General features: G+C 71.1%; 48 protein-coding genes (2 of these 48 cut by a window edge). 27 read left to right on the top strand and 21 right to left on the bottom strand.

Going from position 1 to position 57,671, the window contains the following annotated elements:
- From IFU19_RS09585 to IFU19_RS09620, 8 genes are all read left to right on the top strand, one after another.
- A protein-coding gene (locus tag IFU19_RS09585) for a mannose-1-phosphate guanylyltransferase (protein WP_055834364.1) crosses the window boundary here: on the top strand, window positions 1–41 show its end. 1,078 nt of this gene lie to the left of the window's left edge; 41 of the gene's 1,119 nt are visible here — the last part of the coding sequence; its start codon lies off the left edge, out of view; it ends in the stop codon at window positions 39–41.
- Window positions 42–274: 233 nt separating this feature from the next.
- A complete protein-coding gene (locus IFU19_RS09590) occupies window positions 275–1,342 on the top strand; it encodes a BMP family lipoprotein (protein WP_055835885.1) in 1,068 nt (355 codons plus the stop codon).
- 151 nt (window positions 1,343–1,493) lie between these two features.
- Window positions 1,494–3,014 (top strand): ABC transporter ATP-binding protein, encoded by a 1,521-nt coding sequence (locus IFU19_RS09595; protein WP_055834367.1) that lies wholly within the window; start codon window positions 1,494–1,496, stop codon window positions 3,012–3,014.
- Window positions 3,011–4,375, top strand: a complete 1,365-nt coding sequence (locus IFU19_RS09600) for an ABC transporter permease (RefSeq protein ID WP_181015987.1) — start codon at window positions 3,011–3,013, stop codon at window positions 4,373–4,375. The genes IFU19_RS09595 and IFU19_RS09600 overlap by 4 nt, the downstream gene beginning before the upstream one ends.
- Window positions 4,372–5,670, top strand: a complete 1,299-nt coding sequence (locus tag IFU19_RS09605) for an ABC transporter permease (protein WP_441004772.1) — start codon at window positions 4,372–4,374, stop codon at window positions 5,668–5,670. Before IFU19_RS09600 ends, IFU19_RS09605 begins: the two co-directional genes overlap by 4 nt.
- Before the next feature lie 42 nt (window positions 5,671–5,712).
- Window positions 5,713–6,114, top strand: coding sequence for a cytidine deaminase (locus IFU19_RS09610; protein WP_055834370.1), 402 nt, complete (start codon window positions 5,713–5,715; stop codon window positions 6,112–6,114).
- A complete protein-coding gene (locus IFU19_RS09615; protein ID WP_055834373.1) occupies window positions 6,111–7,403 on the top strand; it encodes a thymidine phosphorylase in 1,293 nt (430 codons plus the stop codon). Before IFU19_RS09610 ends, IFU19_RS09615 begins: the two co-directional genes overlap by 4 nt.
- Before the next feature lie 26 nt (window positions 7,404–7,429).
- Entirely contained in the window at window positions 7,430–8,536 is a 1,107-nt protein-coding gene (locus IFU19_RS09620; protein ID WP_191915173.1) for an adenosine deaminase, read from the top strand.
- Here IFU19_RS09620 and IFU19_RS09625 read toward each other — a convergent pair.
- The 10 genes from IFU19_RS09625 to IFU19_RS09670 all read right to left on the bottom strand — a co-directional run bounded on the left by IFU19_RS09625 (window position 8,511) and on the right by IFU19_RS09670 (window position 23,037).
- Entirely contained in the window at window positions 8,511–9,467 is a 957-nt protein-coding gene (locus tag IFU19_RS09625; RefSeq protein ID WP_342343400.1) for a class C sortase, read from the bottom strand. The genes IFU19_RS09620 and IFU19_RS09625 overlap by 26 nt on opposite strands.
- Before the next feature lie 103 nt (window positions 9,468–9,570).
- A complete protein-coding gene (locus tag IFU19_RS09630; protein ID WP_249405402.1) occupies window positions 9,571–11,166 on the bottom strand; it encodes a SpaH/EbpB family LPXTG-anchored major pilin in 1,596 nt (531 codons plus the stop codon).
- Window positions 11,163–15,362 (bottom strand): DUF7933 domain-containing protein, encoded by a 4,200-nt coding sequence (locus IFU19_RS09635; RefSeq protein ID WP_192013531.1) that lies wholly within the window; start codon window positions 15,360–15,362, stop codon window positions 11,163–11,165. Before IFU19_RS09635 ends, IFU19_RS09630 begins: the two co-directional genes overlap by 4 nt.
- Window positions 15,363–15,908: 546 nt before the next feature.
- Window positions 15,909–16,691: an alpha/beta hydrolase gene (locus IFU19_RS09640; protein ID WP_192013532.1), complete on the bottom strand. Its 783-nt coding sequence runs from the start codon at window positions 16,689–16,691 to the stop codon at window positions 15,909–15,911.
- A 42-nt stretch (window positions 16,692–16,733) separates the two neighbouring features.
- Window positions 16,734–17,885 carry a mannitol-1-phosphate 5-dehydrogenase gene (locus IFU19_RS09645; protein WP_192013533.1) on the bottom strand — a complete coding sequence of 384 codons (1,152 nt, stop codon included), beginning with the start codon at window positions 17,883–17,885 and terminating at the stop codon, window positions 16,734–16,736.
- Window positions 17,882–18,322, bottom strand: coding sequence for a PTS sugar transporter subunit IIA (locus IFU19_RS09650; protein WP_055834388.1), 441 nt, complete (start codon window positions 18,320–18,322; stop codon window positions 17,882–17,884). The genes IFU19_RS09645 and IFU19_RS09650 overlap by 4 nt, the downstream gene beginning before the upstream one ends.
- Window positions 18,323–19,016: 694 nt before the next feature.
- Window positions 19,017–20,603: a PTS mannitol transporter subunit IICB gene (locus IFU19_RS09655; protein WP_191915377.1), complete on the bottom strand. Its 1,587-nt coding sequence runs from the start codon at window positions 20,601–20,603 to the stop codon at window positions 19,017–19,019.
- A 100-nt stretch (window positions 20,604–20,703) separates the two neighbouring features.
- Window positions 20,704–22,401, bottom strand: coding sequence for a phosphoenolpyruvate--protein phosphotransferase (gene ptsP, locus IFU19_RS09660; protein WP_055936571.1), 1,698 nt, complete (start codon window positions 22,399–22,401; stop codon window positions 20,704–20,706).
- A 13-nt stretch (window positions 22,402–22,414) separates the two neighbouring features.
- Window positions 22,415–22,690, bottom strand: a complete 276-nt coding sequence (locus tag IFU19_RS09665) for an HPr family phosphocarrier protein (RefSeq protein ID WP_055834397.1) — start codon at window positions 22,688–22,690, stop codon at window positions 22,415–22,417.
- A gap of 20 nt (window positions 22,691–22,710) precedes the next feature.
- Window positions 22,711–23,037 carry a PTS sugar transporter subunit IIB gene (locus IFU19_RS09670; RefSeq protein ID WP_055834402.1) on the bottom strand — a complete coding sequence of 109 codons (327 nt, stop codon included), beginning with the start codon at window positions 23,035–23,037 and terminating at the stop codon, window positions 22,711–22,713.
- Window positions 23,038–23,159: 122 nt separating this feature from the next.
- Here IFU19_RS09670 and IFU19_RS09675 point away from each other — a divergent pair, with 122 nt between their 5' ends.
- The gene (locus IFU19_RS09675; RefSeq protein WP_249405403.1) at window positions 23,160–25,133 is read left to right on the top strand and encodes a BglG family transcription antiterminator; all 1,974 of its coding nucleotides are present in this window, start codon (window positions 23,160–23,162) and stop codon (window positions 25,131–25,133) included.
- Window positions 25,134–25,308: 175 nt separating this feature from the next.
- On the opposite strand, the gene IFU19_RS09680 is transcribed toward IFU19_RS09675, so the two are convergent.
- The 3 genes from IFU19_RS09680 to IFU19_RS09690 all read right to left on the bottom strand — a co-directional run bounded on the left by IFU19_RS09680 (window position 25,309) and on the right by IFU19_RS09690 (window position 29,061).
- Window positions 25,309–26,298, bottom strand: coding sequence for a hypothetical protein (locus IFU19_RS09680; protein ID WP_192013534.1), 990 nt, complete (start codon window positions 26,296–26,298; stop codon window positions 25,309–25,311).
- A 226-nt stretch (window positions 26,299–26,524) separates the two neighbouring features.
- Entirely contained in the window at window positions 26,525–28,231 is a 1,707-nt protein-coding gene (locus IFU19_RS09685) for a phospho-sugar mutase (protein ID WP_192013535.1), read from the bottom strand.
- Window positions 28,228–29,061 (bottom strand): purine-nucleoside phosphorylase, encoded by an 834-nt coding sequence (locus IFU19_RS09690; protein WP_192013536.1) that lies wholly within the window; start codon window positions 29,059–29,061, stop codon window positions 28,228–28,230. The genes IFU19_RS09685 and IFU19_RS09690 overlap by 4 nt, the downstream gene beginning before the upstream one ends.
- Before the next feature lie 90 nt (window positions 29,062–29,151).
- Here IFU19_RS09690 and IFU19_RS09695 point away from each other — a divergent pair, with 90 nt between their 5' ends.
- Window positions 29,152–30,612, top strand: coding sequence for an NAD(P)H-quinone dehydrogenase (locus tag IFU19_RS09695; RefSeq protein WP_192013537.1), 1,461 nt, complete (start codon window positions 29,152–29,154; stop codon window positions 30,610–30,612).
- A gap of 289 nt (window positions 30,613–30,901) precedes the next feature.
- Here IFU19_RS09695 and IFU19_RS09700 read toward each other — a convergent pair whose 3' ends face one another.
- A complete protein-coding gene (locus IFU19_RS09700) occupies window positions 30,902–32,668 on the bottom strand; it encodes an ATP-binding protein (RefSeq protein WP_055834416.1) in 1,767 nt (588 codons plus the stop codon).
- Window positions 32,669–32,745: 77 nt separating this feature from the next.
- Window positions 32,746–33,393 carry a Maf family protein gene (locus IFU19_RS09705; RefSeq protein WP_191915184.1) on the bottom strand — a complete coding sequence of 216 codons (648 nt, stop codon included), beginning with the start codon at window positions 33,391–33,393 and terminating at the stop codon, window positions 32,746–32,748.
- Between the two features lie 153 nt (window positions 33,394–33,546).
- Here IFU19_RS09705 and IFU19_RS09710 point away from each other — a divergent pair, with 153 nt between their 5' ends.
- The 4 genes from IFU19_RS09710 to IFU19_RS09725 all read left to right on the top strand — a co-directional run bounded on the left by IFU19_RS09710 (window position 33,547) and on the right by IFU19_RS09725 (window position 37,810).
- On the top strand, window positions 33,547–34,800 hold the full coding sequence (locus tag IFU19_RS09710; RefSeq protein WP_192013538.1) for a class I SAM-dependent RNA methyltransferase: 1,254 nt from the start codon (window positions 33,547–33,549) through the stop codon (window positions 34,798–34,800).
- Between the two features lie 61 nt (window positions 34,801–34,861).
- Window positions 34,862–35,530 carry a response regulator transcription factor gene (locus IFU19_RS09715; protein ID WP_055834424.1) on the top strand — a complete coding sequence of 223 codons (669 nt, stop codon included), beginning with the start codon at window positions 34,862–34,864 and terminating at the stop codon, window positions 35,528–35,530.
- Window positions 35,523–36,779: a sensor histidine kinase gene (locus IFU19_RS09720; RefSeq protein ID WP_192013539.1), complete on the top strand. Its 1,257-nt coding sequence runs from the start codon at window positions 35,523–35,525 to the stop codon at window positions 36,777–36,779. Before IFU19_RS09715 ends, IFU19_RS09720 begins: the two co-directional genes overlap by 8 nt.
- Window positions 36,776–37,810, top strand: coding sequence for a hypothetical protein (locus IFU19_RS09725; RefSeq protein ID WP_082509295.1), 1,035 nt, complete (start codon window positions 36,776–36,778; stop codon window positions 37,808–37,810). The genes IFU19_RS09720 and IFU19_RS09725 overlap by 4 nt, the downstream gene beginning before the upstream one ends.
- A gap of 241 nt (window positions 37,811–38,051) precedes the next feature.
- Here IFU19_RS09725 and IFU19_RS16455 read toward each other — a convergent pair whose 3' ends face one another.
- On the bottom strand, window positions 38,052–38,300 hold the full coding sequence (locus IFU19_RS16455) for an acyl-CoA carboxylase epsilon subunit (protein ID WP_192013540.1): 249 nt from the start codon (window positions 38,298–38,300) through the stop codon (window positions 38,052–38,054).
- Window positions 38,297–39,886 (bottom strand): acyl-CoA carboxylase subunit beta, encoded by a 1,590-nt coding sequence (locus tag IFU19_RS09735; protein ID WP_191926318.1) that lies wholly within the window; start codon window positions 39,884–39,886, stop codon window positions 38,297–38,299. The genes IFU19_RS16455 and IFU19_RS09735 overlap by 4 nt, the downstream gene beginning before the upstream one ends.
- Before the next feature lie 159 nt (window positions 39,887–40,045).
- On the opposite strand from IFU19_RS09735, the gene IFU19_RS09740 reads away from it, so the two are divergent.
- The 9 genes from IFU19_RS09740 to IFU19_RS09780 all read left to right on the top strand — a co-directional run bounded on the left by IFU19_RS09740 (window position 40,046) and on the right by IFU19_RS09780 (window position 50,136).
- Entirely contained in the window at window positions 40,046–40,828 is a 783-nt protein-coding gene (locus tag IFU19_RS09740) for a biotin--[acetyl-CoA-carboxylase] ligase (protein WP_192013542.1), read from the top strand.
- 118 nt (window positions 40,829–40,946) lie between these two features.
- On the top strand, window positions 40,947–41,501 hold the full coding sequence (locus IFU19_RS09745) for a PH domain-containing protein (protein ID WP_055936592.1): 555 nt from the start codon (window positions 40,947–40,949) through the stop codon (window positions 41,499–41,501).
- A gap of 87 nt (window positions 41,502–41,588) precedes the next feature.
- Window positions 41,589–42,722 carry a 5-(carboxyamino)imidazole ribonucleotide synthase gene (locus tag IFU19_RS09750; RefSeq protein ID WP_192013543.1) on the top strand — a complete coding sequence of 378 codons (1,134 nt, stop codon included), beginning with the start codon at window positions 41,589–41,591 and terminating at the stop codon, window positions 42,720–42,722.
- A gap of 104 nt (window positions 42,723–42,826) precedes the next feature.
- Complete coding sequence (gene purE / locus IFU19_RS09755) at window positions 42,827–43,294, top strand: 5-(carboxyamino)imidazole ribonucleotide mutase (RefSeq protein ID WP_055835907.1); 468 nt, start codon at window positions 42,827–42,829, stop codon at window positions 43,292–43,294.
- Window positions 43,291–44,757: an LCP family glycopolymer transferase gene (locus IFU19_RS09760; RefSeq protein ID WP_192013544.1), complete on the top strand. Its 1,467-nt coding sequence runs from the start codon at window positions 43,291–43,293 to the stop codon at window positions 44,755–44,757. The genes purE and IFU19_RS09760 overlap by 4 nt, the downstream gene beginning before the upstream one ends.
- On the top strand, window positions 44,754–45,857 hold the full coding sequence (locus IFU19_RS09765; protein WP_055834450.1) for a hypothetical protein: 1,104 nt from the start codon (window positions 44,754–44,756) through the stop codon (window positions 45,855–45,857). The genes IFU19_RS09760 and IFU19_RS09765 overlap by 4 nt, the downstream gene beginning before the upstream one ends.
- A 42-nt stretch (window positions 45,858–45,899) precedes the next feature.
- Complete coding sequence (locus IFU19_RS09770; protein ID WP_055834452.1) at window positions 45,900–46,829, top strand: glycosyltransferase family A protein; 930 nt, start codon at window positions 45,900–45,902, stop codon at window positions 46,827–46,829.
- Window positions 46,830–46,891: 62 nt separating this feature from the next.
- Window positions 46,892–47,422 carry a hypothetical protein gene (locus tag IFU19_RS09775; protein ID WP_055834456.1) on the top strand — a complete coding sequence of 177 codons (531 nt, stop codon included), beginning with the start codon at window positions 46,892–46,894 and terminating at the stop codon, window positions 47,420–47,422.
- A complete protein-coding gene (locus IFU19_RS09780; protein ID WP_342343401.1) occupies window positions 47,419–50,136 on the top strand; it encodes a hypothetical protein in 2,718 nt (905 codons plus the stop codon). The genes IFU19_RS09775 and IFU19_RS09780 overlap by 4 nt, the downstream gene beginning before the upstream one ends.
- A 138-nt stretch (window positions 50,137–50,274) precedes the next feature.
- Here the strand turns inward: IFU19_RS09780 and IFU19_RS09785 are convergent, their stop codons facing one another.
- The gene (locus tag IFU19_RS09785; protein WP_192013545.1) at window positions 50,275–51,795 is read right to left on the bottom strand and encodes a DUF2142 domain-containing protein; all 1,521 of its coding nucleotides are present in this window, start codon (window positions 51,793–51,795) and stop codon (window positions 50,275–50,277) included.
- 130 nt (window positions 51,796–51,925) lie between these two features.
- On the opposite strand from IFU19_RS09785, the gene IFU19_RS09790 reads away from it, so the two are divergent.
- Window positions 51,926–52,663, top strand: coding sequence for a glycosyltransferase family 2 protein (locus IFU19_RS09790; RefSeq protein WP_055834463.1), 738 nt, complete (start codon window positions 51,926–51,928; stop codon window positions 52,661–52,663).
- Window positions 52,660–53,073: a DUF2304 domain-containing protein gene (locus IFU19_RS09795; protein WP_055834466.1), complete on the top strand. Its 414-nt coding sequence runs from the start codon at window positions 52,660–52,662 to the stop codon at window positions 53,071–53,073. The genes IFU19_RS09790 and IFU19_RS09795 overlap by 4 nt, the downstream gene beginning before the upstream one ends.
- Before the next feature lie 24 nt (window positions 53,074–53,097).
- On the opposite strand, the gene IFU19_RS09800 is transcribed toward IFU19_RS09795, so the two are convergent.
- Genes IFU19_RS09800 through rfbB form a run of 3 tightly spaced genes read right to left on the bottom strand, consistent with a single transcriptional unit; the run spans window position 53,098 to window position 55,978 of the window.
- On the bottom strand, window positions 53,098–53,556 hold the full coding sequence (locus tag IFU19_RS09800; protein WP_055834468.1) for a GtrA family protein: 459 nt from the start codon (window positions 53,554–53,556) through the stop codon (window positions 53,098–53,100).
- A complete protein-coding gene (locus tag IFU19_RS09805; RefSeq protein ID WP_192013792.1) occupies window positions 53,553–54,974 on the bottom strand; it encodes a sugar nucleotide-binding protein in 1,422 nt (473 codons plus the stop codon). Before IFU19_RS09805 ends, IFU19_RS09800 begins: the two co-directional genes overlap by 4 nt.
- 5 nt (window positions 54,975–54,979) lie before the next feature.
- Window positions 54,980–55,978 carry a dTDP-glucose 4,6-dehydratase gene (rfbB, locus tag IFU19_RS09810; RefSeq protein WP_055834471.1) on the bottom strand — a complete coding sequence of 333 codons (999 nt, stop codon included), beginning with the start codon at window positions 55,976–55,978 and terminating at the stop codon, window positions 54,980–54,982.
- 82 nt (window positions 55,979–56,060) lie between these two features.
- Here rfbB and rfbA point away from each other — a divergent pair, with 82 nt between their 5' ends.
- Window positions 56,061–56,936: a glucose-1-phosphate thymidylyltransferase RfbA gene (rfbA, locus tag IFU19_RS09815; protein ID WP_055834474.1), complete on the top strand. Its 876-nt coding sequence runs from the start codon at window positions 56,061–56,063 to the stop codon at window positions 56,934–56,936.
- A 70-nt stretch (window positions 56,937–57,006) separates the two neighbouring features.
- Window positions 57,007–57,671, top strand: the 5' end (the start) of a protein-coding gene (locus tag IFU19_RS09820; protein ID WP_192013547.1) for a rhamnan synthesis F family protein. Its footprint extends 1,213 nt past the window's final position; 665 of the gene's 1,878 nt are visible here — the first part of the coding sequence; the start codon lies at window positions 57,007–57,009; its stop codon lies beyond the right edge, outside the window.

Here is a 57,671-nt window from a genome sequence, read left to right on the forward strand (position 1 = left end):
TCGACGCCCTCAAGCTCACGGGCCGCGGCGACGTGCTCTGAAACCGGATGCCACTGCTCGTGGCATCCGGTTCCGGTCCCCGTTGCTCGTGTGGCGGTCGCGTGACGCGAGATTGCGTCTTTGTAACCATTGGCGCGCACGGCGGCTCCCGGTGCGTGGGCACGACGACACAGTAGGTAACGTGACGGGATCGTCCCCCGAACCCGTTGGGGGCATCCGTCTTGGAGGACCATTCGTGAAGACCACGAAGAAGGCCGTCGTCAGCGGTCTCGCCATGATCGGCGCTGCTGTGCTGCTCGCCGGTTGCGGCGCAGCGCCCGAGAGCAACGGCGCGTCGGGCGGTGCCGGTTCCGGCGCCAGCGACTACCTGCCCTGCATGGTGTCGGACGCCGGCGGCTTCGACGACAAGTCGTTCAACCAGCTCGGTAAAGAGGGCGTCGACGCGGCCGCCACCGAGCTCGGCTCGAAGACCCCCATCGAGGTCGAGTCGCAGGCCGAGACCGACTACGCATCCAACCTGCAGAACCTGGTCGACCAGGGATGCAACACGATCGTCACGGTCGGCTTCCTCCTCGCCCCCGCGGCGCTCGAGTCGGCGAAGGCCAACCCCGACCTGCAGTACGTCTCGATCGACGACACCGTCGACAGCGACTTCGACGGCCAGACCGACGCGCCCAACATCAAGCCCATCATCTTCGACACCGCGCAGGCGGCCTACCTCGCCGGTTACCTCGCGGCGGGCACCTCGAAGACCGGCGTCGTCGGCACCTTCGGTGGCCTCAACATCCCGACCGTGAGCATCTTCATGGACGGCTTCGCCCAGGGCGTCGACAAGTACAACACCGACAACGGCACCAGCGTCCGCGTCGTCGGCTGGGACCGCGCCGCCCAGGACGGCTCGTTCACCGGTGGCTTCGAGGCGAACGACACCGCTCGCCAGACCGCGCAGGCGATCATCGACCAGAACGTCGACGTGCTCCTGCCCGTCGGCGGCCCGATCTACCAGTCGGCTGCCGTCGCCATCCGCGACGCCGGTCGCGAGATCGCCCTGGTCGGCGTCGACGCCGACGTGTACGAGACCGACCCCACCGTCGGCGACCTGCTGCTGACCTCGATCCTCAAGGGCATCGACGTCGGTACGAAGGACGCCATCGTCGCCGCCGGCAACGGCTCGTTCGACGCGGCTCCGTTCGTCGGCACGCTCGAGAACGAGGGCGTGGGCATCGCGGACTACCACGACTGGTCCGACCGGGTCCCCGCTGACCTCACGACCAAGATCGACGACCTCAAGGCCCAGATCGTCGACGGTTCGATCACCGTCGAGTCGTACCTCGCCGGCTGAGATCACGTACTGTCTCGGGGAGGCCGGCGCATGCCGGCCTCCCCTCCCTTTATGGCCGCAGTGACGGCCGCCCCCTGCTCGGGTCGCGCGCGACGCGGCCCTCCTGTCGAACGCCTGCGTCGCGCGGCGTCGAGAACTTAGGATCGGGAACATGAAGCTCGAACTCCGCGGGATCACGAAAACCTTCGGGTCCCTCGTGGCGAACGACCACATCGACCTCACTGTCGAGGCCGGAGAGATCCACTGCCTGCTCGGTGAGAACGGTGCCGGCAAGTCCACCCTGATGAACGTCCTCTACGGCCTCTACCAGGCCGACGGCGGAGAGATCCTGCTCGACGACGCCGTCCAGCACTTCTCCGGCCCCGGCGACGCGATGCGCGCCGGCATCGGCATGGTGCATCAGCACTTCATGCTCGTCCCCGTCTTCACCGTGGCCGAGAACGTCATGCTCGGGCACGAGCCGACGAAAGCCGGCGGTCGCCTCGACATCGCGGCCGCGCGCGCCAAGGTGAAGGAGATCTCCGACCGCTTCGGGTTCGACGTCGATCCCGATGCCCTCGTCGACGACCTGCCGGTCGGCGTGCAGCAGCGTGTCGAGATCGTCAAGGCGCTCTCGCGCGACGCGAAGGTGCTCGTGTTCGATGAGCCCACCGCCGTGCTCACGCCGCAAGAGACCGACGAACTCATGTCGATCATGCGGCAGCTCAAGGCCGCGGGCACCTCGATCGTCTTCATCACCCACAAGCTGCGTGAGGTCCGCGAGGTCGCGGATCGCATCACCGTCATCCGCCTGGGCAAGGTGGTCGGCGAGGCCGAACCCACCGCCTCCAACGCCGAACTCGCCTCGCTCATGGTCGGCCGCGCGGTCGAGCTCACCGTGCAGAAGGACGCGCCCACCCTCGGCGAGGTCGGGCTGTCGGTGAAGGGCCTGACCGTGGTCGACGCGATCGGACAGGTCGTCGTGAACGACGTGAGCTTCGAGGTGCGCCGCGGCGAGGTCCTCGCCATCGCGGGCGTGCAGGGCAACGGCCAAACCGAGCTCACCGAGGCCCTCGTCGGGCTGCAGGACCGGGTCGAAGGCTCCATCACGCTCGACGGCAAAGACCTCGCCGGTTCGACCGTCCGCGCGGTGCTCGATGCCGGTGTCGGCTTCGTCCCCGAGGACCGCAAAGAAGACGGCCTCGTGGGCGAGTTCTCGATCGCCGAGAACCTCATGCTCGATCGTGCCGACGGAGCCCCCTTCGTCAAGGGGGGAGCGCTGCAGCTGTCGACGCTGGCGGGCTTCGCCCGCGAGAAGGTGGCGGAGTTCGATGTGCGCACGCCCTCGATCGAGACGCCCGTCGGAAAGCTGTCCGGCGGAAACCAGCAGAAGGTCGTCCTCGCCCGCGAGCTCAGCCGCGAACTGCGGCTGTTCGTGGCGGCACAGCCCACCCGCGGCGTCGACGTGGGCTCGATCGAGTTCATCCACAAGCGCATCATCGAGACGCGCGACACGGGCGTGCCGGTGATCGTCGTCTCCACCGAGCTCGACGAGGTGACCGCGCTCGCTGATCGGATCATGGTCATGTACCGCGGCCGCGTGGTCGGCATCGTGCCCGGCGACACCACCCGCGACGTGCTGGGCCTGATGATGGCCGGCGAAACACCCCAGAACGAAGGAGTCGCGGCGTGAGCGATCCGCACAGCCCGCACGACCCGAGTGCCACGCGCGCGGACCGCGCCGCCGAGGTCGCCGATCAGACCTCCGCCGGTGCTGCCCTCGAGGGCGCTGCCGAGGTCGACCCGGCCGCCGGCGCACGCGTGGTCGCCCCCGAGCCCGCCACCGAAGAGAACCGTTGGCGCCGCGCGTTGCGCGAGGTCGCCACCGGCAACGCCATCATCTCGGTCCTCGCCGTCATCCTCGCCCTCCTCGTCGGAGCGGTGATGATCGCGGCGACCGACGAGAACGTCCAGGCGTCCGCGGTCTACTTCTTCGCGCGCCCGGGCGACACCCTCGTCGCGATCTGGCAGTCCGTGTCGGGTGCCTACGCGTCGTTCTTCCAGGGTGCGATCTACAACTTCCGCCGCCCCGAGTTCGCGACCGGGATCCGTCCTCTGACCGAGACCCTGACCTTCGCGACGCCGCTCATCGCTGCGGGCCTCGGAGTGGCGCTTGCGTTCCGCGTCGGCATGTTCAACATCGGTGGTCGCGGACAGATGCTCGTCGCCGCGGCGGCCGGCGGCTACGTCGCGTTCGCCTTCGACCTCCCCTGGGGCCTGCACGCCCTCGTCGCGCTCGTCGCGGGCGTCGTGGCGGGTGCCCTGTGGGCGGGAATCGCGGGGCTCCTGAAGGCCCGCACCGGAGCGCACGAGGTGATCGTCACGATCATGCTCAACTACGTCGCGTTCTACCTCGTCTACTACCTGCTGCGCACCCCCGGCCTGCTGCAGGCTCCGGGATCGAGCAACCCCACCACGCCGGCGATGAAAGAGACCGCGGTCTTCCCCGACCTGTTCGGCCCCGCGTACAACCTGCACTTCGGGTTCCTGCTCTCCCTCGCCGCCGTCGTCCTGGTGTGGTGGATCCTCGAGCGCTCGTCGCTGGGCTTCCGTTTCCGCGCGGTCGGGCTCAACCCGAACGCCGCGCGCGTGGCCGGCATCAACGTCAAGTCGATGTACGTGGTCGCGATGCTGATCTCCGGCGGCCTCATCGGCCTCGCCGGCGTTGACCAGGTGCTCGGCACCGTGACGACGGGCTTCTCGAGCGGTATCGACGCCGGCATCGGGTTCGACGCCATCACGGTGGCCCTGCTGGGCCGATCCACTCCGGTCGGCGTGCTGGTCGCCGGCATCCTGTTCGGCGCGTTCAAGGCCGGCGGCTTCGCCATGCAGGCCGCGAACGGTGTGCCGATCGACATCGTGCTCGTCGTGCAGTCCCTCATCGTGCTGTTCATCGCCGCACCCCCGCTCGTGCGCGCCATCTTCCGTCTGCCCGCGCCCGGTGCGCGCGCGTCGAAGACCCGCGCCGCCAAGAAGAAGGAGGCGGTCAAGTGAGCACCACCGCACAGCACCACGGGGTGTCACCACAGCCGGAGGCGCTCGACACGGCCGTCGTCCTCAGCTGGAAGGCGCCGATCGTCTACGGCGTCATCACCGTGCTCGCCGCGGTGCTCTTCGTCGTGGCCAGCCAGGACGGCGACGCGGTGTTCCGCATCTCGAGCCCGGGGGAGTTCCTGCAACTGCCCGAGGTGGTGCTCGGAGGGGTCGTCACCGGCGCCGTCTGCACCGTCCTGCTCGCGCTCGTCACCGTCGCCAGCGTCCTGCTGGTGCGCGCGCACCGCCGGCCGCCGCTGTGGCTGGCCGTCATCTTCGCGCTGGTCTTCATGGTCGGCTTCCTCACCTGGGCCGCCGCCGGAGCCACCACCTCGGTGATCCCGTTGACCGGCCTGCTCGCCGGTGGCCTCAGCCTGTCGGTCCCGCTGATCTTCGGGGCGATGGCCGGTGTCCTGAGCGAGCGCGTGGGCGTGGTGAACATCGCGATCGAGGGCCAGCTCCTCGCGGGGGCGTTCACCTCGGCGATCGTCGCCACCGCGACCGGGAACCCGTTCATCGGGCTGCTCGCGGCCGGCGTCTCGGGCGTGCTCGTGTCGTTCGTGCTCGCGGCGTTCGCGATCAAGTACTTCGTCGACCAGGTGATCGTCGGTGTCGTCTTGAACGTGCTCGTGGTGGGGCTGACGAGCTTCCTCTTCTCCCAGCTGCTCGCCCCGAACGCCGCGACGCTGAACGCGCCGCCGCGCTTCCCGCGCCTGCCGATCCCGTTCCTCGCCGACATCCCCCTTATCGGGCCCATGCTGTTCAACCAGACGATCATCGTGTACCTGATGTACGTCACGGTGGCGCTGGTGTACGTGGGCCTGTTCCACACGCGCTGGGGTCTGCGTCTGCGCGCGGTCGGCGAGCACCCGCAAGCCGCCGACACGGTGGGCATCAACATCGCCAAGACCCGCTTCTGGAACGTGGCGCTGGGCGGCGCGATCGCGGGCGTCGGTGGCGCGTTCTTCACGCTCGGTTCGGTCGGAGCCTTCAACAAAGAGATGACGGCCGGTGCCGGTTACATCGCTCTGGCGGCGGTCATCTTCGGCCAGTGGGACCCGATCCGAGCGACCCTCGCGGCCCTGCTGTTCGGCTTCGCCTCGAACCTGCAGAACACCCTCGGCGTCATCGGGTCGCCCGTGCCGAGCGAGTTCATGCTGATGCTGCCGTACGTCGTGACGATCTTCGCCGTCGCCGGTCTCGTCGGGAAGGTCCGCGGCCCCGCGGCCGCCGGCAAACCATATATCAAGGGCTGAACCCGCCCACTTCGCCTTCACGAGAGGACCCTGCACTCCACGATGACCGACATCGACTGGGATGAGTTGCGCTCCGCCGCGACCGACGCCATGCACCGCGCCTACGCGCCCTACTCCCGCTTCAAGGTGGGCGCCGCGGCGCTCGTCGCCGACGGCCGCATCGTCTCGGGATGCAACGTCGAGAACGCCTCGTACGGGGTGACGCTGTGCGCCGAGTGCGGGCTCGTCTCCGAACTGCACATGAGCGGTGGCGGCCAGCTCGTCGCGTTCGTGTGCGTCGACGGCGAGGGGCGCACGCTCATGCCGTGCGGTCGCTGCCGCCAGCTGCTGTTCGAGCACGCCATCCCCGGGATGCTGCTCGAGACCGTCAGCGGCATCCGCACGATCGACGAAGTGCTGCCCGACGCCTTCGGGCCCCGCGAGCTCGAGGAGGCGGCACGATGACCACCGTTCACCCGCACGACGCGGTCGAAGTCATCCGCACCAAGCGCGACGGCGGCACGATCTCGGAGTCGGCCCTGCGCTGGCTCATCGAGCACTACACCAAGGGTTACGTCTCCGACGCGCAGATGGCCTCGTTCGCCATGGCCGTGCTGCTGCGGGGGATGGAACGCGACGAGATCCGCGTGATGACCGATGCCATGATCGCCTCGGGCGAGCGCATGGACTTCTCGTCGCTCGGCAAGCCGACGGTCGACAAGCACTCCACCGGCGGGGTCGGCGACAAGATCACGCTCCCGCTGGCGCCCCTCGTGGCCGCGTTCGGCGTCGCCGTGCCGCAGCTCTCGGGTCGCGGCCTCGGGCACACCGGCGGCACGCTCGACAAGCTCGAGTCGATCCCCGGCTGGCGCGCAGCGCTGTCGAACGACGAGATCATGGCGCAGCTCGCCGACGTCGGCGCGGTCATCTGCGCCGCGGGCACCGGGCTCGCCCCGGCCGACAAGAAGCTCTACGCCCTCCGCGACGTCACCGGAACGGTCGAGGCGATCCCGCTGATCGCGTCGAGCATCATGTCGAAGAAGATCGCCGAGGGCACCGACTCGCTCGTGCTCGACGTGAAGTTCGGCTCCGGCGCCTTCATGCAGGACATCGACCGCGCACGCGAGCTGGCCCGCACCATGGTGGCCCTGGGCACCGATTCCGGCGTCAACACCACCGCGCTCCTCACCGACATGAACACCCCGCTCGGCCTCGCCATCGGCAACGCCAACGAGGTGCGCGAATCGGTCGAGGTGCTCGCCGGCGGTGGCCCCGCCGACGTCGTGGAGCTCACGGTCTCGCTCGCCCGCGAGATGCTGACGCTCGCCGGTCAGCCCGACGCCGACGTCGAGGCGGCGTTGAACGACGGCCGCGCGATGGACGTCTGGAAGCGCATGATCCGCGCGCAGGACGGTGATCCGGATGCCGCCCTGCCCACGCCGCGCGAGACCCACACGGTCGTCGCCGACCGCTCGGGCATCGTCACGCGCATCGAGGCGTTGCCGTTCGGAATCGGCGCCTGGCGCCTGGGCGCCGGTCGCGCCCGTGCCGAAGACGCGGTCGTGCACGCCGCGGGCATCGACCTGCACGTCGCCGTCGGCCAGCCGATCACGGCCGGTCAGCCCCTGTTCACGCTGTCAGCCGACGACGGGGCACGCTTCGAGCGGGCACTCGCCTCGGTCGATGGAGCGTGGGAGATCGGCGACACGACGCCTGCGGCATCCCCGCTCGTGCGCGAGCGCATCACCGCGTGATGGCATCCGACCGAAGGAGCAGCACCATGGCCACCGACGACGTCCGCATCGAGGGTGTGAAGGTGCAGAGCCTGCCCAAGGTGTCGCTGCACGATCACCTCGACGGGGGACTGCGCCCGCAGACCGTCCTCGAGCTGGCCGATGAGATCGACCTCGACCTCCCCGCCGACGACGCGAAGGGCCTCGAGGCCTGGTTCTCGGACCACATCGACGGCGGATCGCTCGAGGACTACCTCGAGAAGTTCTCGGCGACGGTCGGGGTGATGCAGACCCGCGAGGGTCTCGTGCGCACCGCGAAGGAGTTCGTCGAGGATCTCGCCGCCGACGGCGTCGTCTACGGCGAGGTGCGGTGGGCGCCGGAACAGCACCTCACCCGCGGTCTCAGCCTCGACGACGTCGTGGATGCGGTGCAGGAGGGCATCGAAGCGGGGGAAGACGCCGCCGACGCCCGCGGACAGGACATCCGCGTGGGTCAGCTGCTCACGGCGCTGCGCCACAACGACAACTCCCGCGACATCGCCGAACTCGCCGTCTCGTGGCGCGGTCGTGGCGTCGTCGGCTTCGACATCGCCGGTCCGGAAGACGGCTTCCTGCCGTCGCGTCACCGCGCGGCGTTCGACTATCTGGCCGAGCAGTTCTTCCCCACCACGGTGCACGCCGGTGAGGGGGCGGGTCTGGCATCCATTCGTTCCGCACTCCTCGACGGACGCGCCCTGCGCCTCGGCCACGGTGTGCGCATCGCCAACGACCTCGACGTCGTCTCGCGCGAGGGCGAAGAGGTGCAGGTCACCTTCGGCGACCTGGCGCGCTGGGTGCGCGACCGCGAGATCACGCTCGAACTGTCGCCGACCTCGAACCTGCAGAGCGGCGCCGTGACGGCCTGGGGCGACACGATGGACGCCCACCCGTTCGACCTGCTGTACCAGCTCGACTTCTCGGTGACGGTGAACGTCGACAACCGCCTCATGAGCGCGACGACGCTCACCCGTGAGCTGGGGCTGCTGGCCCAGGCGTTCGACTACGACCTGGGTGACCTCGAGGCGTTCCAGCTCAACGCCGCCGCCGGCGCATTCCTGCCGGTGGAGGAGCGCGAAGAGCTCATCGAGATCATCTCGGAGGGCTTCCAGCCCTGACCCGACCTCGGGCGCGCGTCGATGCCGGCGTGCGCCCGTCGTGGTTCCCAGGCTCGTTCCGAGGCGCCCGCGGGGGACGACCGGCCCCCCACACGTACGCGGCGGCGGCGAGCACGGACCCCGCGAGCACGAGGATCCACCACGGGAACGTGGGGATCTCGGGGCGGATTCCTGCGCCGTCGAGGGCGACCTGCGGGGTCGGGATGACACGTTCACCCGTGACGAGGATGCGGTGGCTGTTCACGCCCAGCGGGGTGCACGTCACGAGGGTGACGAGATCGCGCCCCACCACGGGGACCAGCGACTCGGTGTCTTCGGGTTCGACCACGAGGGTCTGCACGACGCGGTACACCAGCACCTCGCCGAACACCTCGATCGTGACGGTGTCGTCGAGGGCGACCCGATCCAAGTGCGTGAACAGTTCCGCGGTGGCGAGCCCGCGATGCGCGGTGAGCACCGAGTGGGTGGTCTCGCCGCCGACCGGCAGAGCGGTGCCCTCGAGGTGCCCCACGCCCTCGTAGAGGACCTGCTCGCTGGTGCCGTGGTACACGGGGAGGTCGACGTCGATCGAGGGGATCTTCACCCGTGCCATGAGCCCCGATTGATCGGAGCGAAGTTGCTCGGCGTAGTCGGTCTGCTGATCGGGGGAGTTCGCCAGCGGGAGCCGCTCGTTCGCGGCGATCTCGGCGCCGCCGTCGACGAGCCGCGTGTTGTACTCCCGTGCCGCGTCGAGTCGGTCGGCGAGCGTGTCGGCGCCGAGGTCGCGGATCTGATCCGAGTAGCCGTCGATGATCTGCGATTGGGCGTACTGGGCGAACCAGCCGGCGACGGTGGGGTACATCAGCAGGCAGACGCCCGCCAGCGCCCCCACCGCCAGAAGCAGGGAGACGATCGAGAGCCGCCAGCGCGGGCGCCGGCGGTCACGTCGCACGGGTGGAGGGGAGGCCCGCGCATCGGGGCTCCCCTCCGGCGAGGGGGACGAGGCCGCGGCGCCCGGCCGCTGCGTCGTCCCCCCGCTCACCGATCGACCGTCCTCAGGCCGGAGCCTGGGCCGCGCGGGTACGCCGACGAGCGACGACCAACGCCGAGCCGACCATGACCGTCAGCAGGGCCGCCCCGCCGACGCCGAACCAGAGGCCGCCGTCGCCACCCGTGATGGGCAGGGCGAATGCGGGCACCTGGTTGTGGGCGAACTCGAGGTAGTTGCGCACGGGGGCGGTGGTCGAGGTCGGGCCGGGTACCACGGCGGTCAGGATACGGTCGGGCGACGGCAGCTGGTAGCCGGTGGGAGCCGTGATCTCGCGCACCCAGTAGTTGCCCGGTGTGATGATCGGGATGAGCACGTTGCCGTTGGCCAGGGTCAGCCAGTTCGTCTCGCCGTTGATCACGATCGGATTGGCGCCGTTGATGGCATCCTGCTCCGTGAGGAACACCTGGTACGTCGCGCCGGCGAGCGGGACGCGCGCGCCGTTCGAGGTCGTGTACGCCGACACCGTGAGCTGGCCGATCGGCGTGCTGCCGGTGACCGACTCGGTGCTGCCGTTGATGTTCGCCGTCGCGGTGTTGACGATGACGCCGCTGGCCGGGATGGAGGTGGCCCTGGTCAGCACGTTGAACGTCACGGTGCCGCCGGGGAGGCCGCCGAGGCGGGTGCGTCCGGCGGGCGTGAAGGTCACCGTGAGAGCACCGGCGGTGTTGGCGACGGTGTAATCGGTGGTCTCGGTGAAGCTCTGCGTGACGCCGGCGGCGTTGGTGACCACGACGTTCGACGGGGTGACCCCGGGGGGGACGGTGGCCGCCGTCAGGTAGGTCAGCTCGGACGGCAGGTTGTCGGTGAGCGTGAACACGTCGATGGCGTCACCGGCGGCGAGCGTCGGGATCGACGAGGCGACGGCCCAGCGGATCAGGTCGGGGTTGCGCTGCTCGACAGACCCGGCGGGTGCCGGAACGCGCGTCTTCGTCAGCTGCGTGACGGCGTTCTTGGGGTAGACGTGGACGTCGTAGATCCACTGGTTGGCCGGGGATCCGGCCGCGCCGGTCGGCGTGGGCAGCGTCACCAGGAAGGGGGCGGCCGGGTTGGTGGCGGTGGCCGGCAGTTGCGTCTCGGTGATGAGGTAGACGCCGATGGGCAGTCCGTCCGGGTACAGCGCGGGGTCGGGGGCGAACGTCGCGAGACCGGCGGTGTTCGACAACGACGAGACGAAGCTGACCGTGTTGGGGCGCTGAGCGGCCTGCGCCGGCGTCAGCGTGGCGGCCTGGGACCACCCCGCGGAGGTGGTCAGGTCGACGCCCGACACGAGGGTGGCGGTGAACTGCGCGCCGGAGAGGGGGTCGGCGGGCGGGTTCGCCAGCTCCTGACCCGTCGACGTCGGGTTCAGCGGCGTCGACGGCCCCAGCGCGTGCTTGTGCAGCGTCAGGGTGCGGGTGACGGTGGAGTCGATGTTGCCCGGGAGTGTCACGGCCGATGCCGGTGCGACGGCACCGACGACGGTGAGGGCTCCGAGCGCGAGGACGCTCAGAACGGCGCCTGCTCTCTTTCGGATGGACATGTGCGTGCCTTTCGGAAGGTGGTGAAGGGTGGGAATCGAGAAGTCGTGCAGTCGGCGGTGTCGCGCGACGGGAGAGGTCATAGCGGAAGGCTTCCTCCCTTGCGTCTGCGGTGGATCACGGCGCCCCCGACGGTCAGGGCGAGCAGGAGACCTCCGGAGAAGAGGAAGGTGTCGGCGCCGAGACCGCCCGTCATCGGCAGGGCGGGGCCGGTCACGGGCGCGTTGACGAACCGGTACACGGCGCTCTGTCCCGCGGCGGGCGCGGTGATGCTCCGGCTCGCCACCGTGGTCCAGGTCGCTCCGTCGAGGCGCTCGAGGCGCAGCGTCTGGTACGCCAGGCGGGTTCCCGCGACCGTCGGCGCCTCCGACAGCGTGTAGCCGTGGCCCGGGCGCACCTCGAAGGTGCTCGCGGCGTTCCCGCCGACGGCGTCGTACGCCGCACCCACGCGACTCTGCGTCGGCAGGGACGCCCCGGCCAGCACCGCGGGGGTCGCCGTCACCGTCCACGTGGCCGGGACGAAGCCGGTGCTGGGGGTGAGCACGTCCTTCAGCACCGTCAGGGTCGCCGTCGCGTTGGTGACCGTGCAGGTGACCGCGGCTCCCGTTCGCAGAGTGACGTCGCCGGCCGTCGACACCGCGACGACGGTTCCCGTCGATTCGATGCAACGCCAGGCCCCCACCTGCAGATAGGTGGCGGTGGTTCCGGCTTCCGAGAGGCGGTACGCGCGGCCGGGGCTGACGGGCACGTTCGTCGTGGCGGCCGTTCCGGTGCGTCCGGTGGGGCCGGGCAGCGAACCGGTCGATGCGGCGGCGGTGAGCGTCCAGTCCGTCGCCGCGGCCGCGCCGAACGACACGGACTTCACCAGGGTGAGAGAGGTGACCGGCTGCGTGATGAGCGTGCACGCGACGATCGCGGACGGAGCGACGTTGGGCAGGGTGCCGCTGACCACGCCGCCCGCGGTGGTGAACGTGACGGCGACCGCCGTGCCGTTGACGGTGCACGCTCCGCTGACGAAAGTGAACCGGGTCTGCAACACCTCGGAGATCGTCAGCGTGGCGCGGGACGCCGCCGAGCCGAAGAGGACACTCCACACGGCGTTGCCGGAGGGATCCGAGTTCTGGCGCGGTGCTTCGCTGGGGAGCGCGGTGGCGGTTCCTGCGGTGGCCGCGGCCGCGGTGCCCAGGCTCCACCCGGCGACCGGGGTGGTCTGCCCCGTGGCCGGATCGAGCACGCGTGCGGTGAGAGTCACCGTCGCGACGGGGCTGGGGGAGTTGAAGAACGTGCACACGACGCTCGCCCCGAAGCGCTCGGGCATGGTGACGTCGGCGCTCGCGGAGCTCGCGCTCGTGATCCGGATGCCGTCGCTCCAGCACTCCAGGCGGATGGTATACGCCCCGATCGTCGAGGTCGAGCCCGCCGCCATGGTCTCGGAGACCGTCAGGGTCGTGCCCACCTGCACGGGGAACGGGCCGACTTGGGCCGATTGACGCCCGGTGGCGGCACCCGTGATGACGGCGGTGCCCACCGCGCCGCTGGCGTCGGACAGCGAGAGCTGGAACTGATCGGCGGCCGCGGCGCGTCCCACGACGTTCTTCTGCACGGTGACGCTTCCGGGACCGGTGCAGCTGGCCAGGTCGCTGGCGGCGATGTCGAGGCGCGGCGACCCGGCGATGCGCGTCCACGACGTGGGGTCGAACTCGTAGGCGCTGGTGTTGCTGGCGAGGTAGACGGTGCCGCGCGGCGAGAAGGCGAGTCCCGTGACGCTGCCGAAGGCCGGTGCCGGGGTGGGGTCGATGCCGACGAGCGCGCGGGTGTTGGAGGTGTTCACGGCGAGCGTGCCGCCGCTGGCCGCGGCCAGGGTCTCGGTCGTGACCGTGAAGATGGCGGCGCTGCTGGCGTTGTTGACGGTCGCCGCGCCCAGCACGTAGAGGTTGCCGCGGGAGTCGAAGGCCATGTCGCCGTTGCCGTTGGGGGCGGTGCCCGCCGAGAAGGAGCCGAGGTAGGCGAACCGCGACGCGGTCGGCGCCGACTCGGTGAAGCTCCACAGGTGGAACGCGCCGTTGGTGAACTTGCCGAAGAGGTACCGGCCGGTGGAGAGGTCGACGGCGCCGGTGACGATGCTGCCGGCGACGGCGGTGCCCCCGGGCCCGGCGGTCGTATACGCGGTGCCCGCGAGGGTCTCGAAGCCTCCGCTCGGCGTCCACTTGAGGATCGACAGCACGTTCGCGCCGTCGGTGGAGCGGTTCAGGGCGTACGCGGTGGTTCCGCCCGCGGAGATGCCGAGCGAGTTCGCGGCCGCGACGTTCGGCCAGGTGCCGACGGTCGTCTGGCCTCCGCCGACGATGTCGCCCTGCACGAGTGCGCCCGTGACGGTCAGGCCGTAGAACAACCCGCTGTCGCAGGCCAGGCGCGTCTGCTGCAGGGTGTTCGTGAAGGTGCAGACGATCTCGGCGCCCGCGTCATCCGGCATCCTGATCGTCCCCGAGCGCGACGTGCCGGTGGCCACGACCGTGCCGTCGCGGGTGCAGTCGTACGAGGCGGCGTAGCCGAGTCCCGTTCCCGAGGTGGGCGATTCACTGATCGTGTAGGTGCCGCCGGGGTTCACGATCAGGCGCGAGATCTGCGCCGACTGCACGCCGGAGCTGTTGCCGGTCGTCGTCGTCGTGGCCAGTGTGGCCGCGGAGGTGCGGATCGAGAGGGTGAACTGATCGGTCGAGGCGCCGCGCGCGGGCAGGTTCTTGCGCAGGGTGAGGCGAGTGGCGGGGGTGACGGCGAGCGTCGTCGCCTCGGTGGCGATGAGCGGGGTGACGACGTTGCCGGGGCCGTTCGTGTACGTGCCCTCGACGGATGCCACGACGTTCACCGTGATCGTGCACGAGGTGTTCGCGCTTCCGGCGGGGAGGTCGCCGCCGACGGCGGCGATGCTCGAGCCCCCGGCGAGGGCGGTGACGACGAAGGCCGTACCGGTGACCTGCGTGCACGTGCCGCCGATCGCCGGTGTCGGGGCGACGGTGAGCCCGGCGGGAAGGGTGTTGGTGAACGACCAGTCGTTCTTCGACGCGCCCTCGGAGGTGTTGGTGACGGTGTAGGTGAGCGTCGAGGTCGAGCCGACGGCGACGCTGGCGGGCGAGAACGACAGGTCGAGACGGGGGGTGGCATCGAGCACGCGCAGATTGTCGATGCCGAAAGCGCTGCCGGCGCCGGTCGTCGTGTTCGTCAGGCGCACCTGGGCGGCGGAGATCTGTGCGGGCGTGAGCAGCGCCGCCGCCGTGCCCGTGTAGGTCGTGGCGCGGGCGGAGGTGCTGATGGTGGGATCGAGGATGCCGCCGATCGAGCCGCCCGGGGCGAGCACGGGCGTCGAGGTGTAGAACACGGGGCCGGTCGCCGCGCACGGGTTCACGGCGGTGGGGAAGGCGCTGAGCAGCGTTGTCGTTCCCGAGAAGAGTCCCGCCGACAGCGCGGGCGTGTTCGCCGAGCACGCGGCGGCGGCGGCGTCGAACCGCACGGTGTAGTAGCGGGATGCGGTCGCGCTCACGCCGATGCCGGCGGTGCTCTGGGCGAGCGTCGTGCCCCCGGCGACGGTGGTGTAGGGGAGGGCCACCACGGCGTGGTTGCCGCGGGTCGCGTCGGTGGAGCCGCTGGCCGGGGTGCCGGCGGCGGTCGATCCGGCGACGCCCGCGCCGAGCTGGCCGAGGACGTCGGCCAGGCGACGGACTTCGCGGGCGGAGAGCGACGAGTTCGAGACGATGCCCTGGTTGGGGCAGACCTGCGCGTTCGGGTAGGGGGCGGCGTACGCCAGCACCACGCCGGTGCAGGTGGAGCCACTCGCCCAGCCGGTCGAGGCGGTGAAGCGCCCGGTGGCGTAGCCGGTGATGGAGGTGAGCGTGGTCGGAGTCAGGCCCTGTTCGAAGCTCTCGGTCCACACCGTGGCGGGTGCCTCGGGAACCCCCGCCGCGAGGGCGTCGATGCGTGCGCTCGGCGGAGCGCGCTGCGCCGGCATGCCGGTGTCGGCGCCGTCACGCGCCTCGGGGCCGGGGGTCGAGTCGGCGTCGCCGGGCGGGTCGGCCTCGTCGCCGGGTGAGGATTCGGCGGGCGGGTCGGGAGTTTCGCCGCCGTCCGGGGAGGGCGTCGACGGGACGTCGACGGTGTCGTCGTCGTCGGGGGCCGGTGAGGGAAGGGGGCGGTCGGCGCCGGGCGTGGGGGCTGCGATCGTCGCCGACGCGCTCGGGCTCGCCGCGGGCGACGGCGTGCCGGGGGCGTCGCTCGGGCTCGGCATCGGTGATGGGGCGACGGTCGACTCACTCGGGTTCCCCGTGGGGGACGGCGGAAGGGGGAGCGCGCTCGCCGGAGCGACACCCGACCCCACCAGCACCGCCATGACCGCCAGCGTCGCCGCCGCGGAAGCGACGAGCGCGCGCGGGCGGCGCGCGCCGGGGGGACGCGAGTGATGCATGGGCCTCTTGCGCGACGCTCAGCGCCGCGGGGTCGCGAATCACCGACCGGGGGGTCGCGGCGATCCGGGGGGACGGGACGATCGGGGTCTCGTCCGCCTCATCTGCCTCGCGAGGACCCGTACGACCGATGCTACGAATCCGCTGAGCGGTCGGGAACAGACCGACTACGGGGTTACTACCGAGGCGACTACGGGGGTCGGTGAGGGGACGCGTCACCCGGCTGAGCTCGTGCGCAAGACGTCTTGCGCACGGGCTCAGCTCACGACGGGGTGATCGCGGGCCGGGGCACCGGACCGCCGCCCCGCCGAGGTCGGCCGTCGTCGCCCCGCGGGCCGCGCCCGTCCTGCGCCAAGCGGCGCGAGGTCAGCTCAGGGCCGAGGAAGGAAGCCGGCCAGCTGCTCGGCGATCACCCGGTCGACGTCGGCGGGATCAGCCGTGGGCGTGCCATCGCCCGGCTGGGGGCCGTACGCGCCGAACGAGGCGTGCGATGCGCCGGGGATCTCGACGAACGTGGCGTTCGCGGGGAGCTCCTTCTCGGCATCCGCGATCTTCTGCGGGGTGCTCAGACCGTCTTCCGATCCCGAGAGGCTGAGGACGGGGAGTCCGGATGCCGTGAGGTCGTTCGCGCAGTACGAGGCGAAGAGCACGAGTGCGTCGGCGTCGGGTGCCAGCTGACAGGCGCGGACACCGCCGAGGGAATGGCCGCCGACCGCCCAGGTCGACACCCCCGGGGCGAGGTCGGTGAAGGTCGACAGCGGCCGCGGGTCGAAGAACGCGAGGTTCAGCCACGGCCGGGTGATGACGACGGTGATGCCGTCGTCGACGACGGCGTCGGCGAACGTGGCGATGTATCCCTCGGCCTCGACCTTGGCGCCCGGGATGAAGACCAGCCCCTGGCCCGTGGCGCCGGCGGTGGGCGAGAGCACGATCCCCGCGCCGTCGTCAGTGATCGTCAGCGCGGGGTCCGCCTCGGCCTCGGCGAGGGGGCCGGGCTCGGCGCCCATGACGCCGACCTGGGTGTAGATCAGGATCCCGGCGATCAGCAGCACCACGAGAGCACCGATGCCGCCGAGGATCCAGCGCAGAACACGACGACGCCGGCGGGGCGCTCGGGGCGCTCCGCCGGCGTCGGACGGGGTGGTGTCGGTCACCTCACGAGCGTAACGCTGCGTGTCGTGAGGAGACCGGGGTTGTCACGCGGCCAGGGCTGCCTGCCGTGCGGCGACGATCTCGACGATCCGGGCGTGCAGCGGGTGCTCGGGAGTGAGCCCCGTCACCTCTGCCGTGAAGGCCTCGGCGTCGAGCTCGCGCAGCAGACGCTGCAGGTCGACGGCCTGGGTGTCCTCGGTATCCGAGAAGTCGAGGGCGGCGGCCATGGCCGCGACCAGCGCGTCGACCGGGAGACCCCGCTCGATCGCCTCGGCGGCGGGCCCGACGAAGCGCTCGTGCCGCGAGAGCTTGCGCAGCGGCTGGCGACCCACCCGCCAGACGGTGTCGGGAAGCGCCGTGTTGCGGAAGCGGCGCAGGATCGTCGCGCGGTACTCGCCCTGCACGTCGGGGTCGAGCTCGTGCTTCTGGACCAGCAGGGCGCTGGTCTCTTCCAGCGCGGCCTCGACCCGGGCCGAGATCGCGGGGTCCGCCAGCGCGTCGGAGATGCGGTCGATGCCGGCGCGCGCGCCGAAGTACGCCGTCGTGGCGTGGCCCGTGTTCACCGTGAAGAGCTTGCGCTCGATGTAGGGCTCGAGGTCGTCGACGAAGTGCGCACCGGGGATGTGCGGAGGGGTGTCGCCGAAGGGCCCGCGCTCGATCGCCCACTCGTAGAACGGCTCGACGGTGACGTCGACACCGCCCTGCGCCTGGGCGGGAACGATGCGGTCGACCGCCGTGTTGGCGAACACCGCGCGGGCGGCCAGGGCGTCCCACGACTCGCCGGCCAGCTCGACGATGTGCTCGCGGAGCTGGTCGGTCGCGCCGATCGCGTTCTCGCACGCCATGATCTGCAGCGGGGCGAGCGAGGGGTCGCGCAGCGCGAGCCCCGCGACGATGTGCGGAGCCACGAACTTCAGGATGGTGGGACCGACGGCGGTGGTGACCACGTCGGCCGTGGCGATCTCGTCGACGAGGGACTCGGCATCCACCGAGCTGTCGATGGCACGGAAACCGGTGACCGTCTTGTCGACGCCGCCGTCTCCCACCTCGTGGACGGTGTACGACGAGGCGTCGTTGATGGCCGCGACCAGAGCCGCCGAGACGTCGGAGAAGACGAGCTCGTAGCCGCCCTCGTGCAGCAGCAGTCCGACGAAGCCGCGACCGATGTTGCCCGCGCCGAAGTGGACGGCCTTCATGCGTTGACGGACCCGGACAGGGCCTGGAAGAGCTCCTCGGGCGAGGAGGCCGCCTTCAGACGCGCGACGTCATCGTCCTCGGAGAAGAGGATGGCGATCTGCGACAGGATCTCGAGGTGCTCGTCGCCCTTGCCGGCGATGCCGATGACGAAGCTGACGGGCTCTCCGCCCCAGTCGACGCCGCCGTCGTAGCGCACGACCGACAGGCCGGACTCGAGGATGGCCTGCTTGGTCTCGTTGGTGCCGTGGGGGATGGCGAGCTCGTTGCCCATGTAGGTCGAGACGGTCTCTTCGCGCTGCTGCATGGCGGCGAAGTACTCGCCCGTGACCGAGCCCGTGGCCTGCAGCAGGTCGGCCGCCTCTTTCATCGCCTCCTCGCGGGTGGCGCTCCCGGGGTGGATGCGGACGGATTCGATGCGGAGGACGTCGTGTGACATGGTTCTCGCCTTTCTCGTCGTGCTGTCCAGCCTCGCAAAGATCGGGCCGGACGGGAAGGCGGAGGGGCCGGCGCATGTGCTCCGGCCCCTCCGTGATACGGGTGGTCCTTTATGGGCCACCTGTTTGGTTAGTGCGAACTAGCAGGCTAGACGGAAGGAGTAGGTCCGAGTTCCCGCTAGGTTTCCCGGGAGCTTGATCCAGCGCCCCGAGGATCCCCCGCTAGCGAAGGGCTGCCATGCGTTACCCGTGTAGGCGGTCCATCCCCAGGTCTGGAGTTGGCAGCCGCCGTTCGCCCACACGAGATCGGTGTCGGCCCAACCGTACTTCGAAGCACTGTTCTGCCCCTGGCTCAGCGCGCCTGTCGTGCCGCCACAGGTGGTGCTCGACGACGCACTTTTGCAAACCGTGATCGTCCGTGAGCCGCTGTTCGTCACGCTAGCTCTGCCAGTGTCAGCCAGTGCAGGCTGAGCCACCAGCAGCGTCGCCGCTGCCGCAGCGAGCAGCGCAACGCCCGTCATCTTCAGCTTTCTTGCCATGAGAACCCCCTCATTGTCACGTGATATGTACGTTCAGGTTTGCCCATGACGGTGAGGGAGCCAACTCAATTCACGGGTTGAGCGTGCAGGATTCACCCGCTCGTGGGTTTAGAAGCCGCCTCCTCTCCCCGTGAGGTACGGAGGCGGCTCCGAGCCGTTACTCCCTTTGCGTACGGACCATCTCTACGACCTCGTCGTACTTCGGCGAGTTCATGAAGTTGTCGACCGAGACGTGGAGCGAGTCGGGCGACTGCGCCTTCGCGCGGTCGGTGAGCTGGTTCTGCGTGATGACCAGATCGGCCGAGCCGTCGAGGTTCGCGATCGCCTGGTTGGTGACCGTGATGCCGTCGATGCCCGCCTTCTTGATCTTGTTGCGCAGGACGCTCGCGCCCATCGCCGACGAGCCCATACCGGCGTCGCAGGCGAACACGATGTTGTGTAGCGGCTTCGTGGCCACAGCGCCGCCCGCCAGTCCGCTGAGGCTGCCCTCGACATCGCGGTCAGCGGCCCCCACGGTCCCGCCGGTGACACCCGCGTTGCTGTTGGCGCGAAGCCCGTCGAGGGCGGCGGAGTTCTTCCCCTTGTTTGCGGAGGTTCGGGACACGGCGGCAGCGAATTCGTCACCGCTGGCGGCAAGATCTCGCTTTCGCGAAGCCCGCAGGATGATGGCGGCGACGATGAACGTGACAGCCGCGGCGATCACGACGGACAAGGTCACGGCGAAGTAGCTGTTGTTCGCGACCTGCGCCTCCACGGCCAGGATGCTTCCGGGTGCAGCAGGTCCGCGCAGCACGCCGCCGAGGAGCATATTGGTCGTCACGCCGCTCATCCCTCCCGCGATCAGGGCGAGGATGAGGGTCGGCTTCATCAGCGCGTAGGGAAAGTACACCTCGTGGATGCCGCCGAAGAACTGAATGATGGCTGCGCCGGGGGCGGACGCCTTGGCGGCACCGATTCCGAAGAAGGTGAAGGCAAGGAGCAGGCCGAGGCCGGGGCCGGGGTTCGCTTCGAGCAGGAACAGGATGGAGCCCCCTGTGGCGCTATCCGACGCCTGTTGGATGCCGAGTGGCGTCAGCACCCCGTGGTTGATGGCGTTGTTGAGGAAGAAGACCTTCGCCGGTTCGATGAGGATGCTCGTCAGCGGCAGGAGGCCGGTCTCGACGAGCCAATTCACCGCGGTGCTCAGCAGTTCCATGAGCCCGTTGATCAGGAAGGCCAGCGGGTAGAAGCCGACGATGGCCATCACGAAGCCCCAGATGCCGGCCGAGAACATGTTGACGAGCATCTCGAAGCCGGCCTTGACCTTGCCGTCCCACAGTCGGTCGAGCTGCTTCATCGTCCAGGCGGCGAGCGGAGCCATGATCATCGCACCGATGAACATGTTGATCTCGCCCAACTGGTTGTCCGCGGGCAGCGTGGCGTTTACCTGGGCGATGAGGTAGTCGGATCCAGCCATGACGCCGAAGGTGGCGATCGCGCCGACCACGCCGCCGCGTACGGCGTACACCAGGTGGCCGCCGAGGTAGGCGATCAGGATGGGGAGCAGGTAGTGAATGAACGGGCCGACGATGGTCGCCAACTGGGCGTTCGGGATCCAGCCTTTCTCGATGAAGAACGCTGTGAAGATTCCCCAGGCGATAAGTGCGGGGATGAGGGGCATGATCATGCCGGAGAGGAACGTGCCGAATCGCTGTACCGCGACCCGTGCCCCTCCCGGCTTCTTGGTGGGTGACGTCGTCGTCATTGCTGTGTCTCCTTGGTGTGGTGCGCAGCGGGGGCCACGCAGGGGGGAAGCGGCTGGTGCCGCCGGTGTTCGAGGAAGCGACCGGGGTCGCTTCACGTGGTCAGGACGAGGCGGGAGCCGCTTCCCTGGCTGCCGAGGCGGCCTGGGCCGCCTCTCGGGCGGAGGCCGCGTCATCGGCGGCGAGGGCGGCCTCGGCGATGCGGAGCGCATCGTCGAGAGTGTGGGTGAGCAGGGTGGCGCGCACGTCGGCGAGGGCGGTGGGGGCCATCGACAGCGTGGTGGCGCCGAGACCGACGAGCACGACGGCGAGCAGCGGGTCGGCCGCGGCCTCGCCGCAGATGCCCACGGGCTTGTCGTACGTGCGTCCGGCGGCGCCGACCTCGCGGATGAGGCGCAGGACGGCCGGATGCCACGGGTCCTGGAACGACGCGACCGAGCCGAGCAGCCGGTCGGCGGCGAGGGTGTACTGCGTCAGGTCGTTGGTGCCGATCGAGGCGAAGTCGGCGATCTGCAGGATGCGGTCGGCCAGCAGCGCCGAGGAGGGGACCTCGACCATGACGCCGGTGGTCTTCAGGCCGTAGTCCTTGGCGAGCGCGGTGAAGTACCGGGTCTCTTCGACCGTCGAAACCATGGGGGCCATGACCCACAGGTCGGCGGGGCCCGCCTCGGTCTTGCGGGTCGCGGCATCCGCTTCGGCCAGGGCCGTGAGCTGCTCGCGCAGGATGTCCTCGCTCGCGCGCAGGGCGCGCAGGCCCCGAAGGCCCAGCGCCGGGTTCTCTTCGTGGGCGTCGTTGAGGAAGGGCAGGGGCTTGTCGGCGCCGGCGTCGAGCACGCGCACGACGACCTTCTTGCCGGGGAACGCCCCGAGCAGCTCGGTGTACGCGGCGCGCTGCTCCTCGACGGTGGGGGCGGAGCTGGAGCTCAGGAAGAGGAACTCGGTGCGGAACAGGCCCACGCCCTCAGCGCCCAGCTCGACGGCTTCGGCGGCTCCGCCGGGCTTTCCGAGGTTGGCCAGCAGGGGCACCTTGGTGCCGTCGGCGAGCGCGCCGTCGGTGATGGGGGCGGATGCCGCGGCGGCACGGGAGGCTGCGCGGGTGAGCGCGCGCGCCTTCTCGTCGTCGGTCGGGTCGAGGGTCACGACACCGGCGGCGGCGTCGACGATCACGGACTGGCCGTCGACGAGGTCTTTGGCGCCGGCCGCGCCGACGACGGCGACGATCGACTTCTCACGGGCGAGGATCGCCGTGTGCGAGGTGGGCCCGCCCTCGGTGGTGACCAGGGCCAGCACCTTGTCGAGGTCGAGCAGCGCGGTGTCGGCGGGGGCGAGGTCCTTGGCGACGAGCACGAACGGGTGGCCGGGGTCGGGGATGCCGGGGGCGGCGACGCCGCGGAGGCGGGCGATGACCCGCTGGGCGACGTCGTCGAGGTCGGCGGCGCGCTCGCCGAGGTAGCCGCCGAGGGCGACGAGCTGCTCGCGGAACGAGGCGAAGGCGTCGTGCACGGCGAACTCGCCGGTCTTGCCGGTCGCGAGACGGCTGTCGACCTCGGCCTCGAGGGTGGGGTCTTCGGCGATCATCGCCTGCGCTTCGAGCACGTCGCGGGCGGCGCCGCCGGCCTGTGCGCCTCGGGCTTCGAGCTCGCGGGCGACGGCCGCGATGGCCTCGCGCACGCGGGTGGTCTCGGCCTCGACCGACTGCGCGCTCTTCTCGTCCTTCGGGGCGGGCAGGGGCTCGGCCATGCGCGCCACGGGTCCCTGGGCGACGCCCAGTCCGATTCCGACTCCACGGAGTTCCGTCATGGTGCTGTTTCCTTTACTCGGTGTCGTGGTCGGTGGTCAGCAGTTCGCTGAGGCGGTCGATGACGGCCTCGGCGCTGTCGCCGTCGGCGGTGAGGGTGACGTAGTCGCCGTACTCGAGGCCCAGCGCGATGATGCCGAGGATGCTGGCGGCGTTGACCGCGGCGCCCGCGTCCTTGGCGATCGTCACGGGGATGCCGGAGTCCTTCGCGGCTTGGGCGAAGAGCTTCGCGGGGCGCGCGTGCAGCCCGTGCGTCGATCCGATGCGGACGGTGCGGGTGAGGTGGGGCATGGGGATCCTTTCCGTCGGTCTCAGATCGTGTCCGCGCCCGGGCGGGCGCGCAGGGCCTCTTCGACGAGCGCGAGCGTGCGGATGCCGCTGCGGTCGGTGAAGACGTCGTCGGGGAGCAGGGCGACCAGGACGTCCCGTGCGGCGGCGTCCTGCCGGATGCGCTCCAGGTCTGCGGCCAGGTGCGGTCCGACGAGCACGATGTCGGCCTGGTCGAGGTCGATCGGCAACGAGCGGACGGTTCCCGCCGAGGCGGAGTAGGCGAGGCCCTTGTCTTGCGCAGCATGACGGACGCGTTGCGCGACGAACGTGCTCGACGCACCCGCTCCGCACACCACGAGGATCCTCATCGACCGGCCTTTCTTCCTCTCGATTGTCCGCACCGCGCTCCCAGCAGACAACCAGGTTCGTTTCCCACCCCCCGGAACATGGATGCCGCCCACCCGCGCCGGGGGAGGGGGTGCGTGGTTGGATGGAGGGAGCGCTGCCACACTCGGTGCGGCGCGGAGGACGGATCGTGACGACGAAAGCTCGCCAAGACCGCCTGCTGGCCCTGTTGCTGCGGGACGGGGAATGGTCGACCGCCGCGTCCTTGGCCGATGCGTTGGGCGTCACCCCGCGCAGCGTCCGGTCGTACGTGACGGCCGTCAACGCGCGCGTGGCGGGAGGCGCCGCCATCGAATCGGGCCCGCTCGGGTACCGCGCGGGAGCCGACGCGGCCGCTGCGCTGCGGGCGATCTCGGGATCGGATGCCGGAACCCCCCGCGACCGCCTCCACACCCTCGTGCGGCGCCTGCTCGACTCCGCCGACGGCATCGACGTCTACGCGACCGCCGATGCGCTGCACGTGAGCGCCGCGACCCTCGAAGCCGATCTGTCGCGCGTGCGCGGCCTGCTCGGCGGCACCGAACTGACCCTGGAGCGCTCGGCATCCACCGCCCGCCTCCGCGGCACCGAGGTCGCCCAGCGCCGACTGCTCTCGAAGCTCGCGCACGACGAGATGGATGCCGGGCACTTCGACCTCGACGCCCTGCGGCGCACGCTCGGGGAGCGTTCGGTGGGTGCGCGCGCCTTCGGACCGTTCAAGGCCGAGCTGGTGTCGGAACTCGGATCCCTCGGGTACTACGTCAACGAGATCGGCATCGGCGACGTCGTCATGCACATCGCCATCGCCGCCGACCGCACCACCCGCGACCGCGCGCTGGGATCTCCCGGCGGCGATTCGTCGGACGCCGCCGCCGCCGTGGCGGCGCTGCTCGACCGGTTGACGCTCAAGCACATCGGCGTGCAACTGGGCTCCGGCGACCTGCGCCATCTCGCGACCCTTGTGCTCACGCGCATCGTCGCCCCCGGCTCGCCGGCCGTCGACGACGTGCGCTCGCGCCTCGACCCCGCGGTGGAGGTGGCCGTGCGGCGGGTCGTCGAGAACGCGGCATCCGAGTTCCTCGTCGACATCGCGCACGACGACTTCATCCTGCGCCTCGCGCTGCACGTGCAGAACCTGCTGCACCGCTCGCGCGAGCAGGCCTGGTCGCGCAACCCCCTGACCCGTTCGCTGAAGTCGACGTACCCGATGATCTTCGAGGTCGCCGTCTACATCGCCAAGGGACTGCAGGACGGCCTGGGCATTCCGATCCTCGACGACGAGATCGCCTACATCGCGATGCACGTGGGCGGGCGCCTCGAGCGCAGCCGTCGCGCCGACCAGCTGCTGACGGCGACGATCGTGTGCCCCGGGTACTACGAGCTGCACGAGCTGCTGCGCTCCAGCGTCGACCGCTCGCTCGGGCAGGCCATCGAGGTCGTCGGTGTCGAGACGCGCATCGACCCGGCCTGGGACGCGATCGACACCGACCTGGTGCTCACCACGATCGACCCGCCGCGCCCCGGTGACCGCTTCGTGCGGATCCAGCCCTTCCTCACCGACGCCGACGTCGAGCGCGTGCAGGCTGCGGCCGGTCGCATCCGCCGCGGGCGTCGCCTGGCGCGGCTGCGCGCCGAGCTCGAGCGGTACTTCGCGCCCGGGGCGTTCGTGCGGGGCCTGGATGCCACCGACGGCGAGGCCGGCGTCATCCGGCTCCTCGGCGGGCTGCTGGTGGAGCAGGGGGTGATCGACGACGCCTATGTCGTGCGTGCCGTGGAGCGCGAGGCGATCTCGTCGACCGCGTTCACCGACGCCCTCGCCGTGCCGCACGCGATGGGCATGACCGCGACGCAGACGCGCATCGCGATCGGCATCGCCGACCCCTCGATCACCTGGGGAGAGGGCCGCGTGCAGGTCGTGGCGCTGGTGGCGTTCAGCGAGACCGACCGCGAGGCGTTCCAGACGGTGTTCGAGCAGTTCGTCGAGGTCTTCAGCGAGCGTGACAGCGTGCAGCGGATCGTGCGCAAGGCGACGAGCTTCCCCGCGTTCCTCGACGAGCTGGTCGCGGTGATCGACGGCTGACACATCGGCCCCTTCGGCCGTGCGGCGCCGTGCCGTGCCGTGCCGTGCCGCCGTGCCGTGCGGCGCCGTGTCGTGCGGTGCCGTGCCGTGCCGCGCGGTGTCGTGCAGTGCCGCGCCGCCGTGCCGTGCCGCGCGGCGTCGCCTGGTGTGGGGCGGGTTCGGTGCAACGGGGCGGTCATTGCGCGCCCCGGTGCACCGATTGCGCCCCGCCGCGCGGAGGAGTGATGCCGAAGGCCGCGAGGCGAAGGCCGAGCGTGGCCGCGTCGCCGAGATCCTCCCAGCCCCACCGGATGACGTGGCGCCGCGTGGTCCCGCGGATCCAGTCCTCTCGGCGCTTCTCTTCTTCGATGACGCGCTGAGGGGTCTTGCCTTCGGCCGCCGCGATACCCCGGTACTTCACGCGACCGTCGAACTCGCCCCATGCGGCGACATCGTCGAGGCCGAAGTCGACCCAATACGTGTTGCCGTGCGGTCCGGGAACCCCGACTTGGAGCGACGGCGGTGCGAAGCCGAGGTCGTGCAGCCGCAGACGGCTCACGCTTTCACCGGGCAGCTGGGCGCGCCCGTCGGCGAACAGCAGCACCTTCTCGGCGGCGCGACGACCCCGGGGCGACGTGCGCGCCCAGCTCAACGCCTCTTCGCGGAGGCGCTCCGCGTCATCGAAGTCGTACCGGCCGGGTGAAGAGAACGCCCGAGCTCGCAGTGCCGCATCGGCGATGCTGACCGAGACCTCTCGCGTCTCCGCGCGCGCGACATCCGCCATCGTGCGTGCAAGAGGCGTGCAGTGCAGCCCCTCCACCTCCACCAGCTCCGTCCCCTCGGTGAGGGAGCGATGGCGCACCACCCCCGCGCCGGAGCTCGGGCGCGATTCGGCCGTGAGGACGTGCAGACCGCCGTCGTCTCGCAGGCAGGGCAGCCCCAGCAGAGCCGCGGCGGTGAGTCCGCAGAACACCGGCGGGGACCCGCTCGTGCGGGCCAGCGCACGAGCCTTCACGACGATCTTCTCTTCGCGGCTGAGCCCATCCACGTCGGCCGCCCGGGCGTACATCCCCGGGCGGATGGAGCGCAGGAACCCGACGTCGAGTTCACGCCGGACGCGGCGGGAGTGCCATCCGCGCTCGACCAGATCGGCACGTCGAAGAAGCGGCACGGCGTGGGGGTCCATCGACCCACTGTGTCTTCTGCGCGGGGCTGCTCTCGCACAGATCGGGCCGTCTGGGGACGGCGCCGCAAACCTGCCCGCGGGGGAGGAACCGTGCGGAGCTCGGGATAGGGGCGGGATCGGTGCAACGGGGCGATCATCGACCGCCCCGTTGCACCGATCGCGCCCCGTTCGCGCCGCGCCGCCGCGCCGCCCGGCCCCGCGCCGCGCCGGCCCCGCGCCGCGCCCCTCAGCGCATCGACACCAGCAACGCCTCCGCCCCCGCGCGCAGCGCGGCGAGGCGACGGGTCGCCTTCTTGGCCGACGTGCCGCGCACGTCGAGGTACAGCTTGAGCTTGGGCTCGGTGCCGCTGGGACGCACGATCAGGCGCGAGCCGTCGTCGAGCCACAGGCGCAGCACGTCGCCCGGCGGGAAGCCGTCGACGCCGTCGAGCAGGTCGTCGATGCGCGTCACCGCGGTCTCGCCGATCGCGGACGGCGGCTGGGCGCGGAGGGATGCCATGATCCCGCCGATCTCGCTGACGTCGCTGACGCGGATCGAGATCTGATCGCTCGCGAACGCGCCGAACGTGTCGCGGAACTCCTGCAGCAGGTCGGCGACGGTGCGGCCCTGGCCGCGGGCATCGGCCGCCATCTCGAGCAGCGCGACGGCGGCGGAGATGCCGTCCTTGTCGCGCACGGTGCCGGGGTTCACGAGGTATCCCAGGGCCTCTTCGAAGCCGAACACGATGCCCGGTGCCCGCGAGATCCACTTGAAGCCGGTGAGCGTGGAGTGGAAGTCGAGTCCGTAGTGCTCGGCGACCGCCTGCAGGCCCGGCGACGACACGAGCGAACAGGCGAGGGATACCGGGGCCCCGGCGTCCGCGTCCCGGGCGTCGTGCGCAGACTCGTCGCGCGCGGACGCCGCGGCCCGCGCCGCGCGCCAGCCCAACAGCAGCCCGATCTCGTTGCCGGTCAGGCGGCGCCAGCCGGCCTCGGCGTCGGGGATCGCGACGGCGAGGCGGTCGGCATCGGGGTCGTTCGCGATGACGAGCTCGGCGTCCGCCTCGCGCGCGGTCTCGAACGCGAGGTCCATCGCGCCCGGCTCCTCGGGGTTGGGGAACGCCACGGTCGGGAACCGCCCGTCGGGGTGGATCTGCGCCTCGACGACCGTGGGCTGCGGGTACCCCGCCTCGGCGAGCACGCGTGAGACGGTCTCCCACCCGACGCCGTGCATCGCGGTGTAGACCCACCGCAGGCCCGCGGCCCCCGCGGGGGCGGGGGCGGGGGCGACGGCCGCGGTGGCCGCGACGTAGGCGTCGACGACCGACTCGGGGGCGTTGGCGTAGCCCACCGACCGGGGGAGCACCGTGACGTTGCCCTCGTCGGCGATCCGCTGGATGTGGGCGGCGATCTCGGCGTCGGCGGGCGACACGATCTGCGCCCCCTGGTCGACGCCGCCGAGGTACACCTTGTACCCGTTGTCGTCGGGCGGGTTGTGGCTGGCGGTCACCATGACGCCGGCATCGGCGCCCAGGTGACGCACCGCGAACGCGAGCACGGGGGTGGGCAGCATGCGGGGGAGCAGGATGGCGTTCAGCCCCGCTCCCGTGAAGATCTCGACCGAGTCGCGCGCGAAGACGTCGGAGTTGCGACGCCCGTCGTAGCCGACAACCACGGTCGGCGTTCCGGGGCGATGCTCGAGCAGGTACGCGGCGAATCCGGCCGCAGCCTGCGCGACGAGCACGCGGTTCATGCGGTTGGAGCCGGCGCCGAGGGTTCCGCGCAGGCCCGCCGTGCCGAACGCCAGGCGGGTCGAGAAGCGGTCGTCCAGATCGGCCTCGGCCTCGGCATCTCCCGTCTCCACCCGGGCGATGAGCTCCGACAACTCGTCGCGGGTCACGGCATCCGGATCCTGCGCGAGCCACGCGCGGGCCGCGTCGAGGTACGCGCTCACAGCGCGCCGATCACGCGCGCGAGCAGCGCCGAGATCACGGGCTCGGCCTCGCGGCCGGCCTCGAGCACCTCGGCGTGGCTCAGCGGGGTCTGCTGGATGCCGGCGGCCAGGTTCGTGATGAGCGAGAAGCCCAGGATCTCCATGCCGGTCTGACGCGCGGCGATCGCCTCAAGGGCCGTCGACATGCCGACGATGTGTCCGCCGATGGTCTTCGCCATCTGCACCTCGGCCGGGGTCTCGTAGTGCGGACCGCGGAACTGCGTGTAGACGCCCTCGTCGAGCGTGGGGTCGATCTCGCGCGCGATGGCGCGCAGCCGCGCCGAGTACAGGTCGGTGAGGTCGATGAAGGTCGCACCCTCGAGCGGGGAGTCGGCGGTGAGGTTGATGTGGTCACTGATGAGCACGGGCTGCCCGGGCGTCCACGTCTCGCGGATGCCGCCCGCGCCGTTGGTGAGGATCATCGTGGTCGCCCCCGTGGCGGCGGCCGTGCGCACGCTGTGGACGACCCGGCGTACGCCGTGACCCTCGTAGTAGTGCGTCCGCGCGCCGATGACCAGGACGTTCTTGCCGCCGGGGGTGCGGACGCTGCGGAGCGTGCCGACGTGCCCCTCGAGGGCGGGCTTCGAGAAACCGACGACCTCGGTGGCGGGGAACGACGCCGTCTCCTCGCCGATGAGCTCGGCGGCGCGTCCCCACCCCGACCCGAGGGTCACGGCGATGTCGTGGTGCTCGACCCCGGAGAGGCGGGCGATGTCGGCCGCTGCGGCCGTGGCGACCTCGAACGGGTCGACCGCCGGGTCATCGAGCGGGTGAGAAGTGCTGTTGGACATGCCTCCACTCTAGAAAGCGCGGAGCCCCGGGGGCCAGACGCGGGCACAACGGGTCGTTCGCGTGTCGCCGACGCAGACGACGCTGACACAATGGATGCCATGGTGCAGAGCTTCGAGCGCAAGCAGTCCGTCGCGATCGTCGGGGGCGGCCCCGGCGGCTACGAGGCGGCCCTGTCCGCCGCGCAGTTGGGCGCCGACGTGACCCTGGTGGAGCGCGCGGGCGTGGGCGGTTCGGCCGTCATCACCGACGTCGTCCCCTCGAAGACCCTCATCGCCACCGCCGATGCGGCCGTCGCGATCCGCGGGGCGAGCGACCTCGGCGTGCAGCTGTTCGCCCGCGACGACCGCGGCAAGCCCCTCACCCCCGAGGTGGCCATCAACCTCGCCGCCGTCAACCAGCGCCTGCTCTCGCTGGCCCGTCAGCAGTCCGATGACATGCGCAGCTCGCTCCTCGAGGCGGGCGTGCGCATCATCTCGGGTCACGGCCGTCTCGACGGCGGTTCCGCGGTGGTGGTCTCGACCGAGGCCGGCGGCACCGACTTCGACCGCATCGAGGCCGAGACGCTCGTCGTCTCGGTGGGCGCCTCGCCGCGCGAGCTCCCCTCGGCGCAGCCCGACGGCGAGCGCATCCTGACGTGGACGCAGCTGTACAACATGAAGTCCGTGCCCGCGCACCTCATCGTGGTGGGCTCGGGCGTCACGGGCGCCGAGTTCGCGTCGGCGTACATGAACCTCGGTGCCAAGGTCACGCTCGTCTCGAGCCGCGATCAGGTGCTGCCCGGTGAGGACCAGGATGCCGCGGCCGTGCTGGAGCGCGTGTTCCAGCGCGGCGGCATGACGCTGTTGGCGAAGGCGCGGGCCGAGTCGGTCGTCAACACCGGTGACGGCGTGCTCGTCACCCTCGCCGACGGACGCACGATCGAGGGCAGCCACTGTCTGATGGCGGTCGGCTCGATCCCGAACACCGCCGGCATCGGTCTCGAGCAGGCCGGTGTGCAGATGACGCCCGGGGGCAACATCCGCGTCAACCGCGTCGCGCGCACCTCGGTGCCGAACATCTACGCGGCCGGCGACTGCACGAACTTCGTGCCGCTGGCAACCGTCGCGTCGATGCAGGGGCGTCAGGCCATCTTCCACGCGCTCGGCGACATCGTCATCCCGCTCGAGACCCGCCGCATCACGGCCAACATCTTCACCGCCCCCGAGATCGCCACCGTCGGCTTCAGTGAGCAGGACGTGACCGAGGGACGCTTCAAGGGCGTCGTGAAGAAGCTCCCCCTCTCGGCCAACCCGCGCGCGAAGATGCAGGGCATCACCGACGGCTTCGTCAAGATCATCGCCCGGCAGGGCAGTGGAACGGTCATGGGCGGCGTCATCGTCGGGCCCAAGGCCTCTGAGCTGATCTACCCGCTGGCGATCGCCGTGGAGCGCCGCCTCACCGTCGACCAGGTCGCCCGCGTCTTCGCGGTGTACCCGTCTCTGACCTCGAGCATCACCGACGCCGCGCGCGCGATGCACATCGTCGACCGCGACGATCCCGGCGAGGACTGAGCCTTCCGGATGCCGCGCTCCGCGGCATCCGTCCCCCGCTGCGCGCCGCGCGCCCCGCCCGAGCCCGCGCTCGTCCCGCGCGCAGCCACGCATAAACGCCGTTCCTGCGCATAAACGGGGTGTGTGAGCGTTTCTCCGCAGGATCAGCGTTTATGCGGATGTGGGACCCTCGCGTCACTCGCTCGGCGTACGTCGCGGCGGGGCGCACCCCCGCGCACCAACCGACCCCGCGAGGAACGACGACGCCGCACCCCGAGAGGGATGCGGCGTCGAACGGATGCGGTGCGCGTCAGCTGATCAGCAGCAGCTGATGCCCGGCCGACACCGTGGTGCCGGCGGTGGCGTCGATGCCGGTGACGGTTCCGTCTTTGTGGGCCTGCAGGGGCTGCTCCATCTTCATCGCCTCGAGAACGACGACCAGGTCGCCCTTGACGACCTGCTGGCCCTCTTCGACGGCGACCTTGACGATCGTGGCCTGCATGGGCGACTTCACCGCGTCGCCCGTGGCGCCGGCGGCAGGCGAGGCGGCGTGCGAGCGTCGGGACGGCGGGGCCGCGGCCGGGCGGCCCACCTGCGGAGCGGCGGCCGAGATGCGGTCGGGCAGGCTCACCTCGAGGCGCTTGCCCGCGACCTCGACGACGACGGTGTGCCGGCCGGCGGCGGTGGCGGGAGCCTCGAGCTCGCCGTCCCACGCGGGGATGTCGTTGTCGAACTCGGTCTCGATCCACCGCGTGAAGACGCCGAACGTGCCGTCCTCGGCGGTGAAGGCGGGGTCGCGGACCACCTTGCGGTGGAAGGGGAGCACGGTGGGCATGCCGGCGACCTCGAACTCGTCGAGCGCACGGCGCGAACGCTCGAGCGCTTCGGCGCGGTCGCGGCCGGTCACGATGATCTTCGCCAGCAGCGAGTCGAACGCGCCCGAGACGCTGTCGCCCGCGGTCACGCCCGAGTCGAGGCGGATACCGGGGCCGCCGAACGTCTTGAAGACGTGGATCGGACCGGGCTGGGGCAGGAACCCGCGGCCCGGGTCTTCTCCGTTGATGCGGAACTCGATCGAGTGGCCGACCGGGGCGGGGTCGTCGTAGCCGAGCTCCTCGCCCTCGGCGAGGCGGAACTGCTCGCGCACGAGGTCGAGGCCGGTGACCTCTTCCGAGACGGGGTGCTCGACCTGCAGGCGCGTGTTGACCTCAAGAAACGAGATGGTGCCGTCGGCGCCGATCAGGAACTCGCAGGTTCCGGCACCGACGTAGCCGACCTCGCGCAGGATCGCCTTGGATGCCGTGTAGAGGATCTCGTTCTGCGCGTCGGTGAGGAACGGCGCCGGCGCCTCTTCGACGAGCTTCTGATGGCGACGCTGCAGCGAGCAGTCGCGGGTCGACACGACGACGACGTTGCCGCTCGCATCGGCCAGGCACTGGGTCTCGACGTGGCGCGGCTTGTCGAGGTACTTCTCGACGAAGCACTCGCCGCGGCCGAAGGCGGCGACGGCCTCGCGCGTGGCCGACTCGAACATCTCGGCCACTTCGTCGAGTTCGCGCGCCACCTTGAGCCCGCGTCCGCCGCCGCCGTACGCCGCCTTGATGGCGATGGGCAGCCCCACCTGCTCGGCGAAGGCGATGACCTCGTCGGCGCCCGAGACGGGACCGGGCGTGCCGGGGGCGAGCGGGGCGCCCACCTTCTCGGCGACGTGGCGGGCGGTGACCTTGTCGCCCAGGGCCTCGATGGCATCCGGGGACGGACCGATCCACACGAGCCCCGCCGCGATCACGGCGCGGGCGAAGTCGGCGTTCTCGGCGAGGAAGCCGTAGCCGGGGTGCACGGCGTCGGCGCCGGAGCGCCGGGCGATCGAGAGGATCTTGTCGATGGAGAGGTAGGTGTCGGCGCTGGTGGCGCCGTCGAGGGCGTAGGCCTCATCGGCGAGGCGGGTGTGCAGGGCGTCGCGGTCCTGGTCGGCGTAGACGGCGACGGACGCCTTGCCCGAATCCCGGGCGGCACGGATGATTCGGACGGCGATCTCGCCGCGGTTGGCGACAAGGACCTTGGCGATCTTCGGCATCCTCCCAGCCTAGCGAGGGGTCCCCCCTCCCTTTTGACCCTCCTCGACAAGAAACGCCGAAAAACGTGTGCGGGAGTCTACGAACGGTTCCACAGGTCCGTCCACGAGCCGCCGAGTTCGCGTACCAGGCGGCGCACGGTCGACAGTGACATCCCGACGACGGTCGACGGGTCGCCCTGCACCTCCCGGATGAACGCGCCCCCCAGGCTGTCGACGGTGAACGCCCCGGCCACCAGCAGGGGTTCGCCGCTGGCGACGTAGGCCGCGATCTCGTCGTCGTCGACGTCGTCGGCGAAGGTGACCGAGGCCTCGGCGACGGCGGACGCCTCGGTGGGCGCGGCGCCGGGGGAGAGGCGGAACACGCAGTGCCCCGAGTGCAGCACCCCGGTGCGTCCGCGCATCGCGCGCCAGCGCGCGGTCGCCGCCTCGGGCGTGTAGGGCTTGCCGAGGATCTCGTCGCCGAGCTCGAACATCGAGTCGCCCCCGATGACGAAGCCCTCGAAGTCCGGATCGTCGGCCCTCAGGCGCTGAGCGACGTCGGCGGCCTTGCGCCGCGCGAGCAGCAGCACGTGCTCGGCGGCGGGCAGGCGTCGCCCCTCGGCGGCTTCCACCTCGGCGATCACGGCCTCTTCGTCGACCTGCGGCGCGCGCGCCTCGGGTTCGATCCCCGCTTGGCGCAGCAGCATCAGTCGGGCGGGGGAAGTGGATGCCAGGCACACGCGCATGCGTCCACGCTACCCACGTGCGGGCACACCGCCGGGCGGCACCCGACCCGTCGGGGCCGTCGCCACCGCCCCGGCCGTTCGACAGGCTCCCGGTGCTCCGTCCGCGGCGCCGGCCCCGCGCGGTGTCCCGGCGGCATGTGACAGGCTCGGAGGATGCACGACGGCGACCTCATCGATCTCGACATCACCGGTATCGCGCACGGCGGCGTCTTCGTCGGGCGGCACGAGGGGCGCGTGGTGTTCGTCTCCGACACCCTGCCCGGCGAGCGCGTGCGCGCGCGCGTCACCGACACGCGCAAGAAGGCGTTCTGGCGTGCCGAGGCCGTCGAGGTGCTTGACGCCGCAGCCGACCGGCGACCGCACGTGTGGGCGGCGGCCGATATCGACGTCGATCCGGCAGAGCGTCCCGGCGGTGCGGAGTTCGGGCACATCGCCCTCGAGCACCAGCGCGCGTTGAAGGAGCGGGTCATCCGCGAGTCCCTGGAGCGCGTGGGTCGCCTCGACCTCCCGGTCGAGGTGCGTTCCGCCGGCGATGACGCCGACCCCGAGTCCGCCGACGGCACGGGGTGGCGCACCCGCGTGAGCCTGCACGTCGACGAGAGCGGCCGCGTCGGCGCGTACGCCGCCCGTTCGCATCGCGTGATCGAGACGCCCGACCTGCCCCTCGCCACCGCCGAGGTCGCCCGCGCCGCTGCCGCACTGCGGGGGAGTGAGCCGGGTCGCATCGATCTCGTCCAGCCGGCCGACGGCCGCGTCCGCGTGCTCGTGCGTCCCGACGGCGTGAAATCGCGTCCCGCGCCCGAGGTCGTCGAGGAGCGCGTGGGGGATCGCGTGTTCCGCGTCGACGCCGGCGGCTTCTGGCAGGTGCATCGCCTCGCGGCGCGCACCCTCGCCTCGCTGGTCTCCGAAGAGATCGCGGCCATCGGCGGGCTCGATCCCGAGGCGCTGCACCTCGACCTGTACGGCGGGGTCGGTCTGTTCGCCGCCACCCTCGGCGATCTCGGTGGCCCCTCGACGCGTGTCGTCAGCGTGGAGTCCGACCCGCGCGCCACCGAGCACGCGGGCGAGAACCTGGCCGAGTGGATCGGTGCGCGCGCCGAGACGGCTCGCGCCGACCGCTTCGTCGCCAAGCTCGCCGCCGACGCCTCGGAGCGCGAACGCGAGCGCCTCGGGCGCGGCGTGGTGCTGCTCGACCCGCCGCGCGCGGGGGCGGGCCGCGAGGTCGTCGAGGGCATCGCCGCCCTGGCCCCCTCGACGGTGGTCTACGTCGCGTGCGACCCGGTGGCCCTGGCCCGCGATCTGTCGACATTCGCCGACCTGGGGTATCGCGCCGATCGCGGAATCCGTGGCGTCGACCTGTTCCCCCACTCGCATCACGTCGAAGCGGTGGCCGTTCTTCGCCGATGACCCGCCGATCGGCGGGTCTGCAAGCCCTCGCACGGCACCTCCGCATGGATACGATGAACCAATGACGCGCGTCGCCCTCATCGATGATCACGAGTCGGTCCGGCTCGGACTCGAAGCCGCACTGACGCGCACCGAAGCCACCGATGTGGTCTTCTCCGGCGCGAACGTCTCGTCCTACCTCGCCTGGCGTCGCGCTTCGGCCACGTCGCCGGCCGATGTCGTCGTGCTCGACCTCACCCTCGGCGACGGCACCACGGTGTCCGAGAACGTCGACCGCGTCGTGCGCGACGGCTCCAGCGTCATCATCCACAGCGTCGCCGATCGTGCCGCCGCGGTGCGCGAGGCGCTCGCCGCGGGAGCGGCCGGCATCGTGAGCAAGTCGTCTCCGACGCACGAGGTCCTGGGCGCCATCGCCGTGGTCGCCCGCGGAGAACTGCTCGACAACGTCGAGTGGGCCAGCGCTGTCGAGGGCGACCGCGAGTTCGCCGATGCCCAGTTGTCGGCGCGCGAGCGCGAGGTCCTGCGGCTGTACGCGGCCGGATTGCCGCTCAAAGCCGTCGCGGAGCGGCTCGGGGTGGCGTACTCGACAGCGAAAGAGAACATCACGCGCGTGCGGGTGAAGTACGTCGAGGTCGGACGCCCGGCGCCGACCAAGGTCGACCTGCTGCGGCGCGCCATGGAAGACGGCATCCTGCACGACGCGCCCGACGCCCCCGCGGGCCATGGGTGAGAACGACCGGTCGGTCCTGGACGAAGCGTGGGGGCGCATCCCCCACACTCGTGAGGTCCAAGCCGACACGGGTTCCTTCACGCAGACCCGCATCGAGCGGGTGCTCACGATCATCGTGGGACCGGCGTCCCTCGTCCTGGGGGCGCAGGCGTTCGTCGCCGCGTTCGTCCCGGGCGACGAGGCCGCGGGATGGCATCTGCCCCTCGTCGTAGGCGTGTTCGTGCCGCTCGTCGCCATGATCGTGGCGTGCGCGGTGGGGCGTTTCGCCCGCATCTTCTCGGGGGTCTTCGCCGTTCTCTTCCTGGTCGCGCTGGCGCTCTGGCCGGTGGCCACGGCCGGCGGTCCGACCCCCGTGCCCACCGAGAACCCGTGGATCTTCTACCTCGTCAACGTCGCGACGGTCGCCGCGGTCGTGGCCTTCCCGCTGCCGTTCCAGATCGCCTGGACGATCGCCGCACCTCTGCTGTTCGGCGTCGTCCGGCTGGTGCAGGCCGGCGGGCGGCCCGAGTTCATCGTGCCGATCCTGCTCGACGTGTCGTTCGCGCTGATCCTCGGCAGCGTGCTGCTCACCCTGGCGTGGATGTACCGCTCGATCGCGGCCAACGTCGACCAGGCTCGCACGCTCGCGGTGTCGAGCTACGCGACCGCGGCGGCCACCGCCGCCGGCGAGCACGAGCGCATCGCGGTGGCGGCCCTGATGCACGACAGCGTGCTGGGGGCTCTGCTGGCCGCGGAGCGCGCCGGCACCCCGCGGGAGCGGACCCTCGCGGTCAGCATGGCGCGTGAGGCTCTCACGCGTCTGGCCAACGCCGAGAAGGACGCCCTCGAGGGCAGCGACGAGCCGGTCCCCGCCTCGAGGCTCGCCGACGACATCGAGATCGCCGCGCGCGACCTGGGCGTGGAGATCGAGGTGGCGCGCCGCGTCGAGGAGGGCACTCCCCGCGTGCCCGGACGCGTGGCCCGTGCGCTCGTGCTCGCGGCGATGCAGGCCGTCGCGAACGCCGTGCAGCACGCCGATGCGCAGGGGCTGACCGTCCAGCTCACCGGTGATGCTGCGCCCGGAGGCGTCGCCGTGCGCGTGCGCGACTCCGGAGGCGGATTCGCGCTCGACTCGATCCAGCCCGATCGTCTCGGCATCCGGGGCTCGATCATCGCCCGCCTGACGGCGGTCGGGGGACGCAGCGACATCGAGTCGGGTCCGACGGGCACCACCGTCACGCTCGAGTGGGAGAGCGGTGACCGCTGGTGACCGTCCGTTCCATCCTCTCGGGGATCGCCCTCGCCTTCACCGCCTATCTCGCGGCGCGCGGTCTGCTGTGGACCGAGCCCGACACCGTCGAACGCGGGTGGCTGATCGTGGCCGCGCTCGTGCTGTACCTGCCGGTGACGTGGCTATGGGTCTTCGCGATCGGGACGGGCACCCCCGAGCAGTCCGCCGAACCGCGGGTGGCGCGGCGCGTGCCCAACTGGGGCGTGGCGCTGGCGATGCTGGCGGCCGTCGTCGTCCCCAACGCGACCTTCTTCGCGGTGACCGAGGCGGGCCGGACGCAACCGTTCGTGACCTGGGTGATCGGCGCCATCGGCGCGTTGATGACCATCATCATGATCCGTCGGCGTCCGATCGTCGCGTGGGTCGGCATGGCGGTACTCACCCTGTCGGCGTCGTTCTGGCTCGGACCCCTCGCCGCCTTCAGCCTGGGTCTCGTCGGCTCGCTGGTCTGGGTCGCCGCCGCCCAGCTCGTGATGATCGCTCTGGATCGCACGGCCCGCGACGCCGACCATCTCGCGGAGCTGCAGCAGGCCGCGTCGGCCTGGCAGGCTTCGCAGAGCGGACGGCAGCGGGAACGTCGTATCCACGTGCAGCGGGCGTTGCAGGCGGCCGGCCCCGTGCTGGCCCGCACCATCGAGTCGGGGGGCAACCTCCGGCCGTCCGACAAGGCCGCCGCGCGCCGCGCCGAGGCCAGCCTCCGCGACGAGCTGCGCGGCACACGCCTTCTCGACGACGGCGTCCGCGCCGAGATCGACGCTGCGCGCAGGCGCGGGGCCGTGGTGAACCTCTTCGACGAGGGTGGGCTCGCGGGGCTCGGCGCGGCCGACCTCGACGACATCCGCACGGAACTGGCATCCGTCCTCAGCGATGCCGTCTCGGAGCGCCTGATCATCCGCACGTCGCCGCACCACGAGGTGGCGGTGACGGTCGTCGGGCGCTCCCGCGGCGAGGGCGGCTCCGGCGACGACGATGAGGTCGACCTCTGGCGGGAGATCCGCCGACCCCGCTGACAGCCGGGGCCGGGGGCGGAGGGGGGAACCGCCGACGCACGTGCACCGAGAAGACCGAGGGGTGAGGGGCGGCGTGATCGCCGACCCCTCACCCGGGCGGACAGTTACCCGAAAACTGCCCGCAAAGCCGGAACCGGCTCTCAGAGCGGTCCGACCGAACGCATGATGCGTTCCAGCTCCTCCAGTATTCGACAGCTGTCCCACCGTCGTCTGTAGGCATTTCGGGGGACACTTCCGAGGTTTAGGCGGTGAATCCGTTCCAGCCGGCCATGCGGTCGAGCGGCCGGCGCAGCCCGCGCGCCGAGAGCTCCCACCGCGAGCGCGTCGCGGTCTCGGGCACCGTGGCGTCGGCCACCTCGCGCAGGTAGGCCTCGCTGACCACGACGACCGCCGCAGCCAGCTCCTCTTCGGTGGGGGTGCCGCGGACGACCTCGGCGACGGCGCGCGGTGCGCCGGGGTCGATCCCGGCGTCGGTGCTCGGCCGGCTCACAGCGGGATGTTCCCGTGCTTCTTGGCGGGCAGGCTCGCGCGCTTGTTGCGCAGGGCCCGCAGGGCCTTGGCGATCGACACGCGCGTCTGCGCCGGTTCGATGATCCCGTCGAGCTCGCCGCGTTCGGCGGCGAGGAACGGCGATGCCACGTTGTACGTGTATTCGTTGGCCAGGCGCGTGCGCACGGCGGCGACGTCTTCGCCGGCCTCTTCGGCGCGCTTGATCTCGCCGCGGTACAGGATGTTGACCGCGCCCTGACCGCCCATGACGGCGATCTCGGCGGTGGGCCAGGCGAGGTTGATGTCGGCGCCGAGCTGCTTCGAGCCCATGACGATGTAGGCGCCGCCGTAGGCCTTGCGCAGGATCACCGTCACCAGCGGCACGGTGGCCTCGGCGTAGGCGTACAGCAGCTTCGCACCGCGGCGGATGACGCCGGTCCACTCCTGGTCGGTGCCGGGGAGGTAGCCGGGGACGTCGACGAGGGTGACGATGGGGATCGAGAACGCGTCGCAGAAGCGCACGAACCGGCTGGCCTTCTCGCCGGCGTCGATGTTCAGGGTGCCCGCCATCTGCGACGGCTGGTTGGCGATGATGCCGACCGTGCGTCCCTCGATGCGGCCGAAGCCGATCACGATGTTCGGGGCGAACAGCGGCTGCACCTCGAGGAAGTCGGCGCCGTCGACGAGCCCGGAGATGACCGTGTGGATGTCGTACGGCTGGTTGGGGGAGTCGGGGATGACCGTGTTGAGCGAGCGATCGGCATCGGTCGTCTCGAACTCGAACGGGGTGTCGTACACCGGGATCTCGGCGAGGTTGTTGTCGGGGAGGTAGCCGATGAGGCTCCGCGCGTAGTCGATCGCGTCGTCCTCGTCGTCGGCGAGGTAGTGCGCGACGCCCGAGCGGGTGTTGTGCGTGTGTGCGCCGCCGAGCTCTTCCATCCCGACGTCCTCGCCGGTGACGGTCTTGATCACGTCGGGACCGGTGACGAACATCTGGCTGGTCTTGTCGACCATGATGACGAAGTCGGTGAGGGCGGGGGAGTACACGGCCCCTCCGGCGGCGGGGCCCATGATGAGCGAGATCTGCGGGATGACGCCCGAGGCCGCGGTGTTCAGGCGGAAGATCTCGCCGTACTTGCCGAGGGCCACGACGCCCTCCTGGATGCGCGCTCCGCCGGAGTCCAGGATGCCGATGATCGGGATGCCGCTGCGCAGGGCCAGCTCCATCACCTTGATGATCTTGTCGCCGGCGACCTCGCCGAGCGACCCGCCGAAGGTCGAGAAGTCCTGCGCGTACACCGCGACGGTGCGGCCGTGGATGGTGCCGGTGCCGGTGACGACCGAGTCGCCGTAGGGGCGGGACTTGTCCATGCCGAAGGCGGTGGTGCGGTGGCGGACGTACTCGTCGAGTTCGACGAACGAGCCGGGGTCGACCAGCATCTCGAGGCGCTCGCGCGCGGTGAGCTTGCCCTTCGCGTGCTGCTTGTCGCGGGCGGCGGCTTCGGCGTCGACGACCGCCTCCTGGAACCTGGTGCGCAGGTCCGCGATCTTGCCGGCGGTGGTGAAGAGATCGGGCTGGTCGGTCACGCTTTCCACCCTAGCGACCGCGACGGCACCGGCGTTGGAGGGTACGCACAAGCGAAACCGTGGGGTGCTGTGGCATCCGTCCACCGCCGTCCCTGCCCGGTGACGCGCCGACGCGCAAGACGGGTGCCCCGATCCGGCGGGATCCCTAGGGTGTGGTGCATGGCGATTCCCTCAGACGGTTACCCGCGCACCGCGGCCCGGAGCCCCCGTGTCCAGGTGGTCGAGACCACCGACTCCACGAACGCCGACGTCGTCGCCGCGGTCACGCACGATCCGGCCGGATGGCCCCATCTGTCGCTGCTGGTGACCGACGACCAGCGCGCGGGGCGCGGGCGGCTCGACCGGTCGTGGACGGCGCCGGCGGGGACCGCGCTCGCGGTGTCGCTGGTGGTCGACGCCTCGACGATCCCCCTCGCGCTGCGCGGCTGGGTGCCGCTCGCGGCGGGCGCCGCGATGACGCGGGCGATCCGTACCCAGCTGACCGGTCACGGGGGCACCGCCGAGCTCAAGTGGCCGAACGACGTCCTCGTCGACGGCGGCAAGATCTGCGGCATCCTGGCCGAGGCCGTGCCGGGGACCTTCGACACGGTCGTGGTCGGCGCGGGGATCAACACGCGCATGAGCCGTGCCGATCTGCCGGTGACCACGGCCACCTCGTTCGCCGCGATCGGTGCCGAGTGCGACGACGACCGCCTGCTCGCCGACTACGTCGAGCACTTCGACGACCTGCTGTCGCACCTGTCGTCGGGAGGAGCCGAGCGCGTGCACCGCGACATCGAGAAGCTGTGCACGACGATCGGGCGCGAGGTCACGGTCTCGCTTCCCGACGGAACGAGCGTGCGAGGGCGCGCGTCGCGCCTCGACGCGGATGGTCGCCTGGTCGTCGAATCCGGAACGATCGAGACGATCGTCTCGGCCGGCGACGTCGTCCACGTGCGCTGACGGGCACGCGCGCCGACGGGCACGCGCGCCGACGGACGCGAGGGCGCACGGGCGATGACCCCGTCGCCGTTCCGCGTGTGCGACGGGTCTGACGCGGCTCACGCCGCACAATGAGAACGTGACCCAGCCGACCAGCTCGATCGGGCGCCCGCGCACGCCGGCGCCGGGCACCGCCGCGCCGGAACTGCGCATCGCGCGACTGCGCGCGCACGCGCGGCGTCTGACGTGGTCGGCCCTCGTCCTGATCGCGGTCGCGGGGGCGACGGCCTACTTCTACGACAACCTCCCGGCGCCGTACGAGAACTGGATGCTGCTGACGACGGCCGGCGCGCTCGTGCTGCTGCTCGTGGTCATCCCGTTCCTCGTCTGGCTCTCGCACACCTGGACCATCACGACGCGCCGGGTGATCGAACGCTCGGGACCGTTCGGGGCGAACCACCGCGAGATCTCGCACGTGCGGGGCTACGCGATCCAGATGCGGCGCGGCATCCTGCAGCGCCTGTGGGGCGCGGGAACCCTGTCGCTGTCGAACGGCGTGGAGCCGGCGCTGCGCATGAAGAACATCCCGAACGCGGTGCTCGTGCACGAGACCCTCGTCGACCAGGTCGAGGTCAATCAGATCCTGGCGCACCGCGATTCGCAGACGTTCGGCTCGGGCTCGGTCGACGTCTGACCCGAGCGGCGCCTCCCGGAGTGGGCGGTACCCGGCTCGCGCCCCCGTGACGGGCCCGACAGAATGGATGCCGACGGAAGGAGCGGCATGGTGCTGCGAGTCGGAGTGGTCGGTGGCGGACAGCTGGCGCGGATGATGATCGCGCCCGCCGTGGAGCTGGGGCTCGAGATCCGCGTTCTCGCCGAAGACGAGGGGATGTCCGCGGCGCTGGCGGCGACCGCCGTGGGCGACTACCGCGACGTCGACACCGTGCTGGCGTTCGCTCGCGAGGTCGACGTGATCACCTTCGACCACGAGCACGTGCCGCAGGACGTCCTGGCCGCCCTCGTCGATGCCGATGTCGCCGTGCACCCGGGTCCCGCCCCCCTGGGGGTGGCGCAGGACAAGCTCGTCATGCGTCGACGCATGGCCGAGCTCGGCCTCCCGCAGCCCGAGTGGGCGGCCGTCGCCGACGCCGCCGACCTGCAGTCCTTCCTCGACGACCACGGCGGTCGCGCGGTGGTGAAGACCCCGCGCGGCGGGTACGACGGCAAGGGCGTACGCGTCGTGTCGGCCGCGACCGAGGCTGACGACTGGTTCGCCGCCCTGGCCGAGGACGGCAACGGGGGCTCGCTCCTGGTCGAGGAACTCGTCGACTTCACCCGCGAGCTCGCGCAGCAGGTGGCGCGGCGTCCGTCGGGCGAGGTTCGGGCCTACCCGATCGTCGAGACCGTGCAGCGCGGCGGCGTCTGCGCCGAGGTGCTCGCCCCGGCCCCCCGCGCGGCCGACCGGGTGCAGCGCGTTGCGGCCGAGATCGGCGTCGCCGTGGCCGAAGGGCTGGGGGTCACGGGCATGCTCGCGGTCGAGCTGTTCGAGACCACCGACGAGCGCATCCTTATCAACGAGCTCGCGATGCGTCCGCACAACAGCGGGCACTGGACGCAGGACGGGGCGGTCACCAGCCAGTTCGAGCAGCACCTGCGCGCGGTTCTCGACCTGCCGCTGGGGTCCACGGATGCCATCGCGCCCTGGTCCGTCATGATCAACGTCCTCGGCGGTCCCGTCGACGGCACCCTCGAGGAGCGCTTCGCGCCGGCCATGGCCGCCCACCCGTCGGCGAAGATCCACACCTACGGCAAGGCCCCCCGCCCGGGTCGCAAGGTGGGGCACGTCACCGTCATCGGCGACGACCTCGACGATGTGGTCTACGAGGCGCGCGGCGCCGCGGCGTTCTTCGACTGAGCCCGCGCTCGCGCGCCGTTCCGGCTTCTTCCAGCGAGCCGCCCTACCCTGGACCGGTGACCCGGCCGCTGCATTCCTCCGAGACGCCCGTGGTCGGCGTCGTCATGGGCTCCGACTCCGACTGGCGCGTGATGAGCGACGCCTCTCAGATGCTCACCGAGTTCGGCATCCCCCACGAGGTGGAGGTCGTCTCGGCGCACCGCACCCCCGACAAGCTCATGCGCTACGGCCGCGAGGCCCGCGGCCGTGGGCTGCGCGCGATCATCGCGGGGGCCGGGGGTGCCGCGCACCTGCCGGGGATGCTGGCCTCGGTCACCGCCCTGCCGGTCATCGGCGTCCCGGTGCAGCTGGCGACCCTCGACGGTCTCGACTCCCTGCTGAGCATCGTGCAGATGCCCGCCGGCATCCCGGTGGCGACCGTCTCGATCAACGGGGCGAAGAACGCGGGACTGCTCGCCGCGCGCATCCTGGGCACCTCCGACGACGCGGTGGCCGATCGGATCGAGTCGTACGCCCGCGACCTCGAGGCACAGGTAGAAGAGAAGAACCGCCGCTTGAAGGACTCCCTGTGAGCGTGGCGGCCCCGCCGCGCCCCCGCCGGCAGGCGCCGCTCATCGAGTCGCGCCCGCTGCGCAACCCCGATGCCTCCGATCCCGCGGTGATGACCCGCCGCGGCTGGTGGCTCGTCGTGATGAACTTCCTCGTGCCGGGGTCGGCCCAAGTGCTCGCCGGCACCCGCCGGCTGGGGCGCATCGGCCTCGGCGCGACCCTCGCGATGTGGGCGATCCTCGTGCTCACCGCCGTCGGTGCGGCGCTCTGGCCGAGCGGATTCTTCGCCCTGGCGACGGGCTCGTTCATCCCCGAGTTCCTGTCGTGGTTCCGCCCGCTGCCGCTCACCCTGGTGCAGATCGCCCTGGTGGCCTACGTCGTGCTGTGGGTCGTGCTCACGATCGACACCCTGCGTCTGGTGCGCCTGGTCAAGGTCGGGCCCGTCGCGAGGATCGGCATGACGATCGTCTCGGTCGGCCTGCTCGTGCTCTCGGGCTCGGGGGCGGCGTGGGCCGCGCAGACCGCGGGCGCCACGCGCGACGCGTTCGCCGACATCTTCTCGCAGTCGGCGCCCGTCGTGCCGCCCTCCGCCGGGTACTACAACATCCTCCTTCTCGGCGCCGACTCCGGCGAGGGTCGCGACTCCATGCGCTTCGACAGCATCTCGGTGGTCTCGGTCAACGCCACCACCGGCGCGACGACCATCACCGGCATCCCGCGCGACATGCCGGGCTTCCCCTTCGCTCCGGGCCCGATGCAGGACGAGTACCCCAACGGCCACGAGGGCAAGTTCGACCCGACCTGCGGGTGGGGGAGCGGCATCAATCAGCTGCGCACCGAGGTCGAGGTGTGCCAGGACGGCAACGCGCTGTACCCGAACGCCGTGTCGCAGGGCTCCGAGCCCGGCATCGAGGCCACGAAGGACGCGGCGGAGGGCATCCTCGGCATCCAGATCCCGTACTACGTGCTCATCGACATGAAGGGATTCGCCGACGTCATCGACGCGCTCGGCGGAATCGACATCACCGTCAACGAGCGCCTGCCCAAGGGCGGCCCCGCCTACGACGGGCAGCCCGTCGACGACTGGGCGTTCGGCTGGGTCGAAGCGGGCGCGCAGCACATGGACGGCGACACCGCCCAGTGGTTCGCCCGTTCGCGCTACACGACCAGCGACTTCGACCGCATGGGTCGCCAGCGGCAGCTGCAAGAGGCGATCCTCGCCCAGTTCACGCCGCAGAACGTGCTCTCGCACTTCCAGGAGGTCGCGAAGGCGGGAACGAACGTCGTCGAGACCGACCTTCCGCAGGGCCTCATCGCCCCCACGCTCGTCGACCTCGCGCTGAAGGCCAAGGGACAGCCCGTCGGCACGCTGGAGCTGACCCCCGAGGGCGGCGTCGACGAGTTCGACCCCGACTACGCCCAGGTGCAGCAGATGGTGCGCGACAGACTGCACCCGCCGACCGAGACGGAAAGCCCCACCCCATGACCGTCACCCTGCGCGTCGTCCTCGACCAACTCGTCTCACCGACCTCGCGCGACCTCGCCGAGGCCTCGGCGTCTCTCACCCAGGCGCTCGTCGACACCGCCCCGCGCGGCTGCGACGTGGCGTCGATCGTCCCCGCGCCCGGGCTGCCCGACGACGTCGGCGTGACCGGGCTCACCTCCGAGACGCGCCTGGCCGTGCGCCGTCGCGAGCTCGCGACCTCGTGGCAGCTCGGGGTCGCCCCCGGGATCGGCAAGGGTCTCATCCACTCGCCGACCGCCCTCGCCCCCCTCGTGCGCCACGACCGCGTCAACGAGACGCACCAGATCGTGGTGACCCTGTGGGATCTGCGCGCCTGGGAGACGCCCGACGAGCTGCCCAAGGCCGAGATCCTCGCGAGCCGCGCCCTGCTCTCGCGCGTCGCCAAGCACGCCGACGCCGTCGTGGTTCCCACCCACGCGATGGCCGAGCGTCTCGCCGAGGTCGCCAAATCCAAGCTCGTGCAGAAGGTGCGCGTCATCGGCGGCGCCCCCGCCGCGGGCCTGCGCGTTCCCTCGGATGCCGTGGGACGCCTGCGCGCGCTCGATCTGCCCCTGTCGTTCCTCGCCGCCGCCGGAGGTGCCGCCGCCTCGGACGGACTCGCCGAGGTGTTCTCGGCCGTCGTCGCCTCGGGCTGGGAGGGCGACGTCGTGGTGTTGGACGTCCCCGAGGGGGAGGAACCGGCGATCGCCGACATCGCGGCGGCGGCGGGTCTCGCCGAGGCCCGCGTGCACGCGCGCGGCTCCCTCGACCGCTGGGACCGCGCGGCGGTGCTCTCGCACGCCGCGGCCTTCGTCACCGCGTGCGGACGCACCGATTGGCCGTGGCGCACGGTCGACGCGCTCGCCGTGGGCGTGCCGATCGTCGCCCTCGACACCCCGGTGCACCGCGAGGTGCTCGCCGACGCCGCGGTCTTCGCGGCCGCCGACGAGCTGGGCGCGGCCGTGGCACGGGCCATCGCAGAAGACGCCGACCGACTGCGGGTCCTCGCCGGCGACCGGGCGAAGGGCTTCGCCTGGGAGGCCTGCGCCGACCGGGTCTGGGCCCTGCACGCCGAGTTGTGACCGCAGCGGACGACAGCGCGACGGCCCCCTAAGCTCGGACGCATGCCTGCACCCGTCGGGATCGTCGTCCGCACCCGTCAGCGTCCCGGATTCCTCCGGCGGGCGTTGACCGACATCGCCGCCCAGACCGAGACCGAGTGGCGTCTCGTCGTCGTCAACGACGGCGGAGACCCCGCCGAGGTCGACGCGATCGTCGCCGCCGCGGAGCTCGGCGATCGCGTGGACGTCATCCACATCGCCCCGGGAGACGGAGGGCGGTGCGCGGCGGCGAACGCCGGCATCCGCTCCCTGCGCACCGACTACGTCGTGCTGCACGACGACGACGACCGGTGGCATCCGGAGTTCCTCGCCCGCACCGGTGCCTGGCTCGACGCGCACCCCGACCAGGCGGCCGTCTCGGCGGCGACCGAGATCGTCTACGAAGAGAACCGCGGCGGCGCGTGGGTCGAGGTCGGCCGGGCCCCCTTCTGGGCGGGCATGACGCGGATCTCACTCGGCGAGATGATGTCGGTCAACCGCGCGGTGCCCATCTCGTTCGTCTACCGCCGTGCGCTGCACGACGAGGTGGGTGGGTACGACGAGACCCTCGACGCCGTCGAGGACTGGGACTTCTACCTGCGCATCCTGCGCGGGCACGACATCGGCTTCCTCGGCGGGGAGCCCCTGGCCTTCTGGACGCAGCGCCCCGACTCCGTCGGGCTCGACGCCAACAGCATGTTCGGCCTGGCCGCCGAGCACGCCCGCGACGACGCCGTCGTGCGCGACCGCGCCCTCGCCGAGTGGGTGCAGCGGGAGGGGGCCGGTCTGCCGCTGTACATGTCGGCCCTGCAGGCCCAGTTGAGCGCTCAGCTCGACGGCGTCGCGGAGCGTCTGCGGGCCGAGATCCGCGACGATCTGCGGCGCGAGATCGACGCGCACCAGCCGGTTCTCTCGCGCCTGCGGGGGTGGCGCCGCCGCCTCGGGCGTCGGTAACGGCCGCTTACCGATTCCACGCAATATTCCCATCCGTCACTCAAGCCACGCATAATGAACGCGTGAAGCACGCTTTCGACGCCGCCCGCCCGTCTCGCTCGAGGCGCGCGCGTGTCGCGCTGCCCGGCCTCCTGCTCGTGGCGGGTGTGCTGACGCTTTCGGCCTGCGCCACCCCGGTGGCGGGGGCCAGCCCGTCGCCGACCGCGTCGGCCACGGCGTCTGCCTCGCCGACGCCGACGGCGTCGCCGTCCGAGACCGCGGCTCCCGAGCCGACCCCCACCGAGAGCGCCACCGCCGACGCCCCGTACAACGGCGAGGTGCTCGTCATCACGTCAGAGGTGCGCGATGGCAACCTCGAGGTCACCGCGATGGTCCCCGGGGTGTCGGAATCGGGGGGAACCTGCACGCTGACGCTCGACGACACCCAGGCGTCCGTATCGGTCTCCGCCAACGAGGGCAAAGACGTCACCTACTGCGGCGTGATGTCGATCGCCGTCGACACGACCTCCGCCGACGTCGCGTTCCACGTCGGCTACTCCTCGTCGAACCTGCGCGCGCAGTCCGAGACGGCCACGATCGAGCTCGCGCCGTGAGGCAGCGGTCGCGCCGCCGCAGCGTTGCGGCGGTCATCGCCACGTGGGCCTGCGCCATCGCGCTGCTGGCCGCGGTGCCCGTCACCCTCCCCGCGACGATCGCCCCGGTCGAGTCGGCCGCCGCGGCCGACGCCCGCGACTTCAACCCGGGCAACATCATCGACGACGCGGTCTTCTACGACGGCTCGGCGATGGGCGCGGGTGAGATCCAGAGCTTCCTCAACGGCAAGGTCACCACCTGCCGGTCGGGCTACACCTGCCTCAAGGACTACCGGCAAAACACCGACGACCGCCCCGCCGACAAGTACTGCAACGGGTACGCCGGCGCGGCCAACGAGAGCGCCGCGACCATCATCGACAAGGTCGCGCGCTCGTGCGGGATCAGCCAGAAGGCGCTGCTCGTCCTGCTGCAGAAGGAGCAGGGCCTGGTCACCTCGACCGCCCCATCGGCCTGGAACTACTCCGCGGCCACCGGCCAGGGCTGCCCCGACACCGCGCCGTGCGACGCGTCGACCCAGGGCTTCTTCTACCAGGTCTACTACGGCGCCCGGCAGTTCGAGGTGTACCGCATGAACCCCAGCTGGTGGGGCTACCAGGCGGGCCGCTGGAACAACATCCTCTACAACCCCAGCGCGAGCTGCGGCACGCAGCGGGTCTTCATCGAGAACCAGGCCACCGCGGGGCTCTACATCTACACCCCCTACGTGCCCAACCAGGCGGCGCTGAACAATCTCTACGGCGAGGGCGACGGCTGCTCGGCCTACGGCAACCGCAACTTCTGGCGTACCTACTCCGACTGGTTCGGCTCGACGCAGGCCGGCGGCCGCCCCTTCGGCAACCTCGACGCCATCGAGGCGTACCCCGGCGGCATCCGTGTGCGGGGGTGGGCGATCGACCCCGACACCTCCGACCCGATCCAGGTGCACGCCTACCTCGCGGGCGACGCCACCGCGCTCACCGCCGACGGCGACCGACCCGATGTGGGCTCGGCCTATCCCGGCAGCGGCAGCAGGCACGGCTTCGATTCGCGCATCCCCGTGACCCAGGGGGGCAGTGGGCAGGTGTGCGTCTACGCCATCAACACCGCCCGCGGGTCCAACGTGACCCTCGGATGCCGCGACATGCCGTTCTACACCGGGTCACCGGTGGGCGCGGTCGACGCGGTGAAGGTCTCGTCGGGCTCGGTCACGGTCTCGGGATGGGCCATCGACCCCGACACGGCCTCGTCGATCGACGTGCACGCGTACGTCGACGGAGTCGGGACGGCGCTCCGCGCCTCCGGCTCGCGCACCGACCTCGCCACGCACTACCCCGTGCACGGCACGAAGCACGGCTACAGCGCGACGCTGAAGGTCCCGCTCGATGCGAAGCAGATCTGTCTGTACGGGATCAACACGGGTCGCGGCGACAACACGACCCTCGGCTGTCGCAGCGTCATGACGCCGGCCTCGCGCGACATCGGTCGCGCGCCGATCGGCAGCCTCGACGCCGTCGACGTGGCGGGCACGTCGGCCCGCGTGTCGGGCTGGGCGATCGACCCCGACACGAAGAAGTCCATCCCGGTGCACATCTACGTCGCCGGAGCCGGTCGGGCCATCACCGCCGACGACTCCCGTCGCGACGTCGGTGGGGCCTACCCCGCGTACGGCAACGCCCACGGCTTCTCCGAGGTCGTCGACCTGGTGCCCGGCAAGAGCACTGTCTGCGTCTACGCCATCAACACCTCGGGCGCCAACACCACCCTCGGATGCCGCGACGTCACCGCGGCCGATCAGGGGCGCGCGCCCATCGGGAACTTCGAGTCGGTCTCGGTCTCGGGGCGCAGCGCCACCGTGACCGGCTGGGCACTCGACCCCGACACCGTGCGTCCCATCGCGGTGCGCATCTCGGTCGACGGCAAGGTGACCCGCCTCACCGCCCAGGCCAACCGCCCCGACGTGGCCGGCGCCTATCCCGTGTACGGAGCGGCCCACGGGTTCTCGCGCGCGGTGGACATCCCCATCGGCCCCTCGAAGGTCTGCGTCACCGCCGTCAACACGAGTGGGCCCGACACCGACCTCGGATGCCGTTCGATCACCACGCGCGACGAGGGGCGCACCCCGATCGGCAGCGTCGACGACGTGAGCGTCTCGGGCACGACCGCCACGGTGCGCGGGTGGGCGATCGATCCCGACACCGCGCGTCCCATCGCCGTCCACGTGTACGTCGGGGGTTCTGCCACGGCGCTCACCGCCGACCGGAGCCGGCCCGACGTGGGCGCGGCGTATCCGCCCTACGGTTCGGCGCACGGGTATCAGACGAACGTGCCGATCCCGGTCGGCACCTCGCGCGTGTGCATCTACGCGATCAACACCGCCGGTGCCAACCCCCTGCTGGGCTGCCGCACCGTGACCGGCATGGCCGGTGCCCCGGTGGGCCGTCTCGATGCGGCCAGCGGAGGGACCGGCACGGTGTCGGTGCGGGGCTGGGCGTTCGACCCCGACGTGAAGGGTCCCGTGACCGTGCGGGTCGCCATCGACGGCACGACGCGCGAGGTCCGGGCAGACAAGAATCGGCCCGACGTGGGGGCGGCCTTCCCGGCCGCCGGCTCGGCGCACGGTTTCGAGCAGCGGCTGACGGCCTCGAAGGGCACTCGGCAGGTGTGCGCGAGCGTCGTCGACGACAAGGGCGGCACCCCCGTGTCGCTGGGCTGCACCTCGGTCACGGTCCGCTGAGGCAGGGCGAGCCGAACCGCTGAACGGGCCCGTCGATCGTCGCTGCGATCGACGGGCCCGTTCAGCGTTTCGCCGGCTCGGTCGGCGTGTGTCCGGCGTCGCCTCGTCGGCGTATCGCCGACCCCGCGGGGTCGAGCGTCAGCCTCGAGTGCCGCTCACCGCGTCGGGGAGGGCGGACACGTGCTCGCTCTCGTCGGCGCCGCGGACGACGAGCGCGCGGGTGAGCACGGCCAGCCCGCCGAAGAAGGCGATGCCGAGCAGGGGTACGGCCAGCGGGGGCGACCACTGCCACGCGGCGAGGAAGTCCGCGGTCTCACCGGCGAGGTAGCGGTGGGCCGTGCGGACGGTCGTGACGGTCACCCCGAGCACGAGGAACGCGGGGAGCAGCCACCGCAGCATCGCCACGAGCCGGTTCACGCCCGCGTCGAACGGAACGCGGTCGGGCCCGGAATCGACGGCGAGGGCCGCGATGACCAGCAGGGCGGCGACCAGCGGCATCGTGTAACGCCCCTGCCAGCCGTACCCCGACCACTGCAGGCCCGACAGGACGCCCGGGATGAGGGTCGCCGAGGCGAAGGCGAGCAGGATCGCCCACCGCGCCCGCCGGGAGGCGAGACCGAAGCAGAGCACGACGACACCGCCGAGCAGCAGGATCCACGACGTGGACAGGATGTTCGGGCTGCGCAGATCGAGCCAGCCGAGGTTGCCGTACATCTGGGTGACCTGCTCGTGGTAGTTCGAGTAGAACACCGAGATCCCCGCGAGCCCGTCGCCGAGGGTCGCCGGTTTCTGCACGCCCACGTAGTTCGTTCCGTGCAGGACGACCCACGCGACGCTGAAGCCGGTGACCACGGCGATGCCGCCCGCCACGATCCAGACCCGTCGATCGGTCAGCAGCCGGCGTGTGCGAGCCACCCCGGCCAGCAGCAGCAGAGCCACGGCGGTGACGGCGAGGAACAGCGGCGAGAGTCCGCGCGAGACCACGAGCACGCACGACGCGGCGAGCAGGAGGGTGTGCTCCTCGCCCCAGCGGGTGGTTCGCGGACCGCACGCCACGGCGAAGCCGGCGACCGTGGCGGCGAAGAGCGTGGCGATCTCCCAGGCGCTGGGGTTCAGCACCATGCCGACGTAGAGCGTCATCGGGGTGAGCAGCAGCGAGGCCGCGAGCAACGGCAGAGGGGTGCGCGCGGTGCGTCCGAGCAGCGACAGCCCCCACGCGAGGAAGAGGGCCGTGACGAGCGCCGCGAGACCGCGGGCCAGGTACAGGCCGTATTCGGTGGGGACGAGCAGGGTGCCCAGGCCCGTCCAAAGGTAGAAGACCGGGTTGTAGAGCCCGGCGTTGGTCTGTGCCAGCACCTCGGCGGTCGAGGTGATGCGCAGCGGGCCCTGGCAGGCCGCGGTCACGTCGGGCTGGAAGGCGATGCAGCCGGCGAACAGATCCATGTTCGCGAACCGCGCCGGCAGGGTGGGCTCGAGCATTCCCGCCTGTCCCCGCACGACGGCTGCGGCGTACACGTAGTGCGCCGCCTCATCGGCCCCCGAGGCGATCGGCAGGAAGATCGCGCCGGACAGCAGTATCGCCAGCAGGGCGACGAAGATGACCGCGATGTGGGGCACACGGTGCCGGGGGAGTGACAGACGGAGGGGGAACGAAGGCATCGGGTGGATCTCTCTGGGGCCGACGTTCACCGGCATGGTGAAGGCGGCGACGGCCGGTGCGATCTTACAAGCCGTCTCCTCCACACCCCCTCGGCGTCCGTCGGGCGACGGCGGGCCCGCTGGTACGATGATGCCGATGTCTGCGGCACGATCGAGCACTCTGGTCATCGTTCCCGCCTGGAACGAGGGCGAGAGCGTCGGTCCCACCGTGCGGGAGATCCGCGCTCAGCCCGAGGGGTGGGACATCCTCGTCGTCGACGACGGGTCCCACGACGACACGGCGCAGCGAGCCCGCGAGGCGGGGGCGACGATCCTCTCGCTGCCCTTCAACCTCGGCGTGGGCGGAGCCATGCGTGCCGGCTTCCGCTACGCGCAGCGCCACGGGTACACGCGGGCCATCCAGGTCGACGCCGACGGCCAGCACAACCCTCGCGACATCGCCGCGGTGCTCGACGGTCTCGAGTCCGCCGACATCTCGATCGGGGCGCGGTTCGCCGACGTCGGCGACTACGCCGCCCGAGGACCGCGCTGGTGGGCCATGCGCATGCTCGCAACGGTGCTCTCGCGCATCGCCGGCACGCGCCTCACCGACGTCACGAGCGGCTTCCGCGCCGCCAACGTCCGCGCGATCGACCAGTACGTCGTCTACTACCCGGCCGAGTACCTCGGCGACACGGTGGACTCCCTCGTCAACGCGCTGCACGCCGGTCTCACCGTCGTGCAGGTGCCCGTGGCGATGCGTCCGCGCGCCGCGGGGCGACCGAGCCAGAACCCGTTCGGCGCCGCCGTGTACCTGCTGCGATCGGTGTTCGCCCTGTCGCTCGCGATGATGCGGGGTTCCGCCACCAAGACCGGAGTGAGCGCATGATCGTCATCGCGGGAATCGCGTTCGCCGTCGTGGTGCTGACGATCATCGTCGTCCTGCTGCTGCGTAGACAGCTCCGCGAGAAGTACGCCACGCTGTGGCTGCTGATCGGTTTGGCCCTGCTGGTGATCTCGATCTTCCCGGGGCTCCTGGTTCAGCTCACCCACCTTCTGGGCGTGGAGGTTCCCGCCAATCTGATCTTCGCGATCTCGATCGTTCTGCTGGTGGGCGTGGCGCTGCACCTGTCGTGGGAGCTGTCGCAGGCCGAAGAAGAGATCCGTGTGCTCGCCGAAGATGCCGCGATCAACCGGGCCGACATCGAGGCCCTGACACGGCGCCTCGACGCGCTCGAGGGCGCCGGGTCCGTTCCGGGCCCCGCTCAGCCGTCCACCGAGGGTCCCGACCGCCCCTGACGCGGTGCGCGGGCCAGCCGCGACTCACGGCGTGGGCGACTCCGACGGGCGCGCCGGAAAGATCCAGTACCGGTAGGCGAAGTAGTTCCAGACGGTGGTCGAGCCCACCGCCACGATCTTGCCGACCACCCAGGGCAAGCCCAGGGCCGCGATGCCCGCGACGATGCCGGTCGTGGCGACGGTGTTGAAGGCGACGAGCGAGGTGTATTTCAGGGCGCTGGATGCCATGCCGGCGTCGGACGAGAAGGTGAAGGTCCGCTGCAGTACGAAGGTGACGGCGAAGCTGAGCAGGAAGGCCGTGGGGGTCGCGATGACCAGGGCCACCCCGAACACGTCGTGCAGCAGCGCCAGCAGGCCCACGTCGATGAGGAACGCCCCTCCTCCCACGACGAGGTAACGCACCGCGCTGTGCGACCAGACGCGGCGCACGGCGCGGGCGAGGGGACCGGAGTGGACCGGTCCCCGGCGCCCGCGGTCGCTCACGGGCGTTCGAGGTACTCGCGCAGTCGCACGCCGGCGTCGCCGAGCGGGACACCGGCGGCCTCGGTCGCTCGCGCGTCGAGCACGCTGTTCAGCGGACGGGGCGCCACCGGCCCCTGAGCGCCGGCGAAGTACTCGTCGGTGCTCACACCGCTGACGCGCGCGGGGTCGTGACCGGTCAGCTCGAACACCCGGCGGGCGATGTCGAACCAGGTGGTCGGTTCGCCCTGGCCCGTGACGTTGTAGACGCCGGCGGGGGCGCGCGTGTCGAGCAGGGCGCGGATCGCGGCGGCGATGTCGACGGTGAACGTCAGGCGTCCCACCTGGTCGTCGACCACGCGCGGATCGATACCGCGTTCGGCGAGGGAGGCCATGGTGCGCACGAAGTTGTTGCCCTCGCCGATCACCCAGCTGGTGCGCAGGATGTAGTGGCGGGGGACCGCCGACACGAGGGCGTCGCCCGCGGCCTTCGTCTGGCCGTAGACGCCGAGCGGTGAGACGACGTCGTCGGTCGAGTAGGCGCCGTCCTTCGTCCCGTCGAAGACGTAGTCGCTCGAGACGTGCACGAGGGTGATGCCGTTGGCGGTGGCGATCCGGGCGAGCGCGGCCACCGCGGTGACGTTCGCGGCCCACGCCTCGGTGCGCCCCTCCGGCGTCTCGGCCACGTCGACCTTGGTGTACGCGGCCGCGTTGATGATCGTGCCGTAGTCGCGCCAGCGGCGCGCGGTGTCGAGCTCGGGCGAGGTGAGGTCGAGCTCGGTGCGCGAGGCGTACTCGATCCACGGGTGGTCGCCGAACTCCGCGCGCAGAGCGAGGCCGAGCTGACCGTTCGCCCCGGTCACGAGGATCTTCTGCGGGGGCATGGGCACCACGTCGACGAGGCGCGGGTGCTGGATGTCCTTGGCGCTGATCTCGACCTCGTCGAGGGGGATGGGCCACGCGATCGCGGCGGTCTCGTCGGCGAGGTTGAGGAAGGTGTACGTGGCGTCGGGCGACCAGTGGTCGTTGACGAGATACGTGTACGCGGTGTCGGGTTCGAGCGTCTGGTACGAGTTGCCGACGCCGCGCGGCACGAAGATCGCCGTCGACGGGTCGAGCTCGGTGGTGAACACGGCGCCGAAGCTGTCGCCCTCGCGCAGATCGACCCAGGCGCCGAAGATCCGGCCGGTGGCGACCGAGACGTACTTGTCCCACGGCTCGGCGTGGATGCCACGGGTCGTGCCGACGGCATCGTTGAACGAGATGTTGTTCTGCACCGGGCCGAAGTCCGGCAGCTCGATCCCGGCGGCCGTCATCTTCTCGCGCTGCCAGTTCTCTTTGAACCAGCCGCGGGCGTCGCCGTGGACCGGCAGATCGAGCACGACGAGCCCCGGGATGGGGGTCTCGCGCACCGACAGGGACTTGCCGAACTCGATGGACACCGTGGTCACTGTCCCTTGCTGGCGTAGAAGGCTTCGACGCCGTCCTTGGTGGGTGCCCACCAGGCTTCGTTGTCGCGGTACCAGTCGACCGTGGCGGCGAGCCCCGACTCGAAGTCGCCGTAGGTGGGCTTCCAGCCGAGCTCGGTGCGCAGCTTGGTCGAGTCGATCGCGTAGCGCAGGTCGTGTCCGGGCCGGTCGGTGACGAGGTCGTAGGCGTCGGTGGGCTGGCCCGCGAGCTGCAGGATCAGTTCGACGACGCTCTTGTTGTCCTTCTCGCCGTCGGCGCCGATGAGGTACGTCTCGCCGAGCTCGCCCTTGTCGAGGATCGTCAGCACGGCGGACGAGTGGTCGTCGGCGTGGATCCAGTCGCGCACGTTCTCGCCCGTGCCGTACAGCTTCGGGCGAATTCCGCGGAGCACGTTGGTGATCTGACGGGGGATGAACTTCTCGACGTGCTGGTACGGGCCGTAGTTGTTCGAGCAGTTGCTGATGGTCGCGCGCACGCCGAACGAGCGCACCCAGGCGCGCACGAGCAGGTCGGAACCGGCCTTCGTCGAGGAGTACGGCGACGACGGGTTGTACGGCGTGTTCTCGGTGAAGCGCGCGGGGTCGTCGAGCTCGAGGTCGCCGTACACCTCGTCGGTCGAGATGTGGTGGAAGCGCACGTCGTGACGACGCGCCGCCTCGAGCAGCGTGTAGGTGCCGATGATGTTGGTGTCGAGGAAGGGGCGCGGGTCGTGCAGCGAGTTGTCGTTGTGCGACTCCGCGGCGTAGTGCACCACGGCGTCGGCCTCGGCGACGAGCGGGTCGACCACGGCGGCGTCGGCGATGTCGCCCACGACCAGGCGCACGCGGTCGGCGGGCAGCCCCTCGAGAGAGGCGCGGTTGCCCGCGTAGGTGAGCTTGTCGAGCACGGTCACCGTGTGGTCGGTGTGCGCGATGACGTGGTGCACGAAGTTGGAACCGATGAAACCGGCGCCACCGGTCACGAGAAGACGACTCATACCGACAGGTTACCGGGGCGCCCGGGCCGATCGCGGGGCACCCGGATTGGCAGGCGCCTCCGGATGGGGGAAACTGGACCTCATGCGCGGAATCATTCTGGCGGGCGGCACGGGCTCCCGACTGCACCCCATCACTCAGGGCATCTCGAAGCAGCTCGTACCGGTCTACGACAAGCCGATGATCTACTACCCCCTGTCGACCCTCATCCTGGCCGGGATCCGCGACATCCTCATCATCACGACGCCGCAGGACTCCGAGCAGTTCCAGCGGCTGCTGGGCGACGGTTCGCGCTTCGGGATCTCGCTCACCTATCGGGTGCAGCCCTCGCCGGACGGTCTCGCGCAGGCCTTCATCCTGGGCGAGGAGCACATCGGCTCCGACTCGGTCGCCCTCGTGCTCGGCGACAACATCTTCTACGGCCAGGGCATGGGAACGCGCCTGCGCCAGTACAGCGACCTCGACGGCGGTGTCGTCTTCGGGTATCGCGTGGCCGACCCCACGGCCTACGGCGTCGTCGAGTTCGACGCCGAGGGGCGCGTCGTCTCGCTCGAAGAGAAGCCCGAGCACCCCAAGAGCAACTACGCGGTCCCGGGTCTGTACTTCTACGACAACGACGTGATCGAGATCGCCCGTGCCCTCACGCCGTCGCCGCGCGGCGAGCTCGAGATCACCGACGTCAACCGCACCTACCTCGAGCAGGGGCGCCTGAGCGTCGAGCTGCTCCCGCGCGGCACCGCGTGGCTCGACACCGGCACCTTCGACTCGCTCAGCGAGGCGACGGAATTCATCCGCACGGTCGAGAAGCGTCAGGGGCTGTCGATCGGCTGCCCCGAAGAGGTGGCGTGGCGCATGGGCTTCCTGTCCGACGACGAGCTGCGCGAGCGCGCCGAGCCGCTGGTGAAGAGCGGCTACGGCCGCTATCTGCTCAGCGCTCTCGAACATGGCGCCGAGCGCTGAGCCGGAGCGGACGACACCTCTGACCGAGGAGACGTCCGCTTCCGCGCGTCCGGGTTCCGCGGGGCGCGCCGTGATCTACGCCGTGCGCGCGGCAGGCCGGATCGAAGAGACCAGCGTGCTCGCCCTCGAGGCGTTGCGCCGCGTGTCGACCGCGGTCGTCCTCGTGCACCCCGGGCCCCTGGCATCCGAGGTCCGCGCCCGCCTCGACGATCTGATCGACGACGTCATCGAGACCGACGGCGAGGAGTTCGACTCGGAGGCGTACGCCCCCGCGATGGAACGTCTGCGCCGCCGGTGGCCCGCGATCGACGAGATCGTGCTCACCGGGGACTCGTGGTTCGGTCCCGTGGCCGACCTGGCTCCGCTGTTCGAGCGCATGGCCGACAGTGCCGCCGACGTCTGGGACGTTCTGCCGGCGGCTCCGCCGCGCGAGGCCTTCCCGGGCGAGGGGTTCCCCGCCATCGCCGACCGGCCCTGGTTCTTCACCGTGGTCCGCCGCACGCTGTTCGAGAGCGCCGCGTGGCACCGGTGGTGGGGGCCGACGTCGGCCGCCGGTGAGCGGGAACGCTCGCTCGTCGCGGAGATGACCGCGGCGGGCTTCGCCCACGAGCGGGCCTTCGACACCACCCGCTTCCATGCGCACGACCCCGGGCTGTTCGCGCCCGAGGATTTGCTCGACGTCGACGTGCCCTTCGTCGACCGCGCGGTGTTCACCAGCTACCCGCCGTTCCTCGA

Origin of the sequence: Microbacterium sp. CFBP 8794 (genome assembly GCF_014841235.1) — a bacterium.
Taxonomy (GTDB): domain Bacteria; phylum Actinomycetota; class Actinomycetes; order Actinomycetales; family Microbacteriaceae; genus Microbacterium.

Bases quoted from the DNA above. Each gene is read 5' to 3' on its own strand.
- IFU19_RS09655 (WP_191915377.1), bottom strand. From the start codon at position 20,603: ATGACGACGACGTCACCCACCAAGAAGCCGGGAGGGGCACGGGTCGCG.
- IFU19_RS09590 (WP_055835885.1), top strand. From the start codon at position 275: ATGATCGGCGCTGCTGTGCTGCTCGCCGGTTGCGGCGCAGCGCCCGAG.
- IFU19_RS09595 (WP_055834367.1), top strand. From the start codon at position 1,494: ATGAAGCTCGAACTCCGCGGGATCACGAAAACCTTCGGGTCCCTCGTG.
- IFU19_RS09650 (WP_055834388.1), bottom strand. From the start codon at position 18,322: ATGTCACACGACGTCCTCCGCATCGAATCCGTCCGCATCCACCCCGGG.
- rfbA (WP_055834474.1), top strand. From the start codon at position 56,061: ATGCGCGGAATCATTCTGGCGGGCGGCACGGGCTCCCGACTGCACCCC.
- purE (WP_055835907.1), top strand. From the start codon at position 42,827: ATGGGCTCCGACTCCGACTGGCGCGTGATGAGCGACGCCTCTCAGATG.
- IFU19_RS09695 (WP_192013537.1), top strand. From the start codon at position 29,152: ATGGATGCCATGGTGCAGAGCTTCGAGCGCAAGCAGTCCGTCGCGATC.
- IFU19_RS09610 (WP_055834370.1), top strand. From the start codon at position 5,713: ATGACCGACATCGACTGGGATGAGTTGCGCTCCGCCGCGACCGACGCC.
- IFU19_RS09750 (WP_192013543.1), top strand. From the start codon at position 41,589: ATGGTGCTGCGAGTCGGAGTGGTCGGTGGCGGACAGCTGGCGCGGATG.
- IFU19_RS09740 (WP_192013542.1), top strand. From the start codon at position 40,046: ATGGCGATTCCCTCAGACGGTTACCCGCGCACCGCGGCCCGGAGCCCC.
- IFU19_RS09795 (WP_055834466.1), top strand. From the start codon at position 52,660: ATGATCGTCATCGCGGGAATCGCGTTCGCCGTCGTGGTGCTGACGATC.
- IFU19_RS09615 (WP_055834373.1), top strand. From the start codon at position 6,111: ATGACCACCGTTCACCCGCACGACGCGGTCGAAGTCATCCGCACCAAG.
- IFU19_RS09690 (WP_192013536.1), bottom strand. From the start codon at position 29,061: ATGTCCAACAGCACTTCTCACCCGCTCGATGACCCGGCGGTCGACCCG.
- IFU19_RS09645 (WP_192013533.1), bottom strand. From the start codon at position 17,885: ATGAAGGCCGTCCACTTCGGCGCGGGCAACATCGGTCGCGGCTTCGTC.
- rfbB (WP_055834471.1), bottom strand. From the start codon at position 55,978: ATGAGTCGTCTTCTCGTGACCGGTGGCGCCGGTTTCATCGGTTCCAAC.
- IFU19_RS09720 (WP_192013539.1), top strand. From the start codon at position 35,523: ATGGGTGAGAACGACCGGTCGGTCCTGGACGAAGCGTGGGGGCGCATC.
- IFU19_RS09765 (WP_055834450.1), top strand. From the start codon at position 44,754: ATGACCGTCACCCTGCGCGTCGTCCTCGACCAACTCGTCTCACCGACC.
- IFU19_RS09675 (WP_249405403.1), top strand. From the start codon at position 23,160: ATGGAGGGAGCGCTGCCACACTCGGTGCGGCGCGGAGGACGGATCGTG.
- IFU19_RS09715 (WP_055834424.1), top strand. From the start codon at position 34,862: ATGACGCGCGTCGCCCTCATCGATGATCACGAGTCGGTCCGGCTCGGA.
- ptsP (WP_055936571.1), bottom strand. From the start codon at position 22,401: ATGACGGAACTCCGTGGAGTCGGAATCGGACTGGGCGTCGCCCAGGGA.
- IFU19_RS09710 (WP_192013538.1), top strand. From the start codon at position 33,547: ATGCACGACGGCGACCTCATCGATCTCGACATCACCGGTATCGCGCAC.
- IFU19_RS09785 (WP_192013545.1), bottom strand. From the start codon at position 51,795: ATGCCTTCGTTCCCCCTCCGTCTGTCACTCCCCCGGCACCGTGTGCCC.
- IFU19_RS09770 (WP_055834452.1), top strand. From the start codon at position 45,900: ATGCCTGCACCCGTCGGGATCGTCGTCCGCACCCGTCAGCGTCCCGGA.
- IFU19_RS09790 (WP_055834463.1), top strand. From the start codon at position 51,926: ATGCCGATGTCTGCGGCACGATCGAGCACTCTGGTCATCGTTCCCGCC.
- IFU19_RS09635 (WP_192013531.1), bottom strand. From the start codon at position 15,362: ATGCCGAGCCCGAGCGACGCCCCCGGCACGCCGTCGCCCGCGGCGAGC.
- IFU19_RS09620 (WP_191915173.1), top strand. From the start codon at position 7,430: ATGGCCACCGACGACGTCCGCATCGAGGGTGTGAAGGTGCAGAGCCTG.
- IFU19_RS09665 (WP_055834397.1), bottom strand. From the start codon at position 22,690: ATGCCCCACCTCACCCGCACCGTCCGCATCGGATCGACGCACGGGCTG.
- IFU19_RS09705 (WP_191915184.1), bottom strand. From the start codon at position 33,393: ATGCGCGTGTGCCTGGCATCCACTTCCCCCGCCCGACTGATGCTGCTG.
- IFU19_RS09700 (WP_055834416.1), bottom strand. From the start codon at position 32,668: ATGCCGAAGATCGCCAAGGTCCTTGTCGCCAACCGCGGCGAGATCGCC.
- IFU19_RS09670 (WP_055834402.1), bottom strand. From the start codon at position 23,037: ATGAGGATCCTCGTGGTGTGCGGAGCGGGTGCGTCGAGCACGTTCGTC.
- IFU19_RS09630 (WP_249405402.1), bottom strand. From the start codon at position 11,166: ATGACCTCTCCCGTCGCGCGACACCGCCGACTGCACGACTTCTCGATT.
- IFU19_RS09680 (WP_192013534.1), bottom strand. From the start codon at position 26,298: ATGGACCCCCACGCCGTGCCGCTTCTTCGACGTGCCGATCTGGTCGAG.